The organism is Reyranella sp. (assembly GCF_965279625.1).
GTDB lineage: Bacteria > Pseudomonadota > Alphaproteobacteria > Reyranellales > Reyranellaceae > Reyranella.
In genome coordinates, this window is the sequence record NZ_OZ257251.1 from 1,013,605 (window position 1) to 1,069,312 (window position 55,708).

General features: G+C 66.1%; 56 protein-coding genes and 1 pseudogene (2 of these 57 running past the window's edge). 21 read left to right on the forward strand and 36 right to left on the reverse strand.

Annotated features, from left to right (window positions below):
* The 6 genes in view from ACQY78_RS04875 to ACQY78_RS04900 are tightly spaced (at most 11 nt apart) and all read right to left on the reverse strand, a layout consistent with a single transcriptional unit that may run on beyond the window.
* Positions 1-501 carry the start of a VOC family protein gene (locus tag ACQY78_RS04875; RefSeq protein ID WP_428683293.1) on the reverse strand. It extends 729 nt beyond the left edge of the window, so the window shows 501 of its 1,230 coding nt (coding positions 1-501); its start codon is at positions 499-501; its stop codon lies off the left edge, out of view.
* Positions 502-512: 11 nt separating this feature from the next.
* Positions 513-1,295, reverse strand: coding sequence for an FCD domain-containing protein (locus ACQY78_RS04880; protein WP_428683295.1), 783 nt, complete (start codon positions 1,293-1,295; stop codon positions 513-515).
* A 9-nt stretch (positions 1,296-1,304) separates the two neighbouring features.
* Entirely contained in the window at positions 1,305-2,012 is a 708-nt protein-coding gene (locus tag ACQY78_RS04885) for an ABC transporter ATP-binding protein (protein WP_428683297.1), read from the reverse strand.
* The gene (locus tag ACQY78_RS04890; protein WP_428683299.1) at positions 2,002-3,750 is read right to left on the reverse strand and encodes a branched-chain amino acid ABC transporter ATP-binding protein/permease; all 1,749 of its coding nucleotides are present in this window, start codon (positions 3,748-3,750) and stop codon (positions 2,002-2,004) included. The genes ACQY78_RS04885 and ACQY78_RS04890 overlap by 11 nt, the downstream gene beginning before the upstream one ends.
* A complete protein-coding gene (locus ACQY78_RS04895) occupies positions 3,747-4,598 on the reverse strand; it encodes a branched-chain amino acid ABC transporter permease (RefSeq protein WP_428683301.1) in 852 nt (283 codons plus the stop codon). Before ACQY78_RS04895 ends, ACQY78_RS04890 begins: the two co-directional genes overlap by 4 nt.
* 6 nt (positions 4,599-4,604) lie before the next feature.
* Positions 4,605-5,825 (reverse strand): amino acid ABC transporter substrate-binding protein, encoded by a 1,221-nt coding sequence (locus ACQY78_RS04900; RefSeq protein WP_428683303.1) that lies wholly within the window; start codon positions 5,823-5,825, stop codon positions 4,605-4,607.
* Between the two features lie 204 nt (positions 5,826-6,029).
* Here ACQY78_RS04900 and ACQY78_RS04905 point away from each other — a divergent pair, with 204 nt between their 5' ends.
* Positions 6,030-7,082 carry an alcohol dehydrogenase gene (locus tag ACQY78_RS04905; RefSeq protein WP_428683305.1) on the forward strand — a complete coding sequence of 351 codons (1,053 nt, stop codon included), beginning with the start codon at positions 6,030-6,032 and terminating at the stop codon, positions 7,080-7,082.
* Positions 7,079-8,041, forward strand: a complete 963-nt coding sequence (locus ACQY78_RS04910; RefSeq protein WP_428683307.1) for a methyltransferase — start codon at positions 7,079-7,081, stop codon at positions 8,039-8,041. Before ACQY78_RS04905 ends, ACQY78_RS04910 begins: the two co-directional genes overlap by 4 nt.
* Here ACQY78_RS04910 and ACQY78_RS04915 read toward each other — a convergent pair.
* Positions 8,016-8,771 carry a TlyA family RNA methyltransferase gene (locus ACQY78_RS04915; protein ID WP_428683309.1) on the reverse strand — a complete coding sequence of 252 codons (756 nt, stop codon included), beginning with the start codon at positions 8,769-8,771 and terminating at the stop codon, positions 8,016-8,018. The genes ACQY78_RS04910 and ACQY78_RS04915 overlap by 26 nt on opposite strands.
* 38 nt (positions 8,772-8,809) lie before the next feature.
* Here ACQY78_RS04915 and ACQY78_RS04920 point away from each other — a divergent pair, with 38 nt between their 5' ends.
* The 3 genes from ACQY78_RS04920 to ACQY78_RS04930 all read left to right on the forward strand — a co-directional run bounded on the left by ACQY78_RS04920 (position 8,810) and on the right by ACQY78_RS04930 (position 11,873).
* A complete protein-coding gene (locus ACQY78_RS04920) occupies positions 8,810-9,553 on the forward strand; it encodes an SDR family NAD(P)-dependent oxidoreductase (RefSeq protein ID WP_428683311.1) in 744 nt (247 codons plus the stop codon).
* A gap of 52 nt (positions 9,554-9,605) precedes the next feature.
* Positions 9,606-10,268, forward strand: a complete 663-nt coding sequence (locus ACQY78_RS04925; protein ID WP_428683313.1) for a peroxiredoxin — start codon at positions 9,606-9,608, stop codon at positions 10,266-10,268.
* A gap of 198 nt (positions 10,269-10,466) precedes the next feature.
* The gene (locus ACQY78_RS04930) at positions 10,467-11,873 is read left to right on the forward strand and encodes an amidase family protein (RefSeq protein ID WP_428683315.1); all 1,407 of its coding nucleotides are present in this window, start codon (positions 10,467-10,469) and stop codon (positions 11,871-11,873) included.
* On the opposite strand, the gene dxs is transcribed toward ACQY78_RS04930, so the two are convergent.
* From dxs to ACQY78_RS04945, 3 genes are all read right to left on the reverse strand, one after another.
* Entirely contained in the window at positions 11,870-13,786 is a 1,917-nt protein-coding gene (gene dxs, locus ACQY78_RS04935) for a 1-deoxy-D-xylulose-5-phosphate synthase (protein ID WP_428683317.1), read from the reverse strand. The genes ACQY78_RS04930 and dxs overlap by 4 nt on opposite strands.
* Before the next feature lie 40 nt (positions 13,787-13,826).
* A complete protein-coding gene (locus ACQY78_RS04940; RefSeq protein ID WP_428683319.1) occupies positions 13,827-14,666 on the reverse strand; it encodes a polyprenyl synthetase family protein in 840 nt (279 codons plus the stop codon).
* A gap of 78 nt (positions 14,667-14,744) precedes the next feature.
* Positions 14,745-14,999 (reverse strand): exodeoxyribonuclease VII small subunit, encoded by a 255-nt coding sequence (locus tag ACQY78_RS04945; RefSeq protein ID WP_428683321.1) that lies wholly within the window; start codon positions 14,997-14,999, stop codon positions 14,745-14,747.
* 278 nt (positions 15,000-15,277) lie between these two features.
* Between ACQY78_RS04945 and ACQY78_RS04950 the strand changes: the two genes are divergently transcribed.
* Together ACQY78_RS04950 and ACQY78_RS04955 are read left to right on the forward strand one after the other, a co-directional pair.
* Positions 15,278-16,210 carry an IclR family transcriptional regulator gene (locus tag ACQY78_RS04950; RefSeq protein WP_428683323.1) on the forward strand — a complete coding sequence of 311 codons (933 nt, stop codon included), beginning with the start codon at positions 15,278-15,280 and terminating at the stop codon, positions 16,208-16,210.
* 31 nt (positions 16,211-16,241) lie between these two features.
* Positions 16,242-16,718, forward strand: coding sequence for a PaaI family thioesterase (locus ACQY78_RS04955; protein WP_428683325.1), 477 nt, complete (start codon positions 16,242-16,244; stop codon positions 16,716-16,718).
* 55 nt (positions 16,719-16,773) lie between these two features.
* On the opposite strand, the pseudogene ACQY78_RS04960 reads toward ACQY78_RS04955, so the two are convergent.
* The 5 genes and pseudogenes from ACQY78_RS04960 to ACQY78_RS04980 all read right to left on the reverse strand — a co-directional run bounded on the left by ACQY78_RS04960 (position 16,774) and on the right by ACQY78_RS04980 (position 22,019).
* Positions 16,774-17,696, reverse strand: a pseudogene (locus ACQY78_RS04960) (IS110 family transposase).
* Positions 17,697-18,008: 312 nt separating this feature from the next.
* Complete coding sequence (locus tag ACQY78_RS04965; RefSeq protein WP_428683327.1) at positions 18,009-19,427, reverse strand: UdgX family uracil-DNA binding protein; 1,419 nt, start codon at positions 19,425-19,427, stop codon at positions 18,009-18,011.
* Complete coding sequence (locus ACQY78_RS04970) at positions 19,424-20,632, reverse strand: putative DNA modification/repair radical SAM protein (RefSeq protein ID WP_428683329.1); 1,209 nt, start codon at positions 20,630-20,632, stop codon at positions 19,424-19,426. The genes ACQY78_RS04965 and ACQY78_RS04970 overlap by 4 nt, the downstream gene beginning before the upstream one ends.
* 91 nt (positions 20,633-20,723) lie before the next feature.
* A complete protein-coding gene (locus ACQY78_RS04975; RefSeq protein WP_428683331.1) occupies positions 20,724-21,452 on the reverse strand; it encodes a dihydrofolate reductase family protein in 729 nt (242 codons plus the stop codon).
* A gap of 354 nt (positions 21,453-21,806) precedes the next feature.
* Positions 21,807-22,019: a hypothetical protein gene (locus ACQY78_RS04980; RefSeq protein ID WP_428683333.1), complete on the reverse strand. Its 213-nt coding sequence runs from the start codon at positions 22,017-22,019 to the stop codon at positions 21,807-21,809.
* Positions 22,020-22,653: 634 nt separating this feature from the next.
* Here ACQY78_RS04980 and ACQY78_RS04985 point away from each other — a divergent pair.
* Positions 22,654-23,442: a hypothetical protein gene (locus ACQY78_RS04985; RefSeq protein ID WP_428683335.1), complete on the forward strand. Its 789-nt coding sequence runs from the start codon at positions 22,654-22,656 to the stop codon at positions 23,440-23,442.
* Positions 23,443-23,491: 49 nt separating this feature from the next.
* On the opposite strand, the gene ACQY78_RS04990 is transcribed toward ACQY78_RS04985, so the two are convergent.
* Positions 23,492-24,466 carry a hypothetical protein gene (locus tag ACQY78_RS04990; RefSeq protein WP_428683337.1) on the reverse strand — a complete coding sequence of 325 codons (975 nt, stop codon included), beginning with the start codon at positions 24,464-24,466 and terminating at the stop codon, positions 23,492-23,494.
* 294 nt (positions 24,467-24,760) lie between these two features.
* Between ACQY78_RS04990 and ACQY78_RS04995 the strand changes: the two genes are divergently transcribed.
* Positions 24,761-25,216: a hypothetical protein gene (locus ACQY78_RS04995; protein WP_428683339.1), complete on the forward strand. Its 456-nt coding sequence runs from the start codon at positions 24,761-24,763 to the stop codon at positions 25,214-25,216.
* Positions 25,217-25,357: 141 nt separating this feature from the next.
* On the opposite strand, the gene ACQY78_RS05000 is transcribed toward ACQY78_RS04995, so the two are convergent.
* Positions 25,358-25,918 (reverse strand): 2'-5' RNA ligase family protein, encoded by a 561-nt coding sequence (locus ACQY78_RS05000; protein ID WP_428683341.1) that lies wholly within the window; start codon positions 25,916-25,918, stop codon positions 25,358-25,360.
* Positions 25,919-25,960: 42 nt separating this feature from the next.
* The gene (locus ACQY78_RS05005; protein ID WP_428683343.1) at positions 25,961-26,620 is read right to left on the reverse strand and encodes a 2'-5' RNA ligase family protein; all 660 of its coding nucleotides are present in this window, start codon (positions 26,618-26,620) and stop codon (positions 25,961-25,963) included.
* A 94-nt stretch (positions 26,621-26,714) separates the two neighbouring features.
* Here ACQY78_RS05005 and ACQY78_RS05010 point away from each other — a divergent pair, with 94 nt between their 5' ends.
* Positions 26,715-27,086, forward strand: a complete 372-nt coding sequence (locus ACQY78_RS05010; protein ID WP_428683345.1) for a hypothetical protein — start codon at positions 26,715-26,717, stop codon at positions 27,084-27,086.
* Between the two features lie 11 nt (positions 27,087-27,097).
* Here ACQY78_RS05010 and ACQY78_RS05015 read toward each other — a convergent pair whose 3' ends face one another.
* The 7 genes from ACQY78_RS05015 to ACQY78_RS05045 all read right to left on the reverse strand — a co-directional run bounded on the left by ACQY78_RS05015 (position 27,098) and on the right by ACQY78_RS05045 (position 34,623).
* The gene (locus tag ACQY78_RS05015) at positions 27,098-27,520 is read right to left on the reverse strand and encodes a hypothetical protein (protein WP_428683347.1); all 423 of its coding nucleotides are present in this window, start codon (positions 27,518-27,520) and stop codon (positions 27,098-27,100) included.
* Between the two features lie 9 nt (positions 27,521-27,529).
* Positions 27,530-28,318: a 2-keto-4-pentenoate hydratase gene (locus ACQY78_RS05020; RefSeq protein WP_428683348.1), complete on the reverse strand. Its 789-nt coding sequence runs from the start codon at positions 28,316-28,318 to the stop codon at positions 27,530-27,532.
* 26 nt (positions 28,319-28,344) lie between these two features.
* Positions 28,345-28,830 (reverse strand): cupin domain-containing protein, encoded by a 486-nt coding sequence (locus tag ACQY78_RS05025; protein ID WP_428683350.1) that lies wholly within the window; start codon positions 28,828-28,830, stop codon positions 28,345-28,347.
* A 26-nt stretch (positions 28,831-28,856) separates the two neighbouring features.
* Positions 28,857-29,645, reverse strand: coding sequence for a 2-keto-4-pentenoate hydratase (locus ACQY78_RS05030; protein ID WP_428683352.1), 789 nt, complete (start codon positions 29,643-29,645; stop codon positions 28,857-28,859).
* A gap of 119 nt (positions 29,646-29,764) precedes the next feature.
* On the reverse strand, positions 29,765-32,014 hold the full coding sequence (locus ACQY78_RS05035; protein WP_428683354.1) for a 3-hydroxyacyl-CoA dehydrogenase NAD-binding domain-containing protein: 2,250 nt from the start codon (positions 32,012-32,014) through the stop codon (positions 29,765-29,767).
* Positions 32,015-32,118: 104 nt separating this feature from the next.
* Positions 32,119-33,330 (reverse strand): acetyl-CoA C-acetyltransferase, encoded by a 1,212-nt coding sequence (locus ACQY78_RS05040; protein WP_428683356.1) that lies wholly within the window; start codon positions 33,328-33,330, stop codon positions 32,119-32,121.
* Between the two features lie 153 nt (positions 33,331-33,483).
* Positions 33,484-34,623 (reverse strand): acyl-CoA dehydrogenase family protein, encoded by a 1,140-nt coding sequence (locus tag ACQY78_RS05045; protein WP_428683358.1) that lies wholly within the window; start codon positions 34,621-34,623, stop codon positions 33,484-33,486.
* Positions 34,624-34,754: 131 nt separating this feature from the next.
* Here ACQY78_RS05045 and map point away from each other — a divergent pair, with 131 nt between their 5' ends.
* Positions 34,755-35,501, forward strand: a complete 747-nt coding sequence (map, locus tag ACQY78_RS05050) for a type I methionyl aminopeptidase (RefSeq protein WP_428683360.1) — start codon at positions 34,755-34,757, stop codon at positions 35,499-35,501.
* A 24-nt stretch (positions 35,502-35,525) separates the two neighbouring features.
* Here the strand turns inward: map and ACQY78_RS05055 are convergent, their stop codons facing one another.
* The 4 genes from ACQY78_RS05055 to ACQY78_RS05070 all read right to left on the reverse strand — a co-directional run bounded on the left by ACQY78_RS05055 (position 35,526) and on the right by ACQY78_RS05070 (position 43,146).
* Positions 35,526-36,095 carry a hypothetical protein gene (locus ACQY78_RS05055; RefSeq protein ID WP_428683362.1) on the reverse strand — a complete coding sequence of 190 codons (570 nt, stop codon included), beginning with the start codon at positions 36,093-36,095 and terminating at the stop codon, positions 35,526-35,528.
* Positions 36,096-36,174: 79 nt separating this feature from the next.
* Positions 36,175-37,689, reverse strand: a complete 1,515-nt coding sequence (locus ACQY78_RS05060) for a 3-hydroxyacyl-CoA dehydrogenase (protein WP_428683364.1) — start codon at positions 37,687-37,689, stop codon at positions 36,175-36,177.
* An 85-nt stretch (positions 37,690-37,774) separates the two neighbouring features.
* Positions 37,775-39,694, reverse strand: a complete 1,920-nt coding sequence (locus tag ACQY78_RS05065; protein ID WP_428683366.1) for a propionyl-CoA synthetase — start codon at positions 39,692-39,694, stop codon at positions 37,775-37,777.
* Between the two features lie 275 nt (positions 39,695-39,969).
* Positions 39,970-43,146 (reverse strand): bifunctional cytochrome P450/NADPH--P450 reductase, encoded by a 3,177-nt coding sequence (locus ACQY78_RS05070; protein ID WP_428683368.1) that lies wholly within the window; start codon positions 43,144-43,146, stop codon positions 39,970-39,972.
* A gap of 132 nt (positions 43,147-43,278) precedes the next feature.
* Here ACQY78_RS05070 and ACQY78_RS05075 point away from each other — a divergent pair, with 132 nt between their 5' ends.
* From ACQY78_RS05075 to ACQY78_RS05100, 6 genes are all read left to right on the forward strand, one after another.
* Positions 43,279-43,800, forward strand: coding sequence for a hypothetical protein (locus tag ACQY78_RS05075; RefSeq protein WP_428683370.1), 522 nt, complete (start codon positions 43,279-43,281; stop codon positions 43,798-43,800).
* Between the two features lie 78 nt (positions 43,801-43,878).
* Positions 43,879-44,847, forward strand: a complete 969-nt coding sequence (locus ACQY78_RS05080) for a Bug family tripartite tricarboxylate transporter substrate binding protein (protein WP_428683372.1) — start codon at positions 43,879-43,881, stop codon at positions 44,845-44,847.
* A gap of 54 nt (positions 44,848-44,901) precedes the next feature.
* Positions 44,902-46,845, forward strand: a complete 1,944-nt coding sequence (locus ACQY78_RS05085; RefSeq protein ID WP_428683374.1) for an AMP-binding protein — start codon at positions 44,902-44,904, stop codon at positions 46,843-46,845.
* 89 nt (positions 46,846-46,934) lie between these two features.
* The gene (locus ACQY78_RS05090) at positions 46,935-48,326 is read left to right on the forward strand and encodes an SrfA family protein (RefSeq protein ID WP_428683376.1); all 1,392 of its coding nucleotides are present in this window, start codon (positions 46,935-46,937) and stop codon (positions 48,324-48,326) included.
* Positions 48,327-48,397: 71 nt separating this feature from the next.
* Complete coding sequence (locus ACQY78_RS05095; protein ID WP_428683378.1) at positions 48,398-49,123, forward strand: AzlC family ABC transporter permease; 726 nt, start codon at positions 48,398-48,400, stop codon at positions 49,121-49,123.
* Positions 49,107-49,415: a hypothetical protein gene (locus ACQY78_RS05100; RefSeq protein WP_428683380.1), complete on the forward strand. Its 309-nt coding sequence runs from the start codon at positions 49,107-49,109 to the stop codon at positions 49,413-49,415. The genes ACQY78_RS05095 and ACQY78_RS05100 overlap by 17 nt, the downstream gene beginning before the upstream one ends.
* A 3-nt stretch (positions 49,416-49,418) precedes the next feature.
* On the opposite strand, the gene ACQY78_RS05105 is transcribed toward ACQY78_RS05100, so the two are convergent.
* Together ACQY78_RS05105 and ACQY78_RS05110 are read right to left on the reverse strand one after the other, a co-directional pair.
* Positions 49,419-49,595: a YdcH family protein gene (locus tag ACQY78_RS05105; RefSeq protein WP_428683382.1), complete on the reverse strand. Its 177-nt coding sequence runs from the start codon at positions 49,593-49,595 to the stop codon at positions 49,419-49,421.
* Between the two features lie 138 nt (positions 49,596-49,733).
* On the reverse strand, positions 49,734-50,297 hold the full coding sequence (locus ACQY78_RS05110) for a TIGR02444 family protein (protein WP_428683384.1): 564 nt from the start codon (positions 50,295-50,297) through the stop codon (positions 49,734-49,736).
* Positions 50,298-50,408: 111 nt separating this feature from the next.
* Between ACQY78_RS05110 and ACQY78_RS05115 the strand changes: the two genes are divergently transcribed.
* The 3 genes from ACQY78_RS05115 to ACQY78_RS05125 are packed head-to-tail and all read left to right on the forward strand — an operon-like array spanning position 50,409 to position 52,275.
* Positions 50,409-50,633, forward strand: coding sequence for a YdcH family protein (locus ACQY78_RS05115; RefSeq protein WP_428683386.1), 225 nt, complete (start codon positions 50,409-50,411; stop codon positions 50,631-50,633).
* Between the two features lie 8 nt (positions 50,634-50,641).
* The gene (gene purE, locus ACQY78_RS05120; protein WP_428683388.1) at positions 50,642-51,172 is read left to right on the forward strand and encodes a 5-(carboxyamino)imidazole ribonucleotide mutase; all 531 of its coding nucleotides are present in this window, start codon (positions 50,642-50,644) and stop codon (positions 51,170-51,172) included.
* Positions 51,172-52,275, forward strand: coding sequence for a 5-(carboxyamino)imidazole ribonucleotide synthase (locus ACQY78_RS05125; RefSeq protein WP_428683390.1), 1,104 nt, complete (start codon positions 51,172-51,174; stop codon positions 52,273-52,275). Before purE ends, ACQY78_RS05125 begins: the two co-directional genes overlap by 1 nt.
* Here ACQY78_RS05125 and ACQY78_RS05130 read toward each other — a convergent pair.
* On the reverse strand, positions 52,220-52,882 hold the full coding sequence (locus tag ACQY78_RS05130) for a COQ9 family protein (RefSeq protein WP_428683391.1): 663 nt from the start codon (positions 52,880-52,882) through the stop codon (positions 52,220-52,222). The genes ACQY78_RS05125 and ACQY78_RS05130 overlap by 56 nt on opposite strands.
* A 124-nt stretch (positions 52,883-53,006) precedes the next feature.
* Between ACQY78_RS05130 and rpsU the strand changes: the two genes are divergently transcribed.
* Positions 53,007-53,210 carry a 30S ribosomal protein S21 gene (gene rpsU / locus ACQY78_RS05135; protein ID WP_020696578.1) on the forward strand — a complete coding sequence of 68 codons (204 nt, stop codon included), beginning with the start codon at positions 53,007-53,009 and terminating at the stop codon, positions 53,208-53,210.
* A 64-nt stretch (positions 53,211-53,274) separates the two neighbouring features.
* On the opposite strand, the gene ACQY78_RS05140 is transcribed toward rpsU, so the two are convergent.
* The 4 genes in view from ACQY78_RS05140 to ACQY78_RS05155 are tightly spaced (each overlapping or abutting the next) and all read right to left on the reverse strand, a layout consistent with a single transcriptional unit that may run on beyond the window.
* Positions 53,275-53,622 (reverse strand): hypothetical protein, encoded by a 348-nt coding sequence (locus tag ACQY78_RS05140; protein WP_428683392.1) that lies wholly within the window; start codon positions 53,620-53,622, stop codon positions 53,275-53,277.
* Positions 53,619-54,245, reverse strand: a complete 627-nt coding sequence (locus tag ACQY78_RS05145) for an HAD family hydrolase (RefSeq protein ID WP_428683394.1) — start codon at positions 54,243-54,245, stop codon at positions 53,619-53,621. The genes ACQY78_RS05140 and ACQY78_RS05145 overlap by 4 nt, the downstream gene beginning before the upstream one ends.
* Entirely contained in the window at positions 54,242-55,639 is a 1,398-nt protein-coding gene (locus ACQY78_RS05150; protein ID WP_428683396.1) for a hypothetical protein, read from the reverse strand. The genes ACQY78_RS05145 and ACQY78_RS05150 overlap by 4 nt, the downstream gene beginning before the upstream one ends.
* Positions 55,624-55,708, reverse strand: the end of a protein-coding gene (locus ACQY78_RS05155) for a hypothetical protein (RefSeq protein WP_428683398.1). The gene runs 1,271 nt beyond the window's last position; the window shows 85 of its 1,356 coding nt (coding positions 1,272-1,356); the start codon falls outside the window, past its right edge; the stop codon is at positions 55,624-55,626. Before ACQY78_RS05155 ends, ACQY78_RS05150 begins: the two co-directional genes overlap by 16 nt.

Here is a 55,708-nt window from a genome sequence, read left to right on the forward strand (position 1 = left end):
CTCCATGCCGTAGTAGAGTTCGACCGTGTGCCCATCCGGATCGCGAATATAGGTGTGCCAGTTGCTGCCCGGCATGTCGCGACCGACCCTGCGAATCTCGACATCGCGCTCACGGAAGTAGTCCGCCGCGGCGAAGACCTCATCCATCGTGCCGACCTGCCAGGTGATCTGATTGACGGTGACGTCGCGCGAGACCGCGTCGTCGCCGAAGATCGCGCCCAGCGATTTGTGAGCCAGCAGGAAGGCGTGATGGTCGGAATTGTGGCTCATGAAAACGATGCGCGGATCCTGAAGACGCTTGGCCATCTCCTCGCGCCCCGGCACCTTCGAGAAATCGCGCGTGTCGGTGACGCGGAAGCCCAGCAGATGCTGATAGAAATCGAGGCCCTTTTCCATGTCGGCCACGTTGAAGCCGAAATGGCCGAGCCGGCGGATCTTGAACGGCCGCGGATAGCGCACGCCGCCGACATCGTAACTTGCTGCCTTCTGAATCGTATCCATGGCGTCTCTCCCTAGTTCTTGCGGCGCTTACCGGGCTTGAGCACGCGGGCGTTGCCGCGGATCAGGCCAGGAACGTCGGCCACCGCCTGCTCGACCGTGGTCCGGATGTGCTGCTCCAGCAGAGAGCAGGCGAGATCGGAGTCGCGTGCCAGCACGGCGTCGCGAATCTCGAGATGCTCGTTCCGGCGATGCAGCCGGCTGTGGATCATGGTCAGCCAGTGGTACCGGCGCGCCTGATCGAACAGCTCGCTGCGGTAATGAAGCGACCAGGGCGAACGGCAGGTCGCAACCAGCGCATCGTGGTAGCGCTTGTGGCGCTTGCCCCACTCCTGCTTCACGGAAAGCGGATCGTCCGGCTTGGGCGCCGCGAGCTTGCTCAGCAGGAAGTACGAGCTGACGATCTCGGCTTCCCAGGCATCGGTGCCGTGGCGAATGGCCTCCGCCAGCGTCTTGGTCTCGAGATAGACGCGCAACTCCGAGAGATCGAGGAAGTCCGCCAGCGAGATCGGCGACACCTGGAAGCCGCGGCCCGCCTCGGTGCGGGCGAGCCCCTCCGAGACGAGGTGCGACAGTGCCTCGCGCAGGGTGCCGACGCTGGTGTCGTAGCGCTGGCGCAGTTCCCCGAACTTCAGCTTCTGGTCGGGCTTCAGGACGCAACACAGAATGTCCTCGCGCATCTTGCGCAGGACGTCGAAGGTCGCCGCGTCCTCGCGGCTGACATCCTGGGGCGCGGTCGTCGCCGACAGGTTCTCGTTGGCGCCCTCAAACGGGGTGGTGGGCAGGACTTTGGCCATGAAGGCTCCTCAAACTCCCAGATAGGCTTCGCGGATGTGCGGCTGCTTCATTAGCTCGTCCGGCAGGCCTGTGGCCACGATGCGCCCCTGCTCCAGCACGTAGGCGCGGTCGGCGACGCTCAGCGCCTTCACGACGTTCTGCTCGACCAGCAGCACGGCGACGCCCTCGTCGCGCACCCGGACGATGATGTCGAACATGTCGTCGACGATGGTCGGGGCGAGACCAAGCGACGGCTCGTCGAACAGCACGATGCGCGGCTGCGCCATCAGCGCCCGGCCGATCGCCACCATCTGCTGCTGGCCGCCCGACAGCTCCCCGGCCGGCTGGGCCCGCTTCTGCCGCAGGATCGGGAACAGGTCGTAGACCCGCTCCAGCGACTGCGCCCGCGCCGCGCGAGGGCCCGGCAGATAGCAGCCCAGTTCGAGGTTCTCCTCGACCGTCATCTTGGTGAACAGCCGCCGCCCCTCCGGCACCAGCGCGATACCGTGACCGCAATAGCCGTGCGGGCGCACGCGCTTCATGTCGGCGCCATCGAAGCGCAGCTCGCCTTCCCGGTAGCGCAGCATGCCCGCAATGGCGTTGATCAGGGTCGTCTTGCCGGCGCCGTTGGGGCCGATCACCGACACGATCTCGCCGGCATCGACGTCGAGCGACGCGTCCCACACCGCAGGGGCATCGCCGTAGCCGACATGGAGGTTGCGGACTTCAAGCAGCATAGGCTTTGCCGAGATAGATGCTGACGACGCGCGGATCGCGCATGACCTCTCGCGGGGCGCCCAGCGCGAAGACCTTGCCTTCGTTCAGGACGGCCACCCGGTCCGACAGTTCGACCACGGCACGCATGAGATGCTCGACGAACACGATGGTGGCGCCCTGGGCCCGGATCGCCCGCACCAGACGGATGGCATTGTCGACCTCGGCCGGATTGAGCCCCGACAGGACCTCGTCGAGCAGCAGCAGCTTGGGCTTGGCCGCCAGAGCGCGGGCCAGTTCCAGGAACTTGCGCTCGTGCAGGTTCAGCTCGGCCGGCAGCGCCTCTTCCTTGCCGGCAAGGCCGGTGAAGCCGATCCAGTGCAGCGCTTCGGTTCGTATTTCAGCCGCACTGCGTGGTGGCCCGCCGAAGGTCGCTGCCAGCGCCACATTGTCGAGCACCGTCATGTTCGCAAACGGCCGCGGGATCTGGTAGGTGCGCGCCACGCCGCGGCGCGCGATCTCGTGGGCGGGCAGGTTGCCGATTTCGGCGCCGTCGACCGTGATGGTGCCGCCGCTCAGTGGATAGAAGCCCGAGATGACGTTGATCAGCGTGGTCTTGCCCGAGCCATTGGGTCCGACGAGCCCCAGGATCTCGCCTTCGCGCACGTCGAGGTCGACGCCCCCCAGCGCCTGCAGGCCGCCGAACCGCTTCGCCGCTCCCCTGGCCTCCAGGATGTTGCGCGTACCGACATGATGCGGCGTATCCGGCACGACCGGCACCACAGCGGCGTGCGGTTTCGTCGCGACAGGACGCCGCCGCTTCAGCCACGCCTTGAGCGCCGGCACGATCCCGTCGGGCAGCCACAGGATTGCCAGGATGAGGATCAGCGCGACCACGGCGCGACCGACCATCGCCTCCCCACCGCTGATGAAGGCGTACAGCAACGTCGTGATGAGCGTGGCGCCGATCGCGGGGCCGAACCAGTTGCGCGAACCGCCCAGCACGCTCATCAGCACGACGTAAAGCGGCACGGTGAGTTCGAACGTCCCGCCCACCGTCAGGAATCCGACATACATCGCGTGGATGCCACCGACGGCACCGGCGATGCCCGACGACAGCGCAAACGCGATCAGCTTGTAGCGGAAAGTCGGCACGCCCTTGGCTTCGGCGACATCCTCGTCGTCATGGATGGCGAACAGGCCGAGGCCCAGACGTGAATGGGCGACCCACCAGGCGATGCCGAGCGTGAGCAGGCACATCAGGAAGCCCAGCACGTAGATCGTGCCGGTCTGGGTCGGCATCAGATGGGGCAACGGCACGGCACTCATGAAGACGCCGGCGCCGCCATCGATCGGCGTGTTGAGAATGATCGTGGCGATGACGAAGGTCACGGCGAGCGTCAGGAGCGCGAACAGTTCGCCGCGCAGCCGTTTCATGCGGAACACGACCGCGCCGATACCGACCCCAAGCAGGGCCGCCATCGCTGCGGCGAGCGGCACTGTCGCGAGGAACGGCATGTCCGCCTTGGTCGTGAGCGTCGCGGTCGTGTACATGCCGACGCCGAAGAAGGCGGCGTGCCCCAGGCTGAAATAGCCTGCGAAGCCCGACAGCAGCGCCCAGCTCGTCGACAGGGAGACCCAGAAGAAGACGAGATAGAAGAACGAGTCGTAGAAAGCCGGCAGGCCCGCCGTCGGCAGGATCGCGAAGATCGCGATGCCCAGCACTGCTGCGGCCTTGGGAAGGGTTTGTCCGGCCGTCATGACCACTCCGGATCCCACAGCAGGATGGCGATCAGCACCGAAAAGGATACGACCGGCGCCCAGGCCGGGCTGAGGACCGCCATGGCGATCGACTCGCTGGCGCCGATCAGCATGCCCGCGGCCAGTGCACCCAGCGGATTGCCGAGTCGGCCGATGATCACCACCGCGAACACGACGCCCAGCCACGCCCAGATCTGGGCCGGCGCCAGGGTCGCGATCAGGGCGATGAAGGTGCCGGCGACGCCGGCATAGGCCGCGCCGATCCCTGAAACGAGATAGGCGAGCTTGCGATGATCGATGCCGTAGGCGGCAGCGATGTCGGCATCCTCCGCACTCGCCCGCAGCGCCTTGCCGACATAGGTCTTGCGCAGCCACAGCCATGTGCCCCAGGCGAGCACGCCGGCGACCAGGCACAGGATCAGTTCGAGCACCGGAATGTAGAACGGCCCCGCCTTGATCGACCAGGTCGCGTAGTGCGTCTCGAAGCGGCGATAGTCCGCCGTCCAGTAGAGCTGGATGCCGACCTCGAGCATGACGGCGAAGCTGAAAGTGATCAGCAGCGAGCCCAGCTCGTTCACCTTGAAGCGGACGAACACCCAGTGCTGCGCCAGTCCAATGGCGAACATTGCCGGCACGATGAGCAGCACCGACCACCACGGGTCGACGTGATAGGTGGTGCCCAGCTCGTAGGTCAGGTAGGCCGCCAGGAAGGCAAGGGCGAAATGGCTGAGATTGACCAGCCGCAGCAGCCCCCAGCTCAGGCTGAGGCCCAGCGCCAGCAATCCGTACATCCCGCCGGCCAGGACGCCCGAGATCAGCGCCTGACCGAGAAGCGTTGCGCTTGGCATCCGTCGTTACGGCAGCAGCTTCACGCCGGGTGCCGCGAACTCCCTGGGCCAGACGACCTTCCACTCCTTGTTCTGCACCTGGCGGATGAGCTGCGCCGGGGCGCCATGATTGTAGGGACCGTCGAACTTGAGCGGACCGTAGATCGTGTTCACCACACTCTTCTTCAGGAAGGCCGCGATCTGCTTGTCCTCGAGGCTCTTGGCGCCGTTCACGCCCTGCTCAAGGATCTGCCACTCCGAGACCATGCCGGCGGCCTGCGCATCGATGTGCGGATAGGGCAGGTTCGCCTTGGTGGCGCGCTCCTTGTAGGCCTCGGCGATCCTGGCGACGCCCGGCCGGCTCATGAAAGGCTCGTCGGGTTCGAGGAACGTCGAGGACCAAGCGAGATTGCCGTCGGGCGACAGGGCCAGCGGACCGGGCGCGGGATAGAGGTGGAAGCTGCCCTTCGGGGTGTAGTCGAGCTTGCGCAGCGCTTCGAGGATCTGGTTGCTCTCCAATCCCAGCGAACCAACCCACAGGAAGTCGGCATTGGCCTCCTTCACGCGTGCGGCGATGGCGCCGAAGTCGCGGTTGCCCGCCTCGTATTCCAGGTAGAGCGGCACCTTCACGCCGCGCTTCTCGGCCTCGGTCTTCATGCCGTGCGCCATGAACTGCGCCGACGGGAACTTGCTGGTCAGCACCACCATAGTCCTGGGCGGTGCCGGCAGGGTGGCCATCGCATCCAGGATCACGTTGGGATAGGTCTTGTCGGGCTCCGGACCGAATGGTGTCGCCGGAAACGCCATGTCGTAGGTCTGGAGCTTCGGGATGCCCATGCTGCTCTGGATGATGACCTTGCCGTAACGCTGGGCTACCCCCATCGCCGCCAGGATCGGCGCCGTCGCATAGGGCCCCTGGATCAGGTCGACCTTGTCGACGGTGATCAGCTTCTCGTAGAGGCTGCGCGCCACATCCGGCTTGGACTGGTCGTCGAGCAGCACATACTCGACGGGGCGGCCGAGGAAGCCGTCGCGGCTGTTGATCTCCTCGACCATGATCTCCGAGGCGATCTTGTGGATGACCGCGGTCTGCGCCAGGAACCCCGTCAGTGAGAGCGTGCCCCCCACGCGGACCGGCTTGCCCGAAGGCGCAGCGCGCACGATGGCCGGCGCTGCCAGCATCGCCGTCGAACCCAACAATCCCGCCAACACATGGCGACGCCGCCATGAGCCCATCCGCTCGCGCATGCCGTTTCCTCCTTCGACGTTTGCTTAATTTGAACGTCGTTGAAAGAGATCGTGACGGAGGAATTCTCGTAAGTAAACGGATTTTCGAAACTTTTCAGAACATTGAATGTGAATCGTTCTGCGATATTTGAGAGCCATCGACAACGAAGACGGCGCACATCTTTCGGCATATTCTCCGGCCCGGTTCGAAACGGAGAAGTCCCCATGAAGAGTTACAAGGTCGTCGAATTCGGCCAGCCGCTGCAGAAGGTCGAGGAGAGCAATCCCGCGCCGCAGGGAGCAGAGGTGCTGGTGAAGGTGACCGCCGCCGGCGTCTGCCACAGCGACGTGCATCTGTGGGAAGGCTTCTTCGACATGGGCGGCGGCAACAAGGTGTCGACGCAGAAGACGATGAACCCGCCGCGCACCATGGGCCACGAGATCGTGGGCGAGGTCGTGGCGCTGGGTCCCGACGCCAAGGGCGCCAAGGTCGGCGACAAGGCGGTGGTCTATCCGTGGATCGGCTGCGGCACCTGCTGGTACTGCACCAACGGCCGCGAGCATCTCTGCCCGGCGCCGCGTGCCCTCGGCGTCAACAAGGACGGCGGCTATGCCGATCATGTCCTCGTGCCCGACGCGAAGTATCTCTATCCCTATGGTGACATCCCGACGGAGCTGGCTTGCCTCTATGCCTGCTCCGGCATCACGGCCTTCAGCGCGGTCAAGAAGGCGGTCGGCGAGGATGCCGGCAAGCCCATCCTGGTGATCGGCGCCGGCGGCGTCGGCCTGATGGGCGTGAAGTTCGCGCAGTCGGTGCTGGGCCATGCGCCGATCGTGGCCGACATCGACGAGAACAAGCGCAAGCTGGCACTCGACAACGGCGCGGTCGCCGCCCTCGATCCGCGCGACAAGGATGCCCGCAAGAAGATCTTCGAACTCACCGGCGGGACCGGCGTCGGCGCCGCGATCGACTTCGTTGGTGCCGAGAGCACCGCCCAGTTCGGCGTCAAGGCGCTGGCCCGCGGCGGCCGGCTGGTCGTCGTCGGCCTGTTCGGCGGCACCTTCTCCCTGCCCATGCCGATGTTCGCCTTCACCGGCTGCCAGATCGTGGGCTCCGTCACCGGCAGCCCGGGCGAGATGAAGGAGATGATGGACCTCGTCACCGCCGGCAAGGTGACACCGGTCCCCGTCGTCAAGCGCACGCTCGACGAGGCCGACACGACGCTGCAGGAGCTGCGCAAGGGCCTGATCATGGGGCGGGCCGTCCTCGTCCCGTGAGCCAGGCGACACGCGCCCTCGCCCACGCCTTCGACACCGGAGCGCTCGCCGAACGGCGGGCGTTCTTCCTGCGTGCCGAGGATCCACCTTTTGCAGACATCGACGCGGAACAGTCGTTTCGGCCGGCTTTTCTTCGATTGGAGAAGGCGGTGCCGCGGCTGGAGAGCGGCGGGCATGAACTCGGCCTCGTCCTGCTGACCAAGCACAAGGAAGAGAACTTCGCCAACATCGCGCGCGGCTGGGCGCTGCTCGCGCCCGGCGGCACGCTCGTCTGCAGCGGCGCCAACGACGACGGCGCTGCCAGCCTCGAGAAGCAGGTCGGCAAGGCGTTCGGGGGCGTCGACTCGCTGTCGAAGTTCCACAGCCGCGTCTTCTGGTTCGTGAAGGCAACCCACGCCCCGCCCGACTACTGGCAGAAACTCGCGACCCTGCATTCCGTCGGCGACGGTTCGTGGCAGAGCCAGCCCGGCATCTTCTCGTGGGATCATGTCGACAGCGGCTCCGAGCTGCTGGCCGCGCACCTGCCCCACGACCTCTTCGGACATATTGCCGATTTCGGCTGCGGCTGGGGCTTCCTCACGCGGCACGTGCTGAACACCTGCCCCGCCGTGACGAAGATCGACGGCATCGACGCCGAGCATCGTGCGGTCGAGGCGAGCCGGGTGAATGTCACGGACCCGCGCGCGACGTTCCACTGGCTCGATCTGATCAACGAGGCAGCGCCCGCGACCTACGACGCCATCGTCTGCAACCCGCCCTTCCATGCCGGCCGCGCCGCAGAGCCCTCGCTGGGCCAGGGCTTCATCGCCGTCGCAGCCAAGGCGCTGAAGCCCAGGGGCCGGTTCTACATGGTCGCCAATCGCGGGCTGCCCTACGAGCCCCTGCTGAAGACGCACTTCACATCGTTCGAGACGCTGGCCGACAACAACAAGTTCAGGGTGACGCTGGCGCGCCGTTGAGAACGGCCGCGATCAGGAACTCCTTGTTGCCTTCCGCGCCGGTGATCGGGCTCTCCGTCACGCCCAGCACCTGCCAGCCGGGTTGCTCGGCCAGCCACGACGAGATCGTCTCGACGACTTCGGCGTGCAGCTCGGGTTCGCGCACGATGCCGCCCTTGCCGACCCGGCCCTTGCCGACCTCGAACTGCGGCTTGATGAGGGCCGCGAGATGCGCACCCGGGCCGGCGAGAGCGAGCGCAGCCGGCAGGACGAGGCGCAGGCCGACGAACGAGGCGTCGCAGACGACGAGGTCGATCGGCTCGGGAATCTCCGCCCGCGTGACGTCGCGGATATTGGTCTTCTCCATCGAGACGACGCGCGGGTCGGTGCGCAGTTTCCAGGCGAGCTGGTTGGTGCCGACATCCACGGCAAAGACCTTCGCCGCGCCGCGCTGCAGGAGGCAGTCGGTGAAGCCACCGGTCGAGGAGCCGACATCGAGCGCGATGCGACCCGTCACCGGGATCGCGAAATGATCCAGCGCCTTTTCGAGCTTCAGCCCGCCGCGCGAGACATAGGGATGGAGCTGGCCGCGCACCTCGAGCGGCGTGTCGGCGGCGACGCCCTGCCCCGCCTTTTCCAGCCGCCGGTCGTTGGAAAAGACGAGCCCGGCCATGACCAGTCGCTGCGCGGCGGCACGCGTTTCCACGAGCCCGCGCTCGACCAGGGCCACGTCCAGCCGTGTCTTCGCCAATACTGTCTCCCTTCCCCGGACCTGCTAGCATGCCGGGCATGAGCATGAAACTTCTGGAAGGCGAGCGCGCCCTGATCACGGGGTGCGCCGGCGGCATCGGCCGCGGCATCGCGAAGGCCTTGAAGGCCGAGGGCGCGATCGTGCTCGGCAGCGACATCGCCGCCCCGCCCGTCGAAGATGGCATCGACTTCCTGCAAGCCGACCTTTCCAGGAAGGACGGCTGGAAGGAACTGCTCGACGCTGCGGTGAACAGGCTCGGCACGATCTCCCTGTTCGTCCATGCCGCGAGTCCGCGGCGTCTCGAGGTCGACACGTCCCTGTCGGTCAGCGAAGAGACCTGGGATCTGATGACCGACATCAACCTGCGTTCCGGGTTCTTCCTCGCCCGCGAAGCCGGCCGCCACATGCGCGACAACGGGATCAAGGGACGCATGATCCTGGTCACCTCGCAGCACCGCGAGACGCCGCGCAACCTCCCACATTACAGTGCGTCCAAGGCCGGCATGACCATGGTGATGAAGGAACTCGCGCGCGTGCTGGCACCTGACGGCATCAGGGTGAACGCGATCGCGCCGGGCGCGATCCCGGGCGGCGGCTTCGTGGCGGACAATCTCGCCGAGCTGGTCGCGCAGATCCCGCTCGGCCGCGCCGGCACGCCCGACGACATCGCCCAGGTCGCCGTCGCGATTCTCTCGGAAAGATTTGGCCGTTACGTGGTGGGTACGACAGTGGAAGTTGATGGTGGATTGGGCCTTATGAGCTGGATTCCTGCCAAGGCTTGACCGCGCTCGTCGGAAGAGTTGAGGTGCGGGCCGCAAACTGGAGGACTTCACCATGACGCTTCGCATCAACTCGACCGCGCCCGACTTCAAGGCCGAGACGACCCAGGGTCCGATCGAGTTCCACAAGTGGATCGGCGACAGCTGGGCGATCCTGTTCTCGCACCCGAAGGACTTCACGCCGGTCTGCACCACCGAGCTCGGCTACATGGCCCGCCTCAAGCCGCAGTTCGACAAGCTCAACACCAAGATCATCGGCCTCTCGGTCGATCCGGTGACCAACCACTCCAAGTGGGCGAAGGACATCGAGGAGACCCAGGGCCACGCCGTGACCTTCCCGATGATCGGCGATCCCGAGCTCAAGGTCGCGACCGCCTACGACATGCTGCCCGAAGGCGCGGGCGCGACGTCCGATGGCCGCACCGCCGCCGACAACGCCACCGTGCGTTCGGTGTTCATCATCGGCCCCGACAAGAAGATCAAGGCGATGCTCACCTACCCGATGAGCAGCGGCCGCAACTTCGACGAGGTGCTTCGCCTGCTCGAGTCCTGCCAGCTCACCGCGAAGCACCAGGTGGCGACGCCGGTCAACTGGAAGAACGGCGAGGACGTGATCATCGTCCCGGCCGTCTCCGACGAAGCCGCCAAGGCCAAGTACCCGAACGGCTGGAAGGCGCCGAAGCCCTACCTGCGCATCGTTCCGCAGCCCAAGGCCTGAGAAAAATTACTTTCCTCCCCCGTCCTACGGGGGAGGTGGCCCCGGCGCTGGTTACAGCGCCCTTGGCCGGAGGGGGAAAGCCACAGGTCCGGCCCTCTCTCCACCTTACAATTCATCGCGTTGCTTTCCCCCTCCCGGCCTCCCCCGTAAGACGGGGGAGGTGAAAGAATTGAACGTCGAATTCGCAGGAGACACGGGATGACGGACGAACTCTGGCGCTGGTCGGCGGTCGACCTGGCGCAGGCGATCGCGCGGGGCGCGGTTTCGAGCGAGGACGCCACCCGCTCCGTCCTGGGTCGCATCGAGGCCGTCAATCCGCAGGTCAACGCCGTGGTCGACGTCATGGCCGACGAGGCACTGCAGGCCGCGCGCGAGGCCGACGCCGAACGCCGCAGCGGGGCCGCCTGCGGCCCGCTGCACGGCGTGCCGGTGACGGTGAAGGTCAACGTTGACACCAAGGGCCGAGCCACGACCAACGGCGTCGTGGCCTTTCGCGACCTGGTGGCGACCGAAGACAGCCCGGTGGTCGCCAACCTGCGCAAGGCGGGCGCGGTCATCGTCGGCCGCACCAACACGCCCGCCTTCTCGCACCGCTGGTTCACCGACAACGAGCTGCACGGCCTGACGCGCAACCCGTGGGGCAAGGGCCTGACACCGGGCGGATCGAGCGGCGGCGCGGCGGCCGCACTGGCCGCCGGCATGGGCGCGATCGCACATGGCAACGACTATGGGGGCTCGATCCGCTATCCCGCCTATGCCTGTGGCGTGGCGGGCCTGCGTCCGACGCCGGGCCGAGTGCCCGCCTTCAATCCGTCCGCGACGGCCGAACGGCCGATCACGGCGCAGCTCATGTCCGTGCAGGGCCCCCTCGCCCGCACCGTCGCGGACGTGCGCCTCGCCTTCGCCGCCATGGCGATGGGCGATGCGCGCGATCCCAACTGGGTTCCGGCGCCGATCACGGGTCCTTCACCGTCCCGTCCCCTGCGGGCCGCTATCGCGCCCGCCCCGTTCGACGACGTGGCGCCGGAGGTCCGGGCTGCCGTCGAGCAGGCCGGACGCGCGCTGGAGGCGGCAGGATACGCGGTCGAACAGGTCGCGCCGCCGCGACTGGGCGAAGCCGCCGAGCTGTGGCACCGGATGGTCGTCAACGACGAGCGCCGCGGCTTCGTCGCGACCGTGCAGGCGCTGGGCGACGCCGCAGCCCGGCGCAACGTCGAGGGCCATCTGCGCTACGTGCCGGAGGTCGATGCCGACGGCCTGCTCGATGCGTTCGGCCTTCGCCTTGCGCTGATGCGGGCCTGGTCCCTGTTTTTTGCGGAGTATGCGGTGGCGGTCGTGCCGGTGTCGCATGTCCTGCCGTTCCCCGACGGCCTCGACCTGCAGGACCAGCCGATCGTCGATCGCATGATGGCGGCGCAACACTGCCTGCTGGCGACACCGGTGCTGGGCTATCCCTCGGTTTCGGTGCCGACAGGCCTTGCCGACGGCACGCCCGTGGGCGTTCAGGTGATCGCCGCCCGCTTCCGCGAGGATCTCTGCCTCGACGCGGCGGAGGTCATCGAGGCTCATGCCCCTCGCCTCACGCCGATCGACCCGCGCAGCTAGCCGCGCGCGCGCTCGGTCTGTTGGCCGAGCGCCGCGAGCGCCGTTGCCACGATCTGCGGAGCGTTGAGCCCGGCCCACTCGTACTGGCGGGCCGGCGCGGCGTGATCGAGGAAGCGGTCGGGCAGAACCATCGGCCGCACCTTGAGCCCGCCGTCGAGCAGGCCTGCCGTCGCGAGATACTGCAGCACGAAGCTTGAGAAGCCGCCGACCGAGCCCTCCTCGATCGTGATCAGCACCTCGTGCTCGCGCGCGAGCCGGCGGATCAGATCGGTGTCGAGCGGCTTGGCGAAGCGGGCATCGGCCACCGTGGTGCTGAGGCCCTTGGCGCCGAGATCTTCGGCGGCCACCAGGCATTCCTGAAGACGCGCGCCGAAATTCAGGATCGCGATCTTGGTGCCCTCGCGCACGATCCGGCCCTTACCGATCTCCAGCGGTGTTCCCCTGGCCGGCAGCTCCATTCCCACACCCTCGCCGCGCGGATAGCGGAAGGCCGAGGGGCGATCATCGATCTGCGCCGCCGTCGCCACCATGTTCATCAGCTCGAGTTCGTCGGCCGCCGCCATGATGACGAAGTCCGGCAGGCAGCCGAGAAAGGCCACGTCGAAGGAACCGGCATGGGTGGCGCCGTCGGCGCCGACCAGGCCGGCGCGATCGATGGCGAAGCGCACCGGCAGCTTCTGGAGGGCGACGTCGTGCACGACCTGGTCGAAGGCGCGCTGCAGGAAGGTCGAGTAGATCGCCGCAAAGGGCTTGAAGCCCTCGGTCGCAAGGCCGGCGGCGAAGGTGACGCCGTGCTGCTCGGCAATGGCCACATCGAAGGTGCGCTCGGGGAAGCGCTCGGCGAACTTTTCGAGCCCGGTGCCCGAGGGCATCGCCGCGGTGATGGCCACGATCTTCTTGTCGGCTTCCGCTTCGGCGATCAGCGCCTTGCCGAACACCGCGGTGTATTGCGGCGCATTGGCGACCGGCTTGGACTGCTTGCCGGTGATGACGTCGAACTTCACGACGCCGTGGTACTTGTCCGCGCTCGCCTCAGCCGGGGCGTAGCCCTTGCCCTTCTTGGTGACGACATGGACCAGGATCGGCTTGTCGAGATCGCTGTCGCGGGCGTTCTTCAGGACCGGCAGCAGATGGTCGAGATTGTGACCGTCGACCGGGCCCACATAGTAGAAGCCCAGCTCGTCGAACAGGGTGCCGCCGGCGACGAAGCCGCGAGCGAATTCCTCGGCACGCTTGGCCACGAGTTCCAGCGGCTTGGGCAGGTTCTCGGCAAAGCTACGGCCGAGATTGCGCAGCGTGACGTAGGGCCGGCCCGACAGGAGGCGCGAGAGGTGGCCCGAGAGGGCGCCGACCGGCGGCGCGATCGACATGTCGTTGTCGTTCAGCACCACGATCAGCCGCGAACGCAGCGCGCCCGCGTTGTTCATCGCCTCGTAGGCCATGCCGGCGCTGAGCGCGCCGTCGCCAATCACCGCGATCACGTTGTTCGAGCCGCCCGCGAGGTCGCGCGCCACGGCCATGCCGAGTCCGGCCGAGATCGAGGTCGAGGAATGGGCTGCGCCGAACGGGTCGTATTCGCTCTCCGAGCGCCGCGTGAAGCCGGAAAGCCCGCCCTCCTGGCGCAGGGTGCGGATCCGGCTGCGGCGGCCGGTGACGATCTTGTGCGGATAGGCCTGGTGGCCGACGTCCCAGATCAGACGGTCCTTGGGCGTGTCGAATACGTAATGCAGCGCCACGGTGAGTTCGACGACGCCCAGTCCCGCGCCGAGATGGCCGCCGGTGACCGAGACGGCCGAGATCGTCTCCTGACGCAGCTCGTCGGCGAGCTGAGGCAGTTGCTCGGCGCGCAGGCGGCGGATGTCGGCGGGAACGTCGACGGTATCGAGCAGCGGCGTCGTGCTTTGGCCGGTCATTGAAAAACTATACTCCTGCACGGCGCCCCGTGCCCCAACTTCAGGTGCGGCGCGCCACGACGAATTCTGTGGCTTGCCTTAGCAAATCCGCCGCCTCGCCAAACGGCTCGAGATGCGCGGCGGCCTGTCGCGCCAGCATCCCCGCCTGCGCCCGCGCACGCTCTACGCCCAGAACAGACACGAAGGTAGCCTTGCCTGCCGCCTGGTCCTTGCCCGGCGTCTTTCCGAGCTCGGCGGCGCTCCCCTCGATGTCGAGCAGGTCGTCGACGATCTGGAAGGCGAGGCCGAGATCGTGGGCATAGGCCGACAGCGACGCCCGCGCCATATCGCCGGCTTTGCCCAGGATCGCCCCGGCGGTGCACGAGAATGAGATCAACGCACCGGTTTTCAACCGTTGCAGGTGGGTGATGGCGCCGATCGACTGGTCGGAGCCCTCCTGCTCGGCCAGCAGGTCGAGCATCTGCCCTCCCACCATGCCGCGGGCGCCCGCGGCTTTCGCCAGCTCGGCGACCAGCGCCATGCGCACCGCCGGGTCGCCATGCGTATCCTCGTGGGCGAGCACCTCGAAGGCCAGCGCCTGCAGCGCGTCGCCGGCCAGGATGGCCGTCGCCTCGTCGAACTGGCGGTGGCAAGAGGGCTTGCCGCGGCGCAGATCGTCGTCGTCCATGGCCGGCAGGTCGTCGTGGATCAGCGAATAGGCGTGCACGAACTCGATGGCGCAGGCCGTGCGCAAGGCCGGCATCGTGCCGACCTTGAACAGGGTGGCGCCGGCCAGAACGAAGAAGGCGCGCAGCCGCTTGCCGCCGCCCAGGCTGGAATAACGCATCGCCTCGAAGACGCGGGCCTCGCCCGAGACGCCGGCGGGCAGCAGGCGCTCCATGGTGCGTTCGACGGATTGCGCAGCAAACGACAGCGCAGCGTCAAACCGGGTGTGCGACGACAACGGCATGGGCAGGAATCAGCCGAGTTCTGCGGGCTGGGTCGCGACCGAACCGTCGGCGGAGAAGACGATCTTCTCGACCTTCATCTTGGCTTCGGCGAGCCGTTGCTCGCAATGGCGCTTCAGCAGGGCCCCCCGCTCATAGGCGGAAATGGCCTCATCGAGCTTCACCTGGCCGCGTTCGAGCTGTTGGACGATGCCTTCCAGTTCCTTGAGCGCATCCTCGAAGGAGAGCGCCGTGATGTCCTTAGGAAGTGTGGGTTCTTTGGCCAATTCTTGCCTCTCGAAGGGGTTGGCCCGGATGGTAACCGGCCGCGGCGAACATGTCGAAAGATGCCGCTCGCGTCACCAAAATAGGCCGAAAATTCCCGAATCAGAGAGCAGAACTGCACGAGTGCAACTGTTGATAATCAATTCACGCATCTCTGACATGGCCGCTTTGCACGTTCGCAGGACAAAACCCCGATCTGCGCATTGCGGCCCGAGTGAGCCGATGGCAGGTTCCGCTCCGCAAAGAAATAAACGGCCATTCACCAAAGGAGCAGACGCCCATGGGCAACGTCAGTCATCTCGTCACGCGAACCGCGGCCTTTCAGAGCTCTATCGAAAATGGCCTCGCCGAAGGGTCGAGCAGCAAGGATCGCCAGTTTGTCACGGCGCTTGCCCGCGGCCTCGACATCCTCCGGGCCTTCCACGCCGGCGAGGGCATGCTGGGCAACCAGGAGATCGCACATCGCACCGGCCTGCCGAAGCCGACCGTCGCCCGCCTCACCCACACGCTGACCGAGCTGGGCTACCTGAACTACATCCGCCGCTTCCGGAAGTACGAGCTGGGCGCCTCGGTCCTGGCGCTGGGCTATGCCGCGATCTCGAGCATGGACGTCCGCCGCGCCTCGCGTCAGCCGCTGGAGCAGCTCGCCCACGCGCTAAACGCCTCGACCGCCCTGGGCGGCCGCGACCGTCACTCGATGATCTACCTCGAAGCCTGCCGCGGCCCGTCCGTGGTGGCGATCACCCACGATGTCGGCACGCGCGTCCCGATGGCCAGCACGGCGATGGGCCGAGCCTACCTGTTCACGCTGCCGGACGTCGACCGCAACAAGCAGATCGACGCCATCCGCCGCCGCTGGCGCGACGACTGGACCAAGGTCAAGGCCGGGCTGGAGCGCTCGTTCAAGGAGCTGACCGACCGCGGCTTCTGCGTCACCTGGGGCGAGTGGCTGCCCGAGCTCTGCGGCGTCGGCGCCCCGCTGCGCAACTCCGACGGCACGGCGGCCTACGCCGTCAACGCCTCGGCGCCGATCTACCAGATCAGCCGCGACCGTCTCGAAGCCGACTGGGGCCCGCGCCTGGTCAAGGTCGCGCGCGACATCCGCACCGGCATGGCGGCGCAGCCGGCCATCACGGCCTCGGCCGGCCCGGCAATGCGTCCAATGATGGCCAACGGTCATCGTCCCCCGATGTCGGCGATGGCGCGCCGCTAGGCGCGCCCCCTCTTCTCGAGGCATTTGAGACATGGCTATCCAACGACCGGCCGACGCACGGCCGGTCGCTCCGTATGTGTTCCGCGGCTTCAATGGCGTGATCGGCCATCAGGTCGTGGCGTGGCGGCACGGCTTCGTCGAGATGCGCCTCGACGTGCGCGCCGAACTCTGCAACGCCAACGGCCTGCTGCACGGCGGCGTGCTGATGACGCTGCTCGATTCGGCCAGCGGCTTCGCCTGCACCTTCAACGAGACGGCGACGGCGCGGCGGCTTTCCGTGACGCTGGCCTTCACGACCCAGTTCATCAAGGCCGGCCGCGAAGGCGACGTGCTCACGATCCTGGGCGCCTGGCGTCCCTCGACCAGCCAGAGCACCTTCGCCGCCGAGACCGAGATCTACAACCAGGCGAACGAGCTGCTCGCCACCGGCGCCGGCACCTTCCGCTACCTGAAGGGCGAGCGCAGCGACGGCACGCTCGAATTCCTCGACCAGCAGGCTGCGGACTAAATCTCTTCGCCACCAGTTGCCCTCAAAACCTCATCCTGAGCGACCGTCGTGTCGGTCAAGCGGTTGCCCATGGCTTTTTGTCCCTGAGGATGGCGTTGAGGATGGTGACGAGCTTGCGCATGCAGGCGACGATGGCGACCTTCGCCGGCTTTCCGGCAGCGCGCAGGCGGTGATAAGTCAGCGCTAGCGGCAGCTTGCGGCGGATTGAGACGAGGATGCTCATGTAGAGGGCGGCCCGGACGACGGGTCGTCCGCCGGCGATAGTGCGGCGGCCGCGAAGGGTGCCGCTGTCGCGATTGAACGGGGCGACGCCAGTCAGGGAAGCAATCTCGCGTCGGCCGAGGCGGCCCAGTTCGGGTAGTTCGGCGATCAGGGTGCGGGCGATCCTGGGCCCGATGCCTGGAACGCTGATCAGAAGATCCTCGGCCTCGCGCCAGGCCGGAGTTCCGCGGACGGCACCGTCGATGTCGTCGTCGATCTGTTCGAGCTGGGCCTTCAAGGTCGCCAGCACGCGATCGACGGTCTTCAGGGCCCGCCGCACGGTGAGCATGCGCCGGCGATTGCTCTCCGCTCCGATCATCTCGATGAGCTGACGGCGGCGAGCCATCAGTTCTCCCAACAGCCTGGACTGCTCGTCGGCGAGCGGCCGCGCCGGTGGGTTCACCGCCTCGGCGAAGTGAGCGATGACAGCGGCATCGAGGGTATCGGTCTTGGCCAGCCGTGCGGTAGCCCGGGCGAAGTCCCTGATCTGCCGGGGGTTGACGACCGCCACGGGCAGGCCGGCTGCTCCCAGGCCTGCCGCCACGATCGTCTCGAAGCCACCGGTTGCCTCGAGCACGATCAGAGCGGGGCCATTCTACTCAGCCGCCCGACCAGTTCCTCGATACCTTCTCCGTCGCGACCAACAGTGAAGGCCTCACTGGCGGGTCGCACATGGACGTCCAGGCGATCCTTCGCCACATCGATGCCAACGAACATGGATCTTGGCTCCCATCCTTGCGCATGCGGGCTCGCGGTTCGGCCCAGGCGACCGTTCGGGATCACAAAATCAACGGTGGAGGCACCGAGCTCAGGAACGGGCTTGCTGGCCCCAGGAGACAACGGGCTCTCCACCGAGACCGCACCCGCAACTCTACGCCGGCGCGGCGCTCTCTTGATACAAGGAGGCTGCGAAGCGGCCGTCTCGAAGGATGGGCACGAAGTGCTCGTGCCCATCCTTCGAGACGCGCTCCGATGAAGCGTTCCTCAGGAAGAGGACTTTGTGGAAGCTTGGATGCTCAGCGGAACGAGCTATTTTCCATTCGCCACAATCAGGCGGCGCACCGCAACCAGGTCGTCGCGGAACGCATCGTACGCCTCGCGCCTGGCCGCTTCGTCCGGCAGGCGCAGCAAATAGGACGGATGGACGGTGGCATAGCCCGGCACCCCGTCGAAGGCGATCGGACCGCGCGTTCTGAGAACCGACAGCGGCTTGCCGGTCAGGCCAAGCAGCGCCGTCCCGCCCATCGCGACCACGAGCTTCGGCCGCACGAAGGAAAGCTCGCGCTGAAGCCACCAGCGATAGCGCTTCACCTCGCTGGGATTGGGCCGCTTGTGCAGCCGCTTCTTGCCGCGCGGCTCGTATTTGAAATGCTTCACCGCATTGGTGACGTAAACGCCAGAACGATCGATGCCCGCCTCGCCCAGCGCCCGGTCGAAGAGCTGCCCGGCCGGGCCGATGAAGGGCCGCCCTTCGCGCTCCTCCTGATCGCCGGGCTGCTCGCCGACGAACGCAACCATGGGCTCCATCGGTCCTTCGCCCAGCACGGCGCGATCGGCCCCCGGCGTCAGCGGCTCTGACGCCGCGATAAGCCGGTTCAGCTCCTCCAGGGTCCGCGGCCCCTGTTCCGCCATCGCCGCCACCGCCTTGAGCGGGTCGCGCTTCTCCCGCTCCGCCGCTTCGCGCGCAATCATCTCGCGGGCCCGCGCCGGCGCCTGCTGCACAAGGCCGGCGATGGACGCGGCTTCCGGCAGATTGCGCCAGTATTTCTCCGGCATGTGCTGCCGCATCGCCTTGGGATTGAGGCGCGCCGGATTGAAGACGTTCTCGTAGTAGCATCGCCACGCCGCCTCGAAGCCATCGGACTGGGGCGCGTCGCTGCGTTGCGCGGGCGGCCCGACCGTCAGCGTCGCGCGATCCCAGTGCAGCGAGCCCTTCGGCGTCAGGATGGACCAGAAAAGGCTCCGGAAACGCTCGACGAAGAAGCCGGCCGTCGCCTCGACGATGAAATGTTCGGGCTCGAACCAGGACACGAACCTTTCGGTGCCGTCGGGATCGTGCGTCTCGCGGAAGCGCACGAAGGCGTGCATCTTGTGCAGGTCGCGGCGCACCGACTTGGCCATGCCCTCCAGGCGATGGACCAGCGGGTCGCTCTGGACGTCGAGCAACGCGCGCTCGCCGTTCAGCACCCGCCAGACCGCCGCATACAGCAAGGCATATCGTTCGCAGTCGGAATGGCAGACCACCAGACGGATCAGCTCGCCCAGCGCGCGGGGCAATCCGACGGGCGGCGCGCCGTCGGCTTCTCCCTGACCGCCTCCGAACAGATCGCTTTCGCCCGCCGCGCTCCAGGAAACCGATTCCGGCGGCGCTTTGCGCGCGGCAAGCCGGCGAACGGCGGCCCGAAAGCCATCGAGGTCGGCGCCTTCCTGCAGCGCGACGCCGATCAAAAGAGACTCCCCTGCGCCGGCGCCTCCGCCAGGTTGGTGCGAAGATCGGCCCGGTCGGAGATTTTCGTCGGCCGATAGTCGGCGGCGATCAGGAACGGCAGCAGTCGCTTCACGCTGCGCGCCAGCCGACCGATGTCGGCGAGGCGCAGCCGGGCGTGCCGCCGCGCCGCGATGATCTTGTCGACGGAGCGCACGCCGAGACCGGGCACGCGCAGCAGCATTTCGCGATCAGCGGTGTTCACGTCGAGCGGAAAGCGGTCGCGGTTCTGCAGCGCCCAGGCCGATTTCGGGTCGATGTCGAGATCGAGCATGCCGTCACGGCTGGCGCTCACGACCTCGTCGGCGGAGAACCCGTAAAAGCGCAGCAACCAGTCAGCCTGATAGAGCCGGTTCTCGCGCTGCAGCGGCGGCGCTTTGAGCGGCAGCACGGCGCTCGGCGACGGGATGGGACTGAAGGCGGAGTAATAGACACGCCGCAGCGCATAGTCCTTGTAGAGCAAGGCGCTGGTGCTCAGCAGCGCCGCATCGGTGGTCGCATCGGCCCCGACGATGACCTGCGTGCTCTGACCCGCGGGAGAAAATCTGCGACGGTCTTCCTTGGCCTCGTCGATGCGCTCCTTCATCTGGCCCATGGCGCCGGTGATCGACGCCGCCTTCTTTTCGGGTGCTAGGCGCTGAAGGCTTCCGGCCGAGGTGAGTTCGATATTGATCGACAGCCGGTCGGCGAAGAGGCCGGCCTGCTCGATCAGCCAGGGATTGGCTTCGGGAATCGTTTTGAGATGGATGTAACCCGCGAAGCCATGCTCGCGCCGCAGCTTCTTCGCCACGAGGACCAGCTGCTCCATCGTGTGATCGGGATTGCGAATGATGCCGGACGAGAGGAACAGGCCTTCGATGTAGTTGCGCTTGTAGAAGTTGAGCGTCAGCGAGACGACCTCGTCGACCGTGAAGCGCGCCCGCTCGACATTGGAGGAGCGACGGTTGATGCAATAGGCGCAGTCGAACAGGCAATAGTTCGTCAGCAGGATCTTGAGGAGCGACACGCAGCGCCCGTCCGGCGTGTAGGCGTGGCAGATGCCGTTGCTGGTCGAGCCCAGGCCATCGAGCCCGGCCGCGCGCTTCGGCGCGCCCGACGACGCGCAGGAGGCGTCATATTTGGCCGCGTCCGAAAGAATGCGAAGCTTGGTCGTGAGCTTTTCGTCCAACAACGACTCCTGAGGTGCGAGCGTTGTTCTCTATATGTTCTCTTTCAGCCAAAGCGCAAGCCTTGCCGGATTCGACTTTAAAAACAGGGTGTTATGACCGGCTCGCTTCGGTCGCTATCGAACGCAGCTTGTAGCGGAGCCACATCGTGCCGCCTTCGAGCACGTCGTGGCTCACGAGCGTCATGCTCTCGATCGGCGCCGGACCGAGATCGGCGTCGCCCGAATTGAACACGATCGGGCCGCCGGTGCTGCCATCGATCACCGGGCAGATCACGAGGCTCAACTCGTCGATCAGCCCGGCGCGCAGGAAGGCGCCGTTCGCGCCGCCCCCGCCCTCCAGCATGATCCGCTCGATGCCCAGTTCGCGGTTCAGCGTCTCGATCGCTGCCAACAGATCGATCTCGGTCTTGCCGGCAAAGATGTAGGAGACGCCATCGGCCCGCAGGCCGGCGAGGTGCCGATCCGGCACGGCCTCGGTCAGGATCACGAGGATCGGATCGCCACCGATGTCGCGCCGCGCCCACACCGCCTTGCCGTGGCCATCGAGGAAAATCCCCCACGCCTTGGCCTCGCGCTGCGCGAACCAGTTCTCGCGCGCGAACACCTGGTCGGTCGGCGGATAGTGCGGCTCCGTGCCCTTGGCGAATTCCTGCGCGGTCACGCGACCGCACAGCCACGAGCCGCCGCCCATCTGGTCGTGCAGCCGCTCGAACAGGTTGGGCACGACATTGACCTTGGGCCGCCAGCGGCTGCCCCAGATGCGGCCATCGACGCTGCAGACCATGTGGCAGAGGACATAGGGACGCCGGTTCGTCGTCATCGACTGTCTCCGGTGATGCGAAGATGTAGTGTTGTGTAGGCCTTTCCGAGAACAGCGGCCACTCGTGGTATCCCCGAACTTTGGCGCGTATTTACTAGTCCGGTGCCACTTCCAGTGCCAAATATCATTCGTCGCGCTAGGGGCGGCGGAGTGCGATATCCTTCTTCAGGACGATCAACCATGGCACTTGAGCTCGAATCATTGGTCCACGACCTCGTGGCGCGATCCACAGTCGGATTCGTTGATGCAGGCGTGACACCTCCTGCTCCGCTCGGCTCCGGGACCGTCGTTCGCTTTGGGAACATCTTTGGTATTCTTACCTGCGCGCACGTACTCCGGATCCTTCCGCGGCAGTCAGGTCGCACGCGGATTGCCACCTTCCCTGTTCGACATTTGGCGCGACAAAGCCTTGCCGTGGAGGTGAATGACGACAAGGTTTTGGCGATAGGCGGCGACAAGGGGAGTGACACGGGGCCGGATCTCGGATTTCTCTTCTTGTCGCCCGAAGAGGCAGGGCTGCTTGGTGCGCAGGCTTCTGTGGTCGACGGTGATCAGCACCGTGCCCATTTCAGACTGCCACAGCCGGATACAACCGATCCCGATATAGCAGGCGTCTCGGTTCTCGGCGGAGTGGTTGGAGAATGGTCAGTTGAAGAAGCCGGTCCCACTGGCAGAAGCCAGCGAAGACTAGTTGGTTTGGGCAGTTTTGGAGAGGTGGAGCTACAGCGCCAAGAGGGCGAGCATGACCTGCTGGTATTCAGACCAAGAGATCAGGACGATTTCAGCGCGCCTCGTTCATACGGCGGAACCAGCGGAGGTGGCCTTTGGAGGCTCTATCTGGATCGGGCGACCGAGACGACCTACAGGTTGAAGCGACGCGACCTTGTCGGAGTGGCGTTTTTCGAAACGGAGGATCGACGCATTGTTTGTCATGGCCCCGGATCGATTTACGGAGTGCTCCGGTCCCAGATCGTTCGATAGCCGGAAAAGTGGTTGGCTAGGGCCACCACCGCCGCCCTGGCCAGCACCGCAGCAGCCAGGGCCCGCCAGGCGTGCCCCCTCCTGATGCTCTGGTTTGGTGCAAATTCCGGTGCCAAGATGTCATGAACGCACAGATCGCCTACTAGGCGCTGGTCGACGTACAAGTGGTGGCTAGGATGATCACGATCAAACGCCGAGTCGTCGGCGTGTGGGCGAGCATGTGAGCAACGCCCTGCCAACTCAAAGCCAGCTAGAGAGCATTGGATACGAGGATCGCTATTGCACCTTTGTGGACGTGCTGGGCTTCTCGGAGATCATCGCAGGCATTGGCCGCGGTGATGTCGACGTATGGGAGATTCGGAACCTCCTAGACAAGGTCCACACGAGAGATCACTCAGCGTCCGCCACTGCCGACAAGACGCTACGAGCGCAAAGCATTTCCGACGGCGTCTGCCTGTCAACAGCCGTCACTGCTGATGGATTGAGAGAGCTCCTTTTCAGCCTCGAGCAGTTGACGACAGGCCTCCTGGCCGAGGGTTATTTCGTCAGAGGCGGCGTCGTAAGAGGCAGAATTTATCACGATAAGAATATGGTATTCGGGGACGCATTGGTTCGCGCCTATCGAATTGAGAGCTTGATTGCCAAGTATCCAAGAATCGTCATCGAGAGCGATGTCGCAAAGGAAGCGATCCGCATCGCGCAGGATCAGCCTGATCGCACTGAATACGTTAAACAAGCTTCAGATGGCCCCTATTTCCTACACGTTCTGCGCCTAATTGACGTAGTGCTCCGCGGAGACAAAGACGATCGACTGGGGCTTCTTAGTACCTACAACGGCATGGCCGAGATGATTCAAGCTCGGCTCAACGCCGCAGTGGACCGGCCCCGACATTACGAAAAAGTCCATTGGTTCGCGGACTATTGGAATGACGTGGCATTTGCCACGCACGGACGTGTTCCGACCATTAAGGGTCCCGGCCTGGGATTTACGCTTGGGGTGCTAGCGTGAAAGGAGAAATCCAGAACCCTTTTTGCGCGGACACTGGATACGCGGCTTTTCAACTGCGTTCGTTCTGCAAGCAATACTGAAGCAAAACCATAACGACGTTCATCATTAGCAATGCATCGGCCGGGGTCGTCAACTTTACTGCAGGTTTGGCGGTGCTATTCGTCGCCCGCTCGGCAGGAACAAAGCCCAGAATCGCGGCAACGACCGGTTCAATAAATCTATTGACCGGGATAAGCCCTTGCCGCTTTGCATCAGCGAACAGCTTAGCAAGCTCACCTTTTCCGCTTTTCCCTTCTTCACCGACAGCGATCTGCAAGAATCGCTGAACGGCCGCATGCGCTTTCGTGATCACCTCTGGGTAATTTTGCTGTCGATAATCACTGAACATTCCTCGTAGGTCCTCACTAACAGACGACCACTTTGGATCAGAAAGCGCCCTGAGGGTTGGCTCGTAGAGTTTCGTCGTAATCTGCTCATCTTGACGGGGCACCAACCCACCGCGGGTCAACTGCTGGTTCACCGCAAATTGGCTGAAGATGTGATTCAAAGCGTTAGCAAAGCGATCAAACCTCTGGAATGCTGCATCGACATGCCTCTTGCGTTCGTCGGGCGTTGCAGATTTTTTCGCGGCTGCGAGTTCATGTGCAGCGATCGCACTTTGCGCGAACCGGGTGAGCATTCGGTAGACCAGAGGTGCTGATCCGTCGACGGATATACCTTCGAAGTCCGCCTTAGCGGCTTTTCTCCGAGCCGACTCATTCGTTGGCGCGTACCTGTCGGGCTTGATTGAGTGCAGCGCTTTTCCTGGACAGTCGCGCAGGAACCGCTGGTTCAAGTACTCAATCGTCTCCAGCAGCCATCCGCCCTCTTCTAGCCACCCACGATTTGTCACTTCCTTGAGAGCTATGCGCTTCTCGGCAACCGTCAGGCCGTCCCACTCCCTAAGTTCCAGCTGTGGCTGAATCGAGTTTTCAATCGAGGGATCGCCGTCTCCATACAACCGGTAATGTGGGATATCAGACACCGAACTCTCCCCATTATGCCCCGTATTGGTAAGTGACAGAAGCCGATGTGACAAATCACCCGCAAATGGCCTCACTCCGAACGACGCCGGGCACCGCTATACGGTACAGAAAGGGGTGACCTCCACCGCCCCGACCGTCGTGATTGCCGTACTTACAGGCGCCTTCAGTCATTGTGGGCATTCGCTCAGCCACAGCTGCCGGCCTCTGCCACTCAGCCAAGGGTTGCCGCAGGCGCTTGCGCATCCACAGGTTGCCGATGCCAGATGGCAACTCACTAGCGGGAGGCGCACTCCATGTCCTGCACAACGGTCCTGTCTATCGTCCAGATCCTCACAACCGTAGGGCTGGGCTTCATTGGGTACTGGTTCACTAAGCAGCAGGTTGCAATTGCACGGGCCAAGCTTCGCCTTGACCACTTCGACAAGCGATTTGCCGTTTTCGAGGCTGCTCGCTCTTACCTTGGTAAGGCGACCACGCAAGGCGGCGCCACCTTCGCTGACGACAACGAGTTCCTTCTTGGAACCAAGGGGGCCACGTTCCTATTCAAAGACCAAAACGTGAAAATCTACCTTGATGAACTTCGAAAGCGGATGATCGAGCTATCGCTCGGACAGGAGACCCTGAAGCGGACGGAGCATCCGCTGCAGGAGCAAGCGAGGAAGAAATACCTTGCCGATCGAGAATGGATCCAAGAGCAGTACGACAAGATCGAAGACGTCTTCAGGCCTCATTTGCAGCTGAATGACTAGCGGCGGTCGCCTCCCCCACGATTGTAGACGCTGTACGCGACCGGCGTGCTCGGCCTATGGCCGGCTTCATCCTCGCGGGACCCATCGCCCCGGCAGAGGTCGCCCGAGTTTCATGCACGCATCATAGCCCAAGGCGGTCGCTCAGAAATCGAATCCCGGCAACGGCAACTGCCGTCCCCTCAACGGCAGCCGCCCGACAGCACGATGTTTCGCCCTGCCCAGCTGACTGTGCACGAGAACGATCTCGCGCACCGTCCAGCCGATCGCCTTGATGCGGCGCTCGGGCAGGATCGTCTCGCTCCTCATGAGCGTCATGTGAGGCAGGAAGGCGCGCCTTCTTTCCGCGCCGGGCGAAGTCAGCGCATCGCGCAGTCGGGTCGAAAGGTTTTCGAGATCGGCGCTGCCCCTGCCGCCACACAACACGAGGGCGCCTCGGCTGTGCGATTTTGCGGACCCGAAGGAAAGCCGGAACGGTGGCATTTCGACCGTGCTGGCCTGCCGCACAATCGCGTCGATGTCTTCCGCCGTCGGTGGCACCACGTAGTCACCGACGCGCCAAAGCGTGACGTGGAGCTGCTCGGGCGGGACTTCCGTCCCCTGGAGGCCCGCCTTCTCGCACAGGTGACGCCGGGCACTGCAGATCGCCTCTCCCGTCTCCGCGTCGGGAAGCACGGCGAAGAACAGCCGGTCGGTCGGCCTCACCGTAATCATGTCTCGTCCCGAACGTCTTCCCGTGTGGGGGGATCAGCCCAGCGCCAGCCGCGTCAGGTGGCGGTGCGTCGTCTGGCCGATCGAACTGTGGACGAGCACGATCTCGCGGACCGTCCAGGCGATGGGCTCGACCGGCTCTGCCTCGATGTGGCGGCCGTCATGAAGAAGGGTCACGTGCGGCGTGTAGCGGCGGGCCGGCCGCGGCGTGTCGTCGAGCGCATCGCTCAGGCGCTGCTGCAGCACCTCGAGGCCGATGGTGGCCTCCTCCCCCGTGAGCACGAGCGCACCATTGGCGAAGCTCGTCAGCCGATCGAACCCGACGCGAAAGGACGGCATCACGATCCCACTGGCGCGCGCCATCCAGCCGTCGATCTCGCTGGCATCCGGCAGGCCATGGCCTTCATGGACGGAGGCCAGGGCAACGTGGAAGTGGGCGCTCTTGAGAAGACGGCCCGTCAGGCCATGCGCGGCCCGCCAGGAAGCGGCGCGCTCGGCGATCCTCTCCGCCGTCTCGGCATCCGGCAGGACCGCGAAGAACAGACGGTCGGTGAAGCTCTGCCGCATGCGACGCATCCCGGCATGACGGCGGCGGAGCCGGTCCACGCCCAGGCGCGAGGGGCCCTGCTCCGGCCGCGGGGCGAGCGGATAGCGCTCTCCGTATGTCTCGATCGTCGCCCCGAAATGTGCGCCCACGGCCTTCCTCCCTTAGTATATGTTCATGTTATGTTCTCTATGGGGATAAGGCAAGGGCTCGGGCCGAGCTCGAAACATTTGATACGATGCAGCGATGCAGATCCGCGGATTCTACGAATTGGGCCACGCGCTCGACGTCATCGACGGCGAGAGCCACGGCTTCGTGCCCGCCGACATCGAGAGGGTCGAACGGTATTGGGCATATGGCGACATGCACGACAGTACGGCGGGATTCGTGCTGCGGCTGCGCGACGGTCGCCGGGCCTATGGCGAGTTCGTGCACTGGTACGGCTTCGAGCAGGACGAGGATTTCAGGATCGACGTCGAAATGCTGGAGGGCGACGAGGTCCCCGCCACGCCCCTGCGCGAACCGATCGACCCCTCGGCGCAGTGGCCGCCGGGCGGCTGGTCAGACCAAACGGCGCATCTCGACCGTCTCCTGATACGGGGCGAGGCCGCCTCGTAACGGCGACGCCGCTACTTCTTCGTCGCCTGCTCGCGCAGCGTCTCGGCGATCTTCTTGGCGTCGTAGGTCGGATAGAACTCGGTGCGGAACGCCTTCCACGCACCCTGCTCCACCGCACGGTTGACCTCGCGCAGGCGCGCCGGCGGCACGCGCAGAGTCACGATATAGCCGAGGCCCATCGCGATGTACCAGGACTCGACCTGGATGCCCTCGGGCGGGAACTTCGCCCAGAAGCCCTGCTCGGCCTGGATCTTGTTGATCTCGTCGAGGTTCATCGTCTGGTCATGCCGCATGATGACCGTGAGCAGGATGTAATCCGACGGCGTCGCCGCCGGGCCGGGCACGGCGGCAGCCGGTGGCGCCGGAGTCTGGGCCGCTGCCGGAAACGCAAACATCAAAGCCGCGCCGACGAACGAAACTCCGAACCGCTTCATGTCGATCTCCTACTTGATCGTGATTTCCGTCGAGCCGAGGCCTTCGAACTCGGTCTTCGCAACACCGGCGCTGGGCAAGAAGGCCGGTGGATGGACCGAGCCGGTCAGGACGAGGTCACCCGCCTTCAGGTGCTTGCCATGCTTGTTGAGCGCGTTGGCGAGCCAGGCGAGCGAGATCATCGCGCCGCCCATCACGGCGCTGCCGGGACCGGACGCCAGTTCCTTATCGTCGAGCGTCGAGCGGCCCTTCAGGTTGGCGAAGTCGAGCGTCTGCCAGTCCTTGATCTCGGTGCCGACGACAAGGGCCGCCTGCAGCACGTTGTCGGCGATTCGCGCCGGGCCGGTCATCCTGGTGACGTCGGCGTAGCGATTGTCGACCAGCTCCATGCCGCAATGGAGCGCGCCGACATGGGCACGGATGCTGTCGGCGGTATAGGGCGAGCCGCCGGCCGGCGCGTCCTTCGAGATGCGCGCCACCAGCTCGGGCTCGATGCCGGGCTTCAGCGGCCATCCCTTCTCGAAGGTCGCACCGCTCTGTCGCAGGCCGCTCTGATAGATGCCGGCAAAGACCGGGCCCGAGAGCTTCAGCGGCTCGTACTGCGTCGGAAGGGTCAGCGCGATCTTCCAGCCGGCAAACTTGTCGCCGGCGGCGGCGTAGAGATCGTGGACCGCGAACTGGACCTTGTAGGCATCGGCCTCGGAGAGGCCGGCCGTCGCCGCGATAATGTCCATCGGCTTCCGCGAACGCCTTCCCTCGGCGATCCTTTCGGCGAGTGCGGCGATTTCCCTGGCGTCCACGGCAACTCCTCCTGATTCGGGTGGTGTCACTTCTTTTCCCGGTCGTAGTAATCGACCGTGGTCTCGGCGCGGAACATCTTCCAAAGCCTGGTGGCGCTGCCATTGCCGGCGACGATCGAGATCTTGCCGGAATCCGGATACTCGCAGGCATCGACCGGGACGCGGGTCGACACGGCGAGATAGCGCATCGTCTCCGTGCCGGTGTTGATGATCTGATGCGCCACGTCGGCGCCGCCCGGCGGGCAGGCGATGACGTCGTGCCGCCGGATCGGATGGCGCTGGTCGCCGAACCGCAGTTCGCCCTCGCCCTCCAGGATGAGGAACATCTCCTCCTCACCGTGATGGCTGTGGAACGGGCACTGGGCCTTGGCGGGCGGCAGGACCGTGAGGTTGTAGCCGAGGTTTCGGGCGCCGATCGCGTCGCTGAACCGGGCGCGGCGGGAGGTGTAGAGACCGTCCTCCTCGACGTCGTCGAACGTCACGCCGTCGAGGTTCACGATCGGCTTCACCATGCCCGCCTCCGCCGTCAGGGATTCTCTTACTTGACGGTGATCTCCGTCCCGCCCAGGCCGACGAACTCGGTCTTGGCGACGCCGGCGCCCGGCAGGAACTGCGGCGGGTGCACCGAGCCGGTCAGGATCATGTCGCCGGCCTTCAGCTGCTTGCCGTTGGCGATCAACCTGTTGGCAAGCCAGGCCAGCGAGATCATCGCGCCGCCCATCACGTTGCTGCCGGGACCGGCGCCGATCTCCTTGCCCTCGAACTCGGAGCGGCCCTTCACGTTGACGAAGTCCGTCTTCTGCCAGTCCTTGATCTCGGTGCCGACGATGCAGGCGGCCTGCAGCACGTCATCGGCGATGCGGCCCGGGCCGCCCAGCTTGGAGACGTCGCCGTAACGGTTCTCGACCACTTCCATGCCGCAGTAGAGGTTGGAGACGAAGGCCTGGATCGACTGGGCGGTGTATTCCGTGCCGGCCGGCACGTCCTTGCCCATGCGCGCGACCATCTCGCATTCGACGCCGGCCTTGAGCGGCCAGCCCTTCTCGAACACCGCGCCGCTCTGCTTGATGCCGCTGGTGTAGATGCCGGCAAAGGCCGGGCCCGAGAGCTTCAGGGGCTCGTACTGCGCCGGAACGGCAAAGGCGACCTTCCATCCGGCGAGCTTCCAGCCGGCGGCCTCGAGCTTGTCGTGGACCGCGAACTGGACCTTGTAGGCGTCGGCCTCGGAGAGGCTCGCCGTGGCATCCGCAAGCCAGTCCATCGTCGTCTTCGAGCAGCGGCCTTCGACGATACGGTCGGCGAGTGCGGCGATTTCCTTGGCGTCCACGGCTTTTCTCCCTTTGATCTGGCGTCGCGCTTTTTACTGCCCCGCGACGCAAGTTCAAAGCTCATGTTCCTCTCCGCCCGCGAAGCGGGGGGAGAGGACTATGAGAGCAGGCCTGGCGGCTAGGCCGCCTTCGCCGGCTGGTACTTGCCGTAGAAGCTCTCGCCCTTGGCGGCCATGTCGCGCAGCAGCTTCGGCACCTCGAACTGGGCGCCGTACTTCTTGGCGAACGCGTCGCACTCGGCGACGAACGTCTTGATGCCGACCTGGTCGATCAGGCTGATCGCCCCGCCGGTCTGCGGCGCGAAGCCCAGGCCCATGATCGAGCCGACGTCGCCGTCCTGCGGGTTGGTCAGCACGTTGCTCTCGAGGCAGCGCGCGGTGTCGACCGCCTGCACGTAGAGCAGGCGCTTCTTGATCTCGTCCTCCTTGGCGCGCTTGTCCTCGCCCTCGCCGTAGAGCAGCGCCGGATCGGCCGGGAAGTACTTCTCGAGTTCCGGCCACAGGCGCTTCTTGCCGTCGGCCGGATACTCGTAGAAGCCCTTGCCGTTCTTGCGGCCGAAGCGCTCCAGCTTCTTGACCATCAGTTCGAGGATGTCCTCGGTGCCGGCGCCTTCGAATTTCTGGCCGGAAGCCTCGGCGTCGCGCCGCGCCTGGTCCATGATCTTCCACGAGAGGTCGATGGCGACCTCGTCGTTGAGCGACAGCGGGCCGACCGGCATGCCGGCGTAGCGCGCGCAGTTCTCGATCATCGCGGCCGGGATGCCCTCCTTCAGCATGCGATGGCCTTCGCTGATGAAGGCGCCGCAGACGCGGGAGGTGAAGAAGCCGCGGCTGTCGTTCACGACGATCGGCGTCTTGCGGATCTTCTGGACGTAGTCGAGCGCCCGCGCGAGCGTCTCCTGCGAGGTCTTCTGGCCGACGATGATCTCGACCAGCGGCATCTTCTCGACCGGCGAGAAGAAGTGCAGGCCAATGAACTGGTCCGGCCGCGACGAGGCTTCGGCGAGGCCGGTGATCGGCAGGGTCGAGGTGTTCGACGCGAACACCGCGGTCTTCGGCAGCGCGGCCTCGGCCTTCTTGGTGGCCTCGGCCTTCACTTCGCGGTTCTCGAACACCGCCTCGATGACGAGGTCGCAGTCCTTGAGCGCGCCGAAGTCCGGCGTCGCCGTGACCTTCGCCAGCATCGCGTCGGCCTTGGCCTGGTCGAAGCGCTTGCGCTTCACCAGCTTGGCGAGCTCGTCGGCGATATGCGCCTTGCCCTTGTCGGCCGCCGCCTGGTCACGGTCGATCAGCACGATGTCGAGGCCGGCCTGCACCGAAACGGTGGCGATGCCGGCGCCCATCAGGCCGGCACCGAGCACGCCGATCTTCTTGTAGTCCTGCTTCGGCACGCCCTTAGGCCGGCGCACCAGCTTGTTGGCTTCCTGCAGCCCGAAGAACAGCGTGCGGATCATGCTCTTGGCGACCGGATCGCGCAGCAGCGAGACGAAGTAGCGCGTTTCGACCTTGAGCGCGGCGTCGAACGGCAGCTGCAGGCCTTCGTAGACGCAACTCAGGATCGCCTTCGGCGCCGGATAGACGCCGTTGGTCTTGCCGCGCACCATGGCGCTGCCGCCGATGAAGGTCATGACGCCCGGCGGGCTCCACACCTGGCCGCCGGGGAAACCCGGCGTCTTGAAGCCCTTGCGGTCCCACGGCTGCACGGCACGGCCGTCGATCGCCTTGGCGCCCTTGCCGGCATATTCCGGCACGACCTGCTCGGTCGCCGGCGCCATCAGCCAGGCCTTGGCGCGGGCCAGCAGCTCGCCCGCCGGCACGACCTCGTGGATGAGACCGAGGCTCTTGGCGGCATCGACCGTGAGGTCCTTGCCTTCGAGCAGGATGGGCGCGGCGTTCTGCACGCCGATCAGGCGCGGAATGCGCTGCGTGCCGCCGCCGCCCGGCAGCAGGCCGATCTTCACCTCGGGCTGGCCGACCTTGGTCTTCGGGTTGGCCGCGGCGATGCGGTAGTGGGTGGCCAGGCAGATCTCGAAGCCGCCGCCCAGCGCCGTGCCGTTGATCGCCGCCACGATCGGCTTGCCGCCGGTCTCCTGGCGGCGAAACATCTTCTGCAGCTGGCTGAACTGCTCCATCAGCTTCGACGCGTCGGACGTGTCGAGGCCCAGGATCATCTCGAGATCGGCGCCGGCGATGAAGCTGTCCTTGCCCGACGTGATGATGATGCCCTTGACCTTCTCGTCCTTCAGGGCGCTCTTGAGCGCGCCGGCATAGGCCGTCATCGAGGCCTCGTTCAGCACGTTCATCGCGCGGTTCGGCATATCCCAGGTGATGGTGGCGATGCCGTCGCTGTCGACGTTGTAGTTGATCATAGTGGTAGTCCTTCAGTTCTTCGCTGGGGGCGCGCCACTCCAGTGGCGCGATCTTCCATTGCGGCCGGCGATGACGCGCGACTGGAGTCGCGCGCCCCCAGCCCTCATACGCGCTCGATGATGGTGGCGGTGCCCATGCCGCCGCCGACGCAGAGCGTGGCGAGGCCGGTCGAAAGGTTGCGGCGCTCGAGCTCGTCGAGCAGCGTGCCCAGGATCATCGCGCCGGTGGCGCCCAGCGGATGGCCCATGGCGATCGCGCCGCCGTTCACGTTGATCTTGTCGTGCGGCATCTTGAGGATCTGCATGTAGCGCAGCACGACGGCGGCGAAGGCCTCGTTCAGCTCGAACAGGTCGATGTCGCCCACCGACATGCCGGCGCGCTTCAGCGCCTTCTCCGAGGCCGGCGCCGGGCCGGTCAGCATGATCGCCGGCTCCGACCCGATCGAGGCGAAGGAGCGGATGCGCGCGCGCGGCTTGAGGCCGGCCTTCTCGCCGAACTCCCTGGAACCCACCAGGATCGCGGCGGCGCCGTCGACGATGCCCGACGAGTTGCCGGCATGGTGCACGTGATTGATCTTCTCGACCTCGGGATAGCGCTGCTGCGCCACCGCGTTGAAGCCGGGCATCATCTCGCCCTGCATCTTGAAGCTGGGCTCCAGCGCGGCCAGCGTCTGCATGGTCGTGGTCGGACGCAGGAACTCGTCATGGGCCAGCAGCTCGATGCCGTTCTGGTCGCGCACCGGCACGATCGACTTCTTGAAGTAGCCGGCGTCCCAGGCGGCCTTGGCGCGCCTCTGCGACTCGACGGCATAGCTGTCGACGTCGTCGCGGCTCATGCCGTACTTGGTGGCGATCAGGTCGGCCGAAACGCCCTGCGGCACGAAATACATCGGGATCGCCACGGCCGGATCGACCGCCCAGGCGCCGCCGTCCGAGCCCATCGGCACGCGGCTCATGCTCTCGACGCCGCCGCCGATCGCGGCCTGGCTCTGGCCCGACATGACCTGCGCCGCCGCCATGTTGGTGGCTTCGAGGCCCGAGGCGCAGAAGCGGTTGACCTGCACGCCCGACACGGTCTCGGCATAGCCCGCCATCACCGACGCGGTGCGCGCGATGTCGGCGCCCTGCTCGCCGATCGGCATGACGCAGCCCAGCACGATGTCGTCGACCAGGTGCGTGTCGAGAGTGTTGCGGTCGCGCAGGGCCTGCAGCGCGGTGACGGCCAGGCGCACCGGCGTCACTTCATGGAGCGAGCCATCCTTGCGGCCCTTGCCGCGCGGGGTGCGGACGGCGTCGTAAATGTATGCGTCGGTCATGTCGGTCTCCTATTCGCTAGTTCAGATTACCCTTTGACCTCACCCTGAGGAGCCGCGCTTTGCGCGGCGTCTCGAAGGGTGGGAACCAGTCTTGATGTTGCCCATCCTTCGAGACGCCGCGCAAAGCGCGGCTCCTCAGGATGAGGTTAAGTGTCAGAGCGTCCGTCCAATGAGTTCCTTCATGATCTCGTTGGTGCCGCCGTAGATCTTCTGCACGCGGGCGTCGGCGTAGAGGCGGGCGATCGGGTACTCCCACATGTAGCCGTAGCCGCCGTGGAACTGCAGGCACTCGTCGATCAGCTCGCACTGCAGCTCGGTCGTCCAGTACTTGGCCATCGCCGCGGTCGCGACGTCGAGTTCGCCCTTGAGGTGCTTGGCCACGCAGTCATCGACGAAGACCCGCGCGATATGGGCCTTGGTCTTGAGTTCGGCGAGCTTGAAGCGCGTGTTCTGGAAATCGATGATCTGCTTTCCGAACGCCTTGCGCTCCTTCACATAGGCCAGCGTGTGCTCTAACGCCGCCTCGATCGCCGCCACCGCCTGGATGGCGATGACCAGCCGCTCCTGCGGCAGCTGCTGCATGAGCTGCACGAAGCCCATGCCCGGTCCACCCAGAAGATGGTCGGCCGGCACGCGCACGTCCTGGAAGAACAGTTCCGACGTGTCCTGCGCCTTCATGCCGATCTTCTCGAGATTGCGGCCGCGCTTGAAGCCCTCGGTGTTGGTCTCGACGGCGATGAGCGACGTGCCCTTGGCGCCGAGCGTGGGATCGGTCTTGGCGACCACGATCACCAGGTCGGCGAGCTGGCCGTTGGTGATGAAGGTCTTGGAGCCGTTGATGACCAGGTGGTTGCCATCCATGACGGCCGTGGTCTTCACCGCCTGCAGGTCCGACCCAGTGCCCGGCTCGGTCATGGCGATGGCCGTCACCAGCTCGCCGGCGCAGGCCTTGGGGATCCACTTCTTCTTCTGCTCCTCGGTGCCGTAATGGAGCAGGTAGGGAACCACGATGTCGTTGTGCAGCGAGAAGGCCGGCCCGGACGCCAGTGCCCGTCCCTGCTCCTCGATCATGATGGCGCTGTAGAGGAAATCCGCGCCGGCGCCGCCATAGGCCTCGGGCATCGTCATGCCTAAAAGCCCCTGCTCGCCCGCCTTGCGCCAGAGCTCGCGCGGCACAATCCCCTCCTCTTCCCACTTCATGTGGAACGGGGTCACTTCCTTCTCGAAGAAGCGCCGGCAGGTGTCACGGAACATCTGGTGTTCAGGCGTGTAATGCGCGGCCAAAGCGGTCACGAGCGTCGTCCTCCAACGATCAGTATGGTCAGTCTTCTTGAGAGGACTGTGAGCCGCCGGCGGTTCGTCCGCCAGCCCAAGGTAGGTAGTTTACCTTTACGTAAACGTCAACGGCGGTTAGGAGGGTGACGATGACCATCGAAAATGAAGACCAGCTCGAGAAGCTGCGCATCATCGGCAAGCTCGTCGCCCGCACGCTGGCTGCGATGGGCGAGGCGCTGGAGCCCGGCATGACGACCAGGGAACTGGACGATCTCGGCCGCGCCCTGCTGGAGAAGGAAGGCGCACGGTCGGCGCCGGAACTCACCTATGATTTTCCGGGCGCGACCTGCATTTCGGTGGGCCCCGACTGCGCCCACGGCATCCCGGACGACACGGTCATCAAGGCGGGCGACCTGATCAACATCGACGTCTCGGCCGAGCTGGACGGCTATTTCGGCGATACCGGCGCGAGCTTCGCCGTCCCGCCGACCAGCCCGCGCATCGAGCGCCTCTGCGAGGATGGAAGGCGCGCCATGTGGGCGGGCATCCGGGCCGTGAAGCCGGGCGCCCGGTTGAACGAGATCGGCCGGTCGATCGAGACCTTCGCGCAGAAGAACGGCTACAGCCTGATCCGCAATCTGGCGAGCCACGGCATCGGGCGGTCGCTGCACGACGAGCCGTCGGAAATCCCGACCTGGTACGAGAAGCACGACCGCCGGAAGATCACCGAAGGCCTCGTCTTCACGATTGAGCCCTTCCTGTCTCTGGGCGCGGATTACGTCGAAGAAATGGACGATGGCTGGACGCTGCGCCCGCCCCTGAACCAGGCCGCGGTGCAGTACGAGCACACGCTGGTCGCGACTCGCCGCGGGCCGCTGATCCTGACGCTCGCCTGAGCGGCGCCCGCTATTTGACGGTCGCTATTTGACGGTTGGACAGGGACGCGACGGCAGGCGCGAATCGCAGACGCTGACGCTCTCGATGTACTTCTTCATGGTCTCGAACCGCTCGGGCGACGGCACCGACCGCACGGCGCGCTGCACGACGTAGACGCTGTCGTTGCCCTTGATCGCCTTCACGATCGCGGTCTCGGGCTTGCCAGTCGACGCCAGCAGCGGACACCGCAGCAGCACCGAGGCGGCGTCATAGCCGTTCACCTTGCCGGTCGCGATCGGCGTGGCAGAGCTGCCCTTGCAGGAGCCTGCCCACTGTTGCTGCATCGCGCCGAGGAACGGTGCGGGTTGCAGATCCTTTCGGCTGAGGAACACTTGGACGGTGACCATCTCCGTCCAGTCCTGCACCGTCTCGCCGGCCGGGATGAACTCCTGCATGTTCATGCCGTTCTTCGAGTCCTTGAAGCCGAGCTTGAAGCCCTGCGGCATGCCCACGAGCAGGTTCTCGTTCTTGAGCGGCTGCGCCTGCAGCGCTCCGCCCGTCAGGCATACCAGCGCGGCCAGACCAACCGCCGTCCACTTGCTCCGCTTCGTCATCGGGTTCCCCTGCAAAGGCTGCAGGGGAGTGAACGGTGGTTGCACGACACTGTTCCCGACGATCGCTCTTCGACCGGCCCTATTCGACCGTGGTGGCGCTGAGGCCCAGCATCGCGCGGCGGCGCAGCCACTGGCTGGGGCGATAGCGGTCGTCGCCGGTGATCGCCTGGATCTGCACCAGGATCTCGTGGCACTCCTTGACGCCCATCCAGTCGGCCAGCGCCAGCGGCCCGCGCGGATAGTTGAGGCCGAGCGTCATCGCCGTGTCGACATCGGCCGCCGAAGCGATGCCGATCATGGCCATCTCGCAGCCCAGGTTGGCGATCATCGCGCACACACGCTGGGCGATGAAGCCGGGCGAGTCCTTGATCACCGTCACCTTGGTGCCGGACTTGGCGAGCAGCGCCACGGTGGCGTCGCGGATCGCCGGATCGAAGCCCGGCGCCATCATGATCGTGATGCGCTTGGACACGTCGCCGGTCAGGTCGACCGCCACGGTGCGCTTGGGGTCGAGGCCCAGCTCGATCGCCGTCGTGGTGCAGTCCTTGCCGATCGGCGCCACCAGGATCGGGCTCTTGCCGTCGTCGGCCGCCAGCATCTTGGCGCCGTCGGCACTCACCAGGCCCATCAGCTTGGTGTTGTGCGTGTCCATGATGACGACGCTCGACGCCGGCACGTGCGAGGTCGGATGATCGGCACCGGCGTCGATCTTCGCGCCCTTCTCGTCGTAGCCGTACCAGCCGCCGCCGGTCTTGCGGCCGAGCTTGCCCGCCGCATAGAGGCTCTCGTGATAGGGGCTCGGCGTCATGCGCCGGTCGTGGAAGAAGCCCTCGTAGATGATCTTGCGCGCCGGGAAGTTCACGTCGATGCCGGTTAGGTCCATCAGCTCGAACGGGCCCATGCGGAAGCCACAGGTATCGCGCATCACGGCGTCGACCTGCGACGGCGTCGCCCTTCCCTCCTGCATGATGCGCAGGCCTTCGGTGCCGATCGCGGTGCCGCCGAGATTGACCAGGAAGCCCGGCGTGTCGCCCACGACGACCGGCACGCGGGTCTGGCGCTTGCCCAGCGCGACCATGACGTCGACCACCCACTGCGCGGTGTCGGCGGCGCGGATGACCTCGACCAGCTTCATCAGCGGCACGGGATTGAAGTAGTGCATGCCGCAGACGCGGTCGCGATGCTTGAGCGCGCGCGCGATCGAGGCGATGCGGATCGACGAGGTGTTGGAGGCCAGGATGGCGTCGGGCGCGATCACCGCCTCGAGTTCGCCGAACAGCTTCTGCTTCACTTCGAGATTCTCGAACACCGCCTCGACGACGACGTGGCAGGCCTTCAGGTCCTCGATCTTCTCGGCGACGCCGAGATTGTCGTCGGCCTTCGCCAGGTCGGCATCGGTCAAACGGCCCTTGGCGACCAGACCCTTGAGCGTGTCGAGGATCGCCGCCCTGGCCTTCGCCGCACCACCGGGGGCCGCGTCATACATGATCGCCTTCATGCCGCCCTGCGCGGTGACCTGGGCGATGCCGCGGCCCATGGCGCCGGTTCCCACGACGCCAACGGTGAGATCGGGGCGGTTGATATCGAGAGTCATTCGTCTGTCCTTCTTGCCTTTGGAGCGCGCCACTCCAGTGGCGCATCTTCCCTTCACTCATGAGCGCCACTGGAGTGGCGCGCTCCTATGATTTGTTTGCGAACCCCGCGCCCTTCAGGCCGTCGTTGATTTCTTCCAGCACGACCGGATCCTCGATCGTGGCCGGCAGGGTCCATGGCTGGCTGTCGGCCATCTTCTGCATGGTGCCGCGCAGGATCTTGCCCGAGCGAGTCTTGGGCAGCCGCTGCACGACCAGCGCGCTCTTGAAGAAGGCGACCGGACCGATGCGGTCGCGCACCATCTGCACGACCTCAGCGGTGATCTCTTGCGGCGGCCGGTTGACGCCGGCCTTCAGCACCAGGAAGCCCAGCGGCACCTGCCCCTTCAGATCGTCGGCGATGCCGATCACCGCGCATTCGGCGACATCGTTGTGCGCGCCCAGCACTTCCTCGATCTGTCCGGTCGAGAGGCGATGACCGGCGACGTTGATCACGTCGTCCACGCGCGTCATCACCGAGACGTAGCCGTCCGGGTCGATGAAGCCGGCATCGCCGGTTTTGTAGTAGCCGGGGAACTCGCTCATGTAGCTCTGCTTGTAGCGCTCGTCGGCGTTCCACAGCGTCGGGAAGGTTCCCGGCGGCAAGGGCAGCTTGCCGGCCAGTGCGCCGACTTCGCCCGGCTTCATCGGATGGCCGTTCTCGTCGAGCACGTCGAGATGCCAGCCCGGCGACGGCACCGAGGTCGAGCCGAGCTTCACCGGCATCGGGTCGAGGCCCTGGAAGTTGCCGCAGATCGCCCAGCCGGTCTCGGTCTGCCACCAGTGATCGACCACCGGCACGCCTAAGAGCTTCTGCGCCCATTCGACGGTCGGCGGATCGCCGCGCTCGCCCGCCAGGAACAAGGTGCGGAAGTTCGAGAGGTCGTACTGCCCGAGAAGCTTGCCGTCGGGATCCTCGCGCTTGATCGCGCGGAAGGCCGTCGGCGCGGTGAACAGCGCCATCGCCTTGTGCTCGGAGATCACGCGCCAGAAGGCGCCGGCGTCGGGCGTGCCGACCGGCTTGCCCTCGTAGAGGATAGAGGTCGCGCCGTGGATCAGCGGCCCGTAGACGATGTAGCTGTGGCCCACGACCCAGCCCACGTCCGAGGCGCACCAGTACACTTCACCCGGCTCGACGCCGTAGAGGTTCTTCATCGACCAGGCGAGCGCCACGCAGTAGCCGCCGGTGTCGCGCACCACGCCCTTCGGCTGCCCGGTCGTGCCCGACGTGTAGAGGATGTAGAGTGGATCGGTGGCCTTCACCGGCACGCAAGGAGCGGGCTGCGCGGTGGCGAGCGCCTCGTTCCAGTCGAGGTCGCGCCCGGGCACCATCGTCGCGGCACATTGCGGCCGCTGCAGCAGGATGACCCGCGGCACCTTGTGCGTCGCCTGCTCGATCGCCTGGTCGACCAGCGGCTTGTAATGAACGATGCGCGACGGCTCGATGCCGCACGACGCGGTAAGGATCAGCTTCGGCGCGCAGTCGTCGATGCGGCTCGACAGTTCCTTGGCCGCGAAGCCGCCGAACACCACCGAATGGATCGCGCCCAGCCGCGCGCAGGCGAGCATCGCCATCACCGCTTCGGGGATCATCGGCATGTAGAGGATGACGCGATCGCCCTTGCCCACGCCCTGCGCCGCGATCATCCCGGCGATGCGCGCCACCTGGTCGCGCAACTCGCGATAGGTGAAGGTCTTCTTGGTATTGGTGAGCGGCGAATCGTAGATCAGCGCCGCCTGCTCGGCCCTATTTGTCCCACTGGCACCGTCGACATGGCGGTCGAGCGCATTGTGGCAGGCGTTGAGCTCGCCGCCCTCGAACCAGCGATAGAAAGGCGGCTTCGTCGCGTCGAGCACCTTGTCCCAGCGCTTCGTCCAGTCGATCGCCGCCGCCTGCTCGGCCCAGAATCCCTCGGGATCCTGGAGCGACCGCGCATGCAGCGCACGATATTTGTCGCCAACAGCCATGACCGGCATCCTTTGCGTTTCCGTCCCTGGCTTAGCCCCGGCCCCGGCCTGTCGCAATGTGGTTATGTGCGCCCGACTCTCAGGGAGGGGCCATCGCATGTGAGGTAAAGGTCCCTCACGACGTTCGGGATGACAGCGCTTGTTTGATCAGCGCACTGCGCCAAATCCCAACAAAATTGTCATCCCGAACGAAGTGAGGGACCTTTCACCTTCTTGGGAACGCCAACGATTCCGGCCCCTCCAGGCCATATGCGATAGCCCTGCCCCGCCGGGGCTCAGGCGAAGACGTCGGAAACGTAGCGCCCGTGCTCGTGCTCGACGGCCTCCACCCACTTCTGCGCGTCGGCCTCGCTGACGCCCGATGCCTCGCGATAGATTCGCACCAGCGTTTCGCGGACGCCCGGCGCCATGTGCTGCCCGTCGCCGCAGACGAAGACGCTGCCGCCCCGCTGGAACAGTTCCACGATGCGGGCGCGCTCTTCCCAGACCCGATGCTGCACGAATGAAATCTCGCCGCGCGGCTGCAGCGAAAAGGCAGGCAGCACCGTGACGACGCCCGCCGCCTCCCAGCGCTCGAGTTCGTCGCGATAGAGATAGTCGACGTGGGCATGGTTGGTGCCGAAGAACAGCAAGGCCGGCCCGACGTCCTGGCCGCCTTCCTTCTGCGCGGCGCGCTCCTGCAGGAAGCCGCGGAACGGCGCGATGCCCGAGCCGGCGCAGATCATAATGAGCGGAGTCCGGGGATCGGCCGGCGGATGGAAACGGGCATTTGACGGACGCACCGCGAGCGAGATGCGGTCGCCCGGCTGCAGATGCGCCAGGTAGGACGAGGCCACGCCGCGGAAGGTGCCGGTTCCCGAATAGGCCGGCGCGTCGACCACGGCGACGGTCAGAGTGACATGATCGGGCTTCCACAGCGGCGACGAGGAGATCGAGTACTGCCGCGCCCGCATGGGCGGTAGCATGTCGAGATAAGGACCGAAGCCCAGCGCACAAGACTGGAAGCGGTCGAGCAGATCGAGGACGCTGCACCGCGGCTTGAGCACCGATGTGGCGTAAGCCTCGCCCGCCATGGCCTCAAGCTCGGCCTGCTCGGGCGGACAGGGCGTTGCCGCGGCAAGCGCGGCCACCTGGGCGCGAGTCGCGGGCTGCGCCAGTTCCACGTAGTTGGAGAGCAGCTCGCCGCAGCTGACCGTACGGCCGATCGGCAGGCTGGCCGCGCCATCACGCCGAAGGACGACGAGGGTGTCGCGCGCCAGACCGAAGCGACGCAGCACGCGATCGACCAGCTCCTGCGGGTTCGTCGCCAGAACGGCCAGATAGTCGCCCGCCCGATACGTCATCCCGCCCGGCAGCGAGAATTCTAGATGCCGCTTCGAGCGCGCGTTGGGCGCACTCATGTCCACCAGTTCGCGGTTCTCGACCACGCTGCCGCGTTGCAGATCGCCCAGCCGCAACGCGCCCTCGCGACCGTCCTTGACGTACTCGACCTGCAGACCGGATGCCGCCGGCGCGGCGGCGGCGTCCTTGCCCAGCGCCTCGCGCAGCCGCGGCAGGAAGCCCGCCCACCATTCGTCGAAGGCGCCGAAGAAGTCGCCACCGGAATCTGTCTCGCCGCGCTCGGCGAGCCGCCTGGCGCCGGCCCGGGCGAGAGCGGCATCGACCCGCTTGGGGATCGCCTGATAGGTGCGCGCCCATTGCCGATTGCCGCAGCCGAACACCGCGAAGCGCGCGCCGGTCAGCGCGCCCTCCTGCAGGGCTTCGACAGCGGAGACGAACTGGCGGGCATTGTCGGGCGGCTGGCCTTCGTAGGACGCCGTGACCACGACGATCGCGCCCTCGCGCGGCAGGTTGGCTGCATAGTCGTCCATCGCCGCCACGGTCGGCGCGAAGCCATTGGCCGGCGCCTCGTCGGCGATGCGGTTGGCGAAGGCCTCCGACGAGCCGGTATTGCTGCCATAGAGGATCAGCAGCGGCGTGGCAGCCGCATCCGAGGCGGGGCGGTGTGCGGGCTGCGGCGTCAGCGCCTTCTGCGGCGTCGATGGCACGGCACTGCGCCGCAGCGAGGTCCCCGTCCGGCGCGCCCGCGCACGGATGCGCAGCCCCTCGGGCTTGAGCGTCAGCGTCTCATGGATCTTCAGCGTGTAGGACGGATCGTCGAGCACGAAATCGAAGCGCTGCAGCATCAGGATGAGCACGAGCTGGGCTTCCTGCATGGCAAAGGGCCGGCCGATGCAGGCCCGCGCGCCATTGCCAAAGGGCTTCCAGGCATTCGGCGGCAACTGGCTGGCATTCTCGGGCGCGAAGCGCTCGGGCCTGAAGGCCTCCACGTCGTCGCCCCAGACCTTGGGGTCGCGATGCAGCATCGGCTCCAGGACCATCACGATGTCCTTGGTCGTGAGCGGGTACTTGCCGGCCAGCACCGTGTCCTTGTGCGGGCTGACGGAGAACACCGAGGCGGTCGGCCAGATGCGCAGCGCCTCCATCAGGATCTGCTCGATGTAGCGCAGCTGCGCGAGATGCTCGACCCGCGGTGTCTCCTCGCCCAGCACCTCGTCGACGAGGGCCCGTGCCTTCTGCAGCACGTCGGGATTCTTGAGCAGCAGATAGGTCGCGAAGGACAGAAGCCCGCTCGTGGTCTCGTGGCCGGCGATCAGGAAGGTGATCATCTGATAGCCGATGTTCTCGTCGCTCAGCTTCTCGCTGGTGACGGGATCGACGCCGTTGAGCATCAGATTGAGCAGGTCGTTCTTCTCGTTGCCCTTCGGATCGCGCCGGCGCTCGGCGATGAGGTCGCGCGCGACCTTGTCCATCATCTCCTTGTCGACCTGGAACTGGCGCGCCTTGGACAGCATGAGGCTGCTCAGCAGCTTCGGCCGCCGCGCGCGGTTCGAGGCTTCCTGCAGCGTTCCCACCATGGCGGACACGAAGGGATGCATGTCGTCCTGGTAGAAGCTGTTGAAGCGGTAGTCGAAGGCACAGAGAGCGATCGTGTCGAGCGTGAGCCGCGTCATGTTGTCGGCGACCTCGATGACGGCGCTCGGGCCGAACCGCTCCCAGCGCACGAACATCTGGTCGGCGATGTCGAGCATCCTGTCGAACATGCCGCGGATGGCGATCGGCCCGAAGGCCGGGACCAGGATGCGATGCGCCTTGGCCCAGTTGGGCTCGTGGCCATAGGCGGTGAACAGCCCGTCGCCGGCAACCGCCCGGATCTCCTTCAACGCCCCCTGGATACGCTTGCCGAACCGCGTCTCGTCGCACAGTTCGTTGACCAGCTCCTGTGAACTCGCGACATGGACGTCGTGATCCATGATCGTGAGCTTGAAGAACGGCCCGTAGGTGCGGGCGAGCGCCATCAGGCTCTGGATCGGGCAGCCGCCCTGCAGTTCCGTGAGGTTGCCGACGATCGGCTTGAGGGGCGGTTGGGGAACCGGCTCATTCAGCGACATGATGTGATGCCTTCAGACAAAGTTGGAGTTCCCAAGACCGCAGGGCCGACGACGCGACTGGCATAAAATGGCCTGTCCCCTCAAACCTTGTCGACGTATTCCTGTGCTGAACTGCGGGAGCGGAGAATTTCGATGCGTAGACATTTCCTGGCATTGCTGATGGCAGGCGGCGCGACGGCCTTGCTGCCGGAGGGGGCCCGCGCCCAGGGCTGGATGGAATACAAGCCCGAGGGCGGGCGTTTCCGGGTCGACCTGCCGGCGCTGCCGAAGATCGCCATCGTCCAGGTGCCGATCGGCAACGGAAACACCGTGCCGATGACGGAAGCGACCTCGGTCGTCTCGCGGGTCGCCTACATCGCTTCCTATGTCGACTATCCGCCCGCCATCACGAAAGGCGCCGCCGCCGACGTGATCCTGACCAAGGTCCGCGACGGCGCGGCGGCCGGCGGCTCCTACCGAGACGAGAAGAAGCTGCAGTTGGGCCGGGTCGAGGGCCGCGAATACACGGTCGTCCAGGGCAACGGCAACGTCGCCGTCACCCGCACCTACTGGGCGCGCGGTCGCCTGTTCTCGCTCGTGGTGGACGGCAAGGCCGGCATCGAGACCCAGCCCGCGACCCGCCAGTTCCTCGACTCCTTCGCGCTGGTCCAATAGGCGGCGCGCCAACGGGTCTGTCGCCCCTCCCCGCTTCCCGCTATCCTCTCGGCAACAAAGTGTTCCTGGGAGGGAACGATGGTCGGTCGCCGTGAGGTGACGCTGGGCGGGCTTGCCGCGCTGGCGTCGACGCGTGTGCTTGCTCAATCGACGAACTGGCCCGCCAAGCCGATCCGCCTGATCGTGCCCTACGGGCCGGGCGGCTCGGCCGACCAGGTGGCGCGCCTCTATGCCGAGAAGATGAGCGCATCGCTCGGCCAGCAGATCATCGTGGAGGACAAGCCCGGCGCTTCGGGCGGCGTCGGCGCACAGATGGTCGCGACGGCACCGGCCGATGGCTACACGCTGCTGCTGTCGCCGACCGCGATCATGGCCATCACGCCGGCCGCGCGGAAGGTGCCCTACAATCCGGACGACCTCGTGGCCGTCGCCCGCCTTTCGACCCCGATCCTGGTCGTCACCCTCACCAATGCGCTGGGCGCCCGGAGCTGGGTCGAGTTCGTGGCGCTGGCGAAAGCCAACCCGGGCAAATACTGGTTCGGCTCCTCCGGCCTCGGCACCATCACCCATCTCACCGGCGAAGTGCTGACGCGGGCCGCCGGCATCCAGATGCAGCACTCGCCCTACAAGACCATCGTGGATGCCACCGGCGACGTGTTCGACGGCCGCATCCAGATGGTCTTCGATCCCTCCTTCGTGCCCTACGCCAAGGCCGGCAAGGTATTCGCCGCTTTCGTCGATCAGCCGGCGCGCCTGCCCGACCTGCCGAACACACCCACCGCGACGGAGATCGGCCTCGATCTCAAGGGCTTCCGGGCCCGCAGCTGGTTCGGTCTCTTCGCGCCGAAGGGCACACCGGAGCCCATCCTGAAACGCCTGTCGGATGCGGCGGCGCAGGCGGCTGCCTTACCGGACATGAAGGAGAAATTGCTGCTGGTGGCGCAGAACGTAGAACATCAATCCAACGTCGACTTCGCGCGGCAGGTGCGTGAAGACCAGATCTATTTCGCGCAGCTGCTGAAAGACCTGGATATCAAGCTGGAATAGGCGAGCCGCCCTGTGAGAGAGTGCCGCCGCACAGGGAGTCGAACGGAAAGAACCATGGCCAAGCGCAAGACGGGAAAAGGCAGTAGCAAGTCGAAGGCGCCGGCCAAGCGCAAGGTCGCCGCCAAGACGAAGAAGATCGTCCGGCCGGCCGCCAAGGTCGCGCCCAGGAAGGCTCCAGCGCCGAAGAAGGTCATCGCCCCCAAGAAGGTTGTCGCTCCAAAGAAGGCCGTCGCCCCGAAGAAGGCCCCTGCATCCCGGAAGGTCGCCGCTCCCAAGCCGCTCGGGCGTCCCGGCCTGCGTCGCTCGGTCAAGAGCCGCACCTCCGTGACCCGCCTCGCCGCGCCGCGCCCCGTGTCCCACAAGACCGCCCTCGCCGCGCAGAACATCTACGAGCGCGACCTCGACAGGACGCCTGCGAATTATGCGGCGCTGACCCCGCTGCAGTTCATCGAGCGCACCGCCAGCGTCTATCCCGATCATGTCGCGTTGATCCACGGCCAGCGCCGCCAGACCTGGGCCGAGACCTATGCACGCTGCCGGCGCCTCGCCTCGGCGCTGGTCAAGGTCGGCATCGGAGTCGGCGACACGGTGGCGATCATGGCGCCCAACATTCCCGAGATGTACGAGGCGCATTTCGGCGTCCCGATGACCGGCGGCGTGCTCAATTCGCTCAACACCCGCCTCGACGCGGCGATGGTCGCCTTCATCATCGACCATAGCGAGACCAAGGTGCTGCTGGTCGACCGCGAGTATCATCGCGTCGTCACCGAGGCGCTGGCGATCGCCAAGACCCAGCCGCTGGTCGTCGACATCGACGATCCCGAATGCGAGGACCGTGCGCAGATCGGCGACACGACCTGGGAGGAATTCATCGCCGACGGCGATCCCGATTTCGCCTGGTCCTATCCGTCGGACGAGTGGAACGCGATCACTCTGAACTACACGTCGGGCACGACCGGCAATCCCAAGGGCGTCGTCTACAGCCATCGCGGCGCAACGCTCTCGTCCTACGGCAACGCCACGCAATGGCCGATCGGCCTGCACCCGGTCTATCTCTGGACCCTGCCGATGTTCCACTGCAACGGCTGGTGCTTCCCGTGGACGCTGGCGCTGGTGGCCGGCACCTCGGTGTGCCTCCGCCGCCCCGCGGCCAAGCCGATCTTCGACGCGCTGGCCGACAACGATGTGAGCCACATGTGCGGCGCGCCGATCATCATGCAGCTCATCATCGGCGCGACCGAAGCCGAGCGCCGGCCGCTTAGCCGCAAGGTCGAGTTCATGACCGCGGCCTCCCCGCCCCCCGCCGCCGTGCTCGAGGCGCTCGAAAAGCAGAACTTCCGGGTGACCCACGTCTATGGCCTGACCGAGGTCTATGGCCCGGCCACGATCTGCTCGTGGCACCAGGAATGGGATGCGCTGCCCGCCCACGATCGCGCGCGGCTGAAGGCCCGCCAGGGCGTGCGCTACGCGGCCCAGGACGGCGTCACGGTGATGGATCCCAAGACCATGAAGGAGGTGCCGCACGACGGCGCCACGATGGGCGAGGTCATGTTCCGCGGCAACATCACCATGAAGGGCTATCTCAAGAACCCGACGGCGACGCGCGACGCCTTCGCGGGCGGCTGGTTCCATTCCGGCGATCTCGGCGTGATGCACGAAGACGGCTATATCGAGCTGCGCGACCGTTCCAAGGACATCATCATCTCCGGCGGCGAGAACATCTCGACCATCGAGGTCGAGGGCGTGATCATCGCCCATCCTGATGTCGCCAACGCCGCCGTGGTCGCCAAGCCCGACGAGAAATGGGGCGAGACGCCTTGCGCCTTCGTGATGCTGAAGCCCGGCGCCACCGCCAGCGCCGAAGACATCATCGCCCACTGCCGCGCCAACCTGGCCGGCTACAAGTGCCCGCGCCATGTGGTGTTCCGCGACCTGCCGATGACCTCGACCGGCAAGGTGCAGAAGTACGTCCTGCGCGAATGGGCGAAGGCCGCCTAGCGCGGTACGTGGCCAAACTGACGCGGCCGCTGGCGTAACGACCGCAAACCATCGCGCCGCCATAATCGCCGGGCTAGGTTCCCTACCCCATGCCCGGCGAAGCAACGCTCATCGTGACGACCCGCAGCGGCGTACGCCCCCTGGGCGTGCGCGGCGAGCCGTTGCACAACGCCGCGCCGCAATTGCGCCGTGTCGTGCGCCGCCGGCTGGGCGACGAAGCCGCCGACCTGCTGGCCGATCCACAGCTCCATGAGAACGACCAGGGCATCGACTGGTACGCCGGCTGGTCCGGTCCGGTCCGCGCCGTTACCGACCTCCCGCCCGCCGAGCGTGACGCCGTGCTGGCGGGAATCGAACGAACGCTGGCGGAGATCCGCAGGCTGGGCGACCTGCTCGCCGGCCATGGCCCCAAGGAAGAGACCGGCGTCGTCGGCCTGTCGTTGAAACTCGCGGCGCGCGCGCCCTCACCCGCCTTCGTCTTCCTGGTCGGCGACCGGCCCGTCATTGTCGCCTGGGGCTACGAGAAGGAAGCGGCCAGTGCGCTGCTGCCGCTCGCCCTGCCCCGGGTGCCCGACGCCCGCGTGGCCAGTGTGCAGCCGCTGCAACGCCGGCCGGTGCTGGAAGCGGCCCAGAGGACGCCGGTGTCCGCCCTGCCCGCCGTCATCCCGGCGGCCGGGGTGCCCTGGTGGCGCACGCTCGCCGCTGCCCTGCCGCTCCTCCTGCTTCTTCTGGCGGGCGCGTGGCTGCTGCGCGGCCTGCTGCCCGTCCCGCCCGATGTCGCCCTTGTGACGCGCGAAGGGCCGCCTGCACCGCCGGCGCCCGAGGCACCGCCCGACACAGTGCCGGCGCTGAAGGCCGCCTTCTCCGCCGAGCAGTCGCGCGCGCGCGCGCTGAAGGTCGAGCTTGGCCTGGCCGAAGCGGAACTGAAGCGGCGGATCGCCGACTGCAAGCCGCCCGAACCGCCCAAGCCGCCCCAGGTCGCGGTCGCGCCGCCGCCGCCGCCCGCTCCCGCCCCGGCACCGCCGAAGGTGGCACCGCCGAAACCAGCGCCCGCGCCCCCTCCGCAGCCGCGCAATCCGGCCGACAATCGCCTGCGCCTGCCCAATGCGCCGACCAACGACTATTCCTTCATGCAGGGTTGCTGGCGTACCGATCCGTTCCGCCACGAAGCGCTGCAGCTGGAGCCCGGCCGCTCGTCCTACTGCTTCGATGCCAGCGGCGCGGGCCAGCTCGAATGGCGCCGCGGCCGCACCGCCTGCCGCACGCGTGCCCAGGCGCGGTTCGAGGGCCCGGTACTGCGGCTGCGGGATTCCGATTCGACCTGCAACGACGGCTCGCGCTGGTTCGCCGACCAGCTCGTCTGCCAGCGCGGCGCCGACAACGTAGCGATCTGCAGTGGCCAATCCCGCAATGCCTACGGCGCACCCGTGACCTGGTCGGTCAACCTGCAAGATAAACTGACCCGCCTAATGGACGGCTGAGGTAAACTCGGTTCCGGCACCGTGGCGGCTCCCCTAGAGTGCGGGCCGTTCCTCTTCATCCGGTAGCTTCAGTGTCCCTTTCCGCGCGCGTGACGTGGCGCAGTTTCCAGGCCGGCGCCTTGCGAATGATCCTGCCCGGCCTGGCGTCCCTTCCGTTCGGCATCGGCTTCGGCGTCGCCGCCGCCCAGAAGGGCCTCAGCGCCTTCGAGACGACCTTGATGAGCTTCACCGTGATGGCCGGCACCAGCCAGATGGTGGCGCTCGACATCTGGGCCCAGCCGCTGCCGCTGATGGCGCTGGCCGTGTCGGTGTTCGTGGCCAATCTCCGTTACTTCGTCATGGGCGCGGCGCTGCAGCCGCATCTGCCCCACCTGCCCTGGTGGCTACAGCCGCCCGTCTGGTACGTGACGGTCGATCAGAACTGGGCCGTCAACATCGCGGAGTATCGCCGCGGCCACGGCGATCTCGGCAAGTTCCTGGGCGGCGGCTTCGTCATGGCCTGGATCTGGTCGGGGTCGACATTGGCCGGTCATCTCGCGGCCGGCGGAATCCTGTCCGATCCCACCATGGCGCGACGACTGGGCCTCGATTTCGTGGGCGTCGCGGTATTCGTCGTGGTGGCCACCATCCTGTTCCGTGGCAAGCGGGACATCGCTCCCTGGGCGGTGGCGATTGTAGCGGCGCTCGCCGCCAAGTGGGCGATTGGTGGCAACTGGTACATCGTGATCGGTGGACTCGCGGGCGGCGTTTTCGGCGCGCTGAGAGACCTCAGGAGCGGCCATGTCCGCCAGTCCTGAGAATCTCGTCGCGATCTTCGTAATGGCGCTCGCCGCCATGGCTGCCAAGGGCGGTGGCTTTATCGCCATGCGCTGGCTCGGCCGCCACCGCTTCGTGAACGCGCTGCTCGACCACGCGCCCGGCGCGGTTCTGGTCTCGGCGGCCGTCGTTCCGCTCACGCAGAGCGGCGGCGCCTTCATCGTCGGCGCGGTGGTCGGCGCCGTCCTGACCCGAACGGTCGGCGGGTTCACCGCCGGCCTGTTCGGCGCTGTCGGCGCCGTGGCGCTGGCCCGGTGGGCGGGCGTCGCCTGAGGACTAGTGGGAGGTTGGCTCGGTGAGCCGGACGATCTCGTCCTTGATCAGGAGCTTGCGCTTCTTGAGGCTGCAGAGCGCGTCGTCGTTGGGAAGCGGCCTCGTCGTCTCTTGATGGATCGCCTGCTCGAGAGTCGCGTGCTTGGTCTTGAGAGCTTCGATGTGGTCCACGGTGCTCATAGTCGGATACCTCCGAGTTTGTTAACGGGACGATGGAAGTCTGACTCTGACATTGGGTCGAGTCACGTCTAATCAACCCGTAAACGAACGGTCACCCGAAGAATGTGAATAACCCGACGGCAGTGTTGAACCATTGGTTCAAGCCGCGAGGCCGACGGCCTCCGCGACTTCCGCCGGCGCGAACACGGGAAACGTCGCGCGCATCAAGGCGGCCACGGACCGGCGATCTGCCTCGTCCGGTTTCACGCCCAGGCACACCGCATAGACGCCGAGATTGCCGACCGCCGCCTGCAGCCGTTTCTCCAGCGAGCGCTCCCGGTCGGCGGGCGGTGAATGCAGGCTCGCCAGCTTGAGCTGCTCGGCATGCTCGGCCGCCAGCTCCGCATCGGCGACCCGACGGCGGACGGCATCGACGGTTTCAGGCAAGGCGCCAGGCCAGACCTTGTCCTTCAGTCGGCGACGCATCTCACGCAGCGGCCTGACGACCTCGGATTGCCAGGCATCGCTGGCGGCCAGGATGGCGCGCAACCGCTCGGCGCTCAGGGTCGGCCGGCCCGAAGCCCCCAGCCAGCAGCAGAACAGCAGGATGTTGACGTCGCAGCCGCGCCGCTCCTGCAGGTCGAGGCAGGCCTCGGCCACGCCCTCGCCGGCATAGAGTTCGAGCGAGAAGTTCCAGAATGGATGGGGGAGGAAATCCGACACGTAGGCTCGCCGCTTGTCTTGCTGGGAAACTTTGGGCACTTTCCTTTGGATGGGCTCCGGGGTACACGGCCGGGAGCGACGTGGCTAGCTGCCTGGACGAGTGCGCCCCGCATGAATGACCTGACGTCGTCGGACCCGCCGGACGCCCAGACCATCAAGGCCAAACTTGAGGCCCTGAAGAGCGAGCATCGCGACCTCGACGAGGTGATCGATCGCCTGATCGAGAAGCCGCCCTTCGACCAGCTCCAGCTCCAGCGCCTGAAGAAGCGCAAGCTCGGTCTGAAGGACCAGATACTGCGGCTGGAAAGCCAGCTCATTCCCGATATCATCGCCTGAGAAGAGTCATGGCCAAGAAAACCAGCAAGCGCCCGGCCGCCAAGCCGGTGGTCGGCGTCATCATGGGCAGCCAGTCCGACTGGTCGACCATGCGGCATGCCACGGAGACTCTGGAGGCGCTCGGCGTCCCCTTCGAGGCGCGCATCATTTCCGCGCACCGGACACCGAAGCGGATGATGGATTACGCGTCGGGCGCAAAAGGACGCGGCCTGAAGGTCATCATCGCCGGTGCCGGGGGTGCGGCCCACCTGCCCGGCATGACCGCCGCAATGACACCGCTGCCCGTCCTCGGCGTTCCGGTCGAAAGCGCCGCCCTCAAGGGTCAGGACAGTCTTCTTTCCATTGTCCAGATGCCGGCCGGCATTCCCGTCGGCACCTTGGCCATTGGACGCGCCGGATCGATCAATGCCGCCCTTCTTGCGGCCTCCATCGTTGGTCTTGGCGACGCCAAGATTATGGCGTCGCTGGAAGCCTGGCGCACCCGCCAATCGCTGGCCGTCGCCAAGATCCCGACCGACGACGCCCCGGCCCACCGCTGATGCCGGCCTCCCGACCTCTGCCGCCGGGATCGACCATCGGCATCCTGGGCGGCGGCCAGTTGGGCCGCATGACCGCCCTGGCCGCCGCACGCCTGGGCTACCCCTGCATCGTCTACGCCCCTGACGACCATCCGGTGGCCGCCCAGGTCTGCGCCGGGCATGTCCGCGGAGCCTATGACGACGCTGAGGCCCTCGCCCGCTTCGCCGCCCAGGTGGACGTCGTCACCTACGAATTCGAGAACGTGCCCGAGGGCGCCGTCCTGGAATGCGAGAAGCTGAAGCCGGTGCGGCCGGGCGTGAAGCCGATCCACTTCGCCCAGCACCGGCTCCGCGAGAAGGACTTCCTGCGCAAGCTGGGCATCGGCACGGCCAACTATCAGCCGATCCGCTCCGAGGCCGACGTTGCGGCGGCCACTGCCCTGCCCGGCATCCTGAAGACCTGCACCGAGGGCTATGACGGCAAGGGCCAGGCCCGCGTCGCCGACCGGGCCGAACTCTCAGCCGCCTGGGCCAGGCTTGGCCGACGCGAGTGCATCCTCGAGGCGATGGTCGATTTCGAGTGCGAGGTCTCGGCCATCGTCGCCCGTGGACAGGACGGCGCCACGCGCTGCTTCCCCATCGGCATCAACGGCCATCGCGACGGTATCCTGCGCACGACGAAGGTCCCCTCTGGACTGCCGGCAAAGACCCTGGCGACCGCGGAGCGCTTCGGCGTCCAACTCGCCCAGGGCCTCGATCTGGTCGGTCTGGTGGCGCTGGAGATGTTCGTGACGAAGGACGGGCGGGTGCTGGCCAACGAGATGGCGCCGCGGCCGCACAATTCGGGTCACTGGACGATGGACGCCTGCGCCACCAGCCAGTTCGAGCAGCTCGTGCGCACCATCTGCGGGCTGCCGCTGGGCTCGGTCGAGGTGCTGGCGCCGTCGCGCATGGAGAACCTGATCGGCGACGAGGCCGACGACTGGCAGCGCTACCTGGCGGAGCCGACGGCGCGGCTGCATCTGTACGGCAAGGCGGAGGCCCGCCCCGGCCGCAAGATGGGCCACGTCACCTACGTGCTGCCGGCCGCGCGCCCGGACGCTTCGGGCCCGTCCACGACTTGACCTGGCCCTTCAGCTTCTCGAACTTCATCACGTCGTCGATGCGGCGGTCGAGGAAGGCCCAGGTGGCCTCTGCGCCGGGCGACCGGTCGTTCAGCCAGTAGAGCAGCGTCGAGGAATAGACGCCCGCCAGAGTGGCGCGCTTGGTGTAGAAATTGAAGTCGGTGCTGGTGTCGCCGGCCGCGTACCACATGGCGTCGACCGTCCTGTAGAGCAGCTTCAGCGCCAGCCCGGCATTGAGCGGAAGGGACAGCGTCGACAGCGCCCGCCGCGCCGCTTCGCGCGGACCGGCATGCCGCTCCAGCCGGATGCGGACGGCGCCCTTGATCCGATCGCGGATCTTGAGGGTCGTGATTCCTTCCTTCTCCATGTCCTCGACGGTACGCTGGTCGGCGCGCTCGCTGACATAGGTCAGCGCCTGGAGCGGCCCGCCCGGGAACAGCCGGTCGGCCTCGCCCGCCGGCAGGTCGAGCGCCCGGCCACTGGCGGCCAGGGCGGCCCGCGTCCAGCCATCGAAGGCCGCTTCGGCCATGAACTCGTCCGCCAGCCGGTCCCGCAAGGCGGCGTCGGGGTCGATTTCCGGTGAATTCGGGGTATTTTGCTCGGTCATCTGTGGAATATAGGCCCCAATCGGGGGGTTCCCAAGGGTATCCGCCTGTGATACCTACCCGGCCTCTGGAATTCAGGCCCCGGGACATTCGTGGGCCAAGCCGCATTGGAAGGAAGCGATCGAAGTGCAGGTTCTCGTTCGTGAAAACAACGTCGATCAGGCGCTGCGCGTCCTGAAGAAGAAGATGCAGCGCGAGGGCATCTTCCGCGAGATGAAGCTCCGCCGCAACTACGAGAAGCCGTCCGAGCGCCGCGCCCGTGAGCGCGCCGAGGCCATCCGCCGCACCCGCAAGCTGATGCGCAAGCGCATGGAGCGCGAGGGCTACTAGTCCTCCCCTCCTCGCACGAGACGACAACCCCCGGCATCCCCGGGGGTTTTTGTTTGGGCAGTCGCTACGGGCAGCGCCGATAGATTGCCGTCGGCCCTCCCATGCCCCAGCCCAATCCATAGAAGGCCAAGGTGTCGTGTGGCGGCTCGATATACTGGATGTGCGCCACTTCACCCTGGGCCTTCCAGCGCAGCGTCTGCCGGCCACTCACTTCGTGAGTGTAGAAGGCGATCTCGGCGGGTCGGCCTTCGCCCATCGTCACCGTCGTCGGCGTCACGACCAGCCGCTGCGACGGGACCGAACATTTCCCGTCCTTGGCCCAAGTGCCCATCATCTCCTGAGCCGCGGGCTGGGCCGCAGCTTGCGAGCACCACATAACGCTGGCGACGAGGGCGATGGCCCGACGCATCATTGTCCGAGCAACTCCATGAGAGCGACCTCGAGTTCGGCGACATCGGTCACGACGGCATCGGGTGTTTCGGCCGCCGAGCGCGGACGTTGACGACGCCAGCGCCCCGATCGGAACTGAATGGTCCTCATGCCGGCCGCCTTGGCGGGCGTGATGTCGGCATCGATCCGGTCGCCGACCAGGATGCATTCGGCCGGCGGGACGTCGTGATCGCCCGTGAGCAGTTCCGCGATCCCTGCCCGCTCCAGGCGCTCCCAGCGCGGCTCGCGTGCTTCGAGTACGAGTCCGCGTGCCTTCAGGCGATTCAGCAGGTCCTCGATGCCAGGCCGAAGTTGGAAGGCATCGAGCTGCCCCGTCATGGCCTCGACCCGCCGCGTCACACGCGTCACCGTCGCGGGCTCGCCGCCACAGAGCGTCTCGATCATGTGAAGCGTGACATCGGGCGCGAAGGCAGCCACCGCCTGCTCGGACGCCTCCTCGACCATCGCGGGATCGACGCGGATGCCTTCCATCCCGCAGGCCGAGGCGATGGCGCCGTCGAGCGCCATCTCCCAGGCGAATTCGAGATCGACCGCGCCGCCGATATCGAAGATGACGGCGCGATAGGCCGATTTCCTGACACTCATCGAATCCGACATTCCCACGGCTCGGTCCTGATGGGGGTATCGTATCGTCCGGGAAGAACCGTCCAGAGACAATCCCAACGCTCTTGCTCCTGCAGGCGCGCCATCTCCGGGTCGACCGGTTTGCCGTCCTCCCACGTACCTTCGAACCGCCGACCATCACGCGTCACGAACACACCCGCCCCCTGCGGAACCCCGTCGATCCAGTTGCCCTTGAACTCACCCTGCCGCCCCTTTGCGCTCCCGTCGCCCGTCAGCCTGCCCGCGCGCCACTGCCCCTCCCACTGCCAACCACCCGGCATCGTCAGCATCCCGTTGGCCCACTCGCCCAGCTTCCAGGTTCCCCGGTACTGCCGCTCGTCAGGAAATGTCACCATCCCCTCCAGCAAGACGCCGTCCTTCCAAAGGCCGTCGTATCGGATCTCGTATTTTATAAGCTGGCCCAGTCCCCATGTGGTCCCGTATTCCGTACGCTCGCCGCGCCCCGTGATTCGCCCACCCTCCATTCGCCCCGAATAGCGAACAACCCTCTTTCCATCACGGAACCACTCGAGAGTGCCGTAGCCTTCGGCACGCCCGTCGACACAGGGCCCCGTCCAAACCGCATGCATCCGTCTCCACGGACTGCCAGAATTCCTTCTCGGCCACCAATTGCCCGCATACGGATTGCGCACTTCGCATTGATCGGCGGCCTCGACCCAACGCGGCGGCCCCAGGAAGAAAGGCATCGTGAAAACAGCAACAAACAGGATCAATCCAACGACGATCAGAAGCACGGGGACCGGCGACCAATGGGAGAAGACCCCATAGCTCGTTTGCGGTCGCAATTCCGGATCGTAGGTCCCCCACCGTCGAATCCCGTCGTTGAGAAGCTCGATCAGGTTCGGCCGCGAAACATGCAGATCGTCGGAGTAGATCGGATACCAGTTCGGGCACTTGCTGGAACCTGGCGAAACCCGGAGCCCCTTATTGCCATAGAAGCGGGCATGAAACGATTGCGGATCGACAAGCTGCAACGCGACGCTCTCGTCACCCCCGATGGTAGCGGCATGAGCGCCCTTGATATCGGACCATTGGATAAGGTGCAGCGCGCGCCCGCGAAGGACCTTGACCCCTTCCCTGGACACCACGACGGCACCCGGTCGCCAAATCGCCACTTCCATCCCATGCCAGAGGCCGAATATCGCGATGGCGATGAGCATCGCGCCATAAACGTAAGCCGCGATCGGATGGGTCGCCACTGAAGTCGACCAGAGGATGCAGCCAAGGCCCCCAAAGAAGACGCCGGCACCGGCTACCTTCCATCCGACGCTCGCCTTGCGGCGAATGACGACCGGCTCGCTCGGATCGCGCCGGGCTCCCTCTCCGGGGGGTGCGGCGATCACCGGTTTCGACATCTCGCCGTCCCGACATAGGCGAACCCGTCGCCGAATCGCCTCGATGCGGCATCCCACAGGCATTCCCAT

Bases quoted from the DNA above. Each gene is read 5' to 3' on its own strand.
- ACQY78_RS05150 (WP_428683396.1), bottom strand. From the start codon at position 55,639: ATGTCGAAACCGGTGATCGCCGCACCCCCCGGAGAGGGAGCCCGGCGC.
- purE (WP_428683388.1), top strand. From the start codon at position 50,642: ATGGCCAAGAAAACCAGCAAGCGCCCGGCCGCCAAGCCGGTGGTCGGC.
- ACQY78_RS04955 (WP_428683325.1), top strand. From the start codon at position 16,242: ATGGCTATCCAACGACCGGCCGACGCACGGCCGGTCGCTCCGTATGTG.
- ACQY78_RS05070 (WP_428683368.1), bottom strand. From the start codon at position 43,146: ATGTCGCTGAATGAGCCGGTTCCCCAACCGCCCCTCAAGCCGATCGTC.
- ACQY78_RS05055 (WP_428683362.1), bottom strand. From the start codon at position 36,095: ATGACGAAGCGGAGCAAGTGGACGGCGGTTGGTCTGGCCGCGCTGGTA.
- ACQY78_RS05060 (WP_428683364.1), bottom strand. From the start codon at position 37,689: ATGACTCTCGATATCAACCGCCCCGATCTCACCGTTGGCGTCGTGGGA.
- ACQY78_RS05040 (WP_428683356.1), bottom strand. From the start codon at position 33,330: ATGACCGACGCATACATTTACGACGCCGTCCGCACCCCGCGCGGCAAG.
- ACQY78_RS05010 (WP_428683345.1), top strand. From the start codon at position 26,715: ATGCAGATCCGCGGATTCTACGAATTGGGCCACGCGCTCGACGTCATC.
- map (WP_428683360.1), top strand. From the start codon at position 34,755: ATGACCATCGAAAATGAAGACCAGCTCGAGAAGCTGCGCATCATCGGC.
- ACQY78_RS04940 (WP_428683319.1), bottom strand. From the start codon at position 14,666: ATGGAGCGCCTGCTGCCCGCCGGCGTCTCGGGCGAGGCCCGCGTCTTC.
- ACQY78_RS05100 (WP_428683380.1), top strand. From the start codon at position 49,107: ATGTCCGCCAGTCCTGAGAATCTCGTCGCGATCTTCGTAATGGCGCTC.
- ACQY78_RS05035 (WP_428683354.1), bottom strand. From the start codon at position 32,014: ATGATCAACTACAACGTCGACAGCGACGGCATCGCCACCATCACCTGG.
- ACQY78_RS05090 (WP_428683376.1), top strand. From the start codon at position 46,935: ATGCCCGGCGAAGCAACGCTCATCGTGACGACCCGCAGCGGCGTACGC.
- ACQY78_RS04905 (WP_428683305.1), top strand. From the start codon at position 6,030: ATGAAGAGTTACAAGGTCGTCGAATTCGGCCAGCCGCTGCAGAAGGTC.
- ACQY78_RS04890 (WP_428683299.1), bottom strand. From the start codon at position 3,750: ATGACGGCCGGACAAACCCTTCCCAAGGCCGCAGCAGTGCTGGGCATC.
- ACQY78_RS05105 (WP_428683382.1), bottom strand. From the start codon at position 49,595: ATGAGCACCGTGGACCACATCGAAGCTCTCAAGACCAAGCACGCGACT.
- ACQY78_RS05075 (WP_428683370.1), top strand. From the start codon at position 43,279: ATGCGTAGACATTTCCTGGCATTGCTGATGGCAGGCGGCGCGACGGCC.
- ACQY78_RS04895 (WP_428683301.1), bottom strand. From the start codon at position 4,598: ATGCCAAGCGCAACGCTTCTCGGTCAGGCGCTGATCTCGGGCGTCCTG.
- ACQY78_RS04995 (WP_428683339.1), top strand. From the start codon at position 24,761: ATGTCCTGCACAACGGTCCTGTCTATCGTCCAGATCCTCACAACCGTA.
- ACQY78_RS04975 (WP_428683331.1), bottom strand. From the start codon at position 21,452: ATGACGACGAACCGGCGTCCCTATGTCCTCTGCCACATGGTCTGCAGC.
- ACQY78_RS04885 (WP_428683297.1), bottom strand. From the start codon at position 2,012: ATGCTGCTTGAAGTCCGCAACCTCCATGTCGGCTACGGCGATGCCCCT.
- ACQY78_RS04900 (WP_428683303.1), bottom strand. From the start codon at position 5,825: ATGCGCGAGCGGATGGGCTCATGGCGGCGTCGCCATGTGTTGGCGGGA.
- ACQY78_RS05125 (WP_428683390.1), top strand. From the start codon at position 51,172: ATGCCGGCCTCCCGACCTCTGCCGCCGGGATCGACCATCGGCATCCTG.
- ACQY78_RS04920 (WP_428683311.1), top strand. From the start codon at position 8,810: ATGAGCATGAAACTTCTGGAAGGCGAGCGCGCCCTGATCACGGGGTGC.
- ACQY78_RS05130 (WP_428683391.1), bottom strand. From the start codon at position 52,882: ATGACCGAGCAAAATACCCCGAATTCACCGGAAATCGACCCCGACGCC.
- dxs (WP_428683317.1), bottom strand. From the start codon at position 13,786: ATGACCGGCCAAAGCACGACGCCGCTGCTCGATACCGTCGACGTTCCC.
- ACQY78_RS04980 (WP_428683333.1), bottom strand. From the start codon at position 22,019: ATGGGCACGGTGCTGATCACCGTCGACCACAGAAGCCTGCGCACCAAG.
- ACQY78_RS04930 (WP_428683315.1), top strand. From the start codon at position 10,467: ATGACGGACGAACTCTGGCGCTGGTCGGCGGTCGACCTGGCGCAGGCG.
- ACQY78_RS05115 (WP_428683386.1), top strand. From the start codon at position 50,409: ATGAATGACCTGACGTCGTCGGACCCGCCGGACGCCCAGACCATCAAG.
- ACQY78_RS05085 (WP_428683374.1), top strand. From the start codon at position 44,902: ATGGCCAAGCGCAAGACGGGAAAAGGCAGTAGCAAGTCGAAGGCGCCG.
- ACQY78_RS05080 (WP_428683372.1), top strand. From the start codon at position 43,879: ATGGTCGGTCGCCGTGAGGTGACGCTGGGCGGGCTTGCCGCGCTGGCG.
- ACQY78_RS05140 (WP_428683392.1), bottom strand. From the start codon at position 53,622: ATGATGCGTCGGGCCATCGCCCTCGTCGCCAGCGTTATGTGGTGCTCG.
- ACQY78_RS05025 (WP_428683350.1), bottom strand. From the start codon at position 28,830: ATGGTGAAGCCGATCGTGAACCTCGACGGCGTGACGTTCGACGACGTC.
- ACQY78_RS05065 (WP_428683366.1), bottom strand. From the start codon at position 39,694: ATGGCTGTTGGCGACAAATATCGTGCGCTGCATGCGCGGTCGCTCCAG.
- ACQY78_RS04880 (WP_428683295.1), bottom strand. From the start codon at position 1,295: ATGGCCAAAGTCCTGCCCACCACCCCGTTTGAGGGCGCCAACGAGAAC.
- ACQY78_RS04950 (WP_428683323.1), top strand. From the start codon at position 15,278: ATGGGCAACGTCAGTCATCTCGTCACGCGAACCGCGGCCTTTCAGAGC.
- ACQY78_RS05145 (WP_428683394.1), bottom strand. From the start codon at position 54,245: ATGAGTGTCAGGAAATCGGCCTATCGCGCCGTCATCTTCGATATCGGC.
- ACQY78_RS04925 (WP_428683313.1), top strand. From the start codon at position 9,606: ATGACGCTTCGCATCAACTCGACCGCGCCCGACTTCAAGGCCGAGACG.
- ACQY78_RS05015 (WP_428683347.1), bottom strand. From the start codon at position 27,520: ATGAAGCGGTTCGGAGTTTCGTTCGTCGGCGCGGCTTTGATGTTTGCG.